This is a genomic window from Vibrio harveyi NBRC 15634 = ATCC 14126 = KCTC 12724 (assembly GCF_001591145.1).
Taxonomy (GTDB): Bacteria; Pseudomonadota; Gammaproteobacteria; order Enterobacterales; family Vibrionaceae; genus Vibrio; species Vibrio harveyi.
Window position 1 is genome coordinate 1 of sequence record NZ_BCUF01000017.1, and the last position, 57,671, is coordinate 57,671.

At 45.7% G+C, this 57,671-nt stretch carries 55 protein-coding genes and 1 tRNA gene (1 of these 56 running past the window's edge); 28 read left to right on the top strand and 28 right to left on the bottom strand.

Features of this window, described 5'->3' with window-relative positions; all coding sequences use genetic code 11:
• Window positions 1-260: 260 nt before the first annotated feature.
• The 7 genes from VHA02S_RS10720 to VHA02S_RS10750 all read right to left on the bottom strand — a co-directional run bounded on the left by VHA02S_RS10720 (window position 261) and on the right by VHA02S_RS10750 (window position 6,951).
• On the bottom strand, window positions 261-1,511 hold the full coding sequence (locus VHA02S_RS10720; protein ID WP_009698789.1) for a cyclic di-GMP phosphodiesterase: 1,251 nt from the start codon (window positions 1,509-1,511) through the stop codon (window positions 261-263).
• 145 nt (window positions 1,512-1,656) lie between these two features.
• A complete protein-coding gene (locus VHA02S_RS10725) occupies window positions 1,657-2,655 on the bottom strand; it encodes a LacI family DNA-binding transcriptional regulator (RefSeq protein ID WP_009698790.1) in 999 nt (332 codons plus the stop codon).
• A gap of 102 nt (window positions 2,656-2,757) precedes the next feature.
• Window positions 2,758-3,513, bottom strand: coding sequence for a chitin disaccharide deacetylase (gene chbG / locus VHA02S_RS10730; protein WP_038898337.1), 756 nt, complete (start codon window positions 3,511-3,513; stop codon window positions 2,758-2,760).
• Window positions 3,514-3,530: 17 nt separating this feature from the next.
• Window positions 3,531-4,853 carry a 6-phospho-beta-glucosidase gene (locus tag VHA02S_RS10735; RefSeq protein WP_038898336.1) on the bottom strand — a complete coding sequence of 441 codons (1,323 nt, stop codon included), beginning with the start codon at window positions 4,851-4,853 and terminating at the stop codon, window positions 3,531-3,533.
• A 10-nt stretch (window positions 4,854-4,863) separates the two neighbouring features.
• Window positions 4,864-5,175 (bottom strand): PTS lactose/cellobiose transporter subunit IIA, encoded by a 312-nt coding sequence (locus tag VHA02S_RS10740; RefSeq protein ID WP_005448800.1) that lies wholly within the window; start codon window positions 5,173-5,175, stop codon window positions 4,864-4,866.
• A 47-nt stretch (window positions 5,176-5,222) separates the two neighbouring features.
• On the bottom strand, window positions 5,223-6,557 hold the full coding sequence (locus VHA02S_RS10745) for a PTS sugar transporter subunit IIC (RefSeq protein ID WP_009698793.1): 1,335 nt from the start codon (window positions 6,555-6,557) through the stop codon (window positions 5,223-5,225).
• Window positions 6,558-6,645: 88 nt separating this feature from the next.
• A complete protein-coding gene (locus VHA02S_RS10750) occupies window positions 6,646-6,951 on the bottom strand; it encodes a PTS sugar transporter subunit IIB (protein WP_005448803.1) in 306 nt (101 codons plus the stop codon).
• Window positions 6,952-7,355: 404 nt separating this feature from the next.
• On the opposite strand from VHA02S_RS10750, the gene VHA02S_RS10755 reads away from it, so the two are divergent.
• Both VHA02S_RS10755 and VHA02S_RS10760 read left to right on the top strand, forming a co-directional pair.
• Window positions 7,356-7,805, top strand: coding sequence for a type III secretion system chaperone (locus tag VHA02S_RS10755; RefSeq protein WP_005448805.1), 450 nt, complete (start codon window positions 7,356-7,358; stop codon window positions 7,803-7,805).
• Window positions 7,806-7,835: 30 nt separating this feature from the next.
• A complete protein-coding gene (locus tag VHA02S_RS10760; protein WP_038898335.1) occupies window positions 7,836-9,506 on the top strand; it encodes a hypothetical protein in 1,671 nt (556 codons plus the stop codon).
• A 189-nt stretch (window positions 9,507-9,695) separates the two neighbouring features.
• Here VHA02S_RS10760 and VHA02S_RS10765 read toward each other — a convergent pair.
• A tRNA-Leu gene (locus VHA02S_RS10765) sits at window positions 9,696-9,780 on the bottom strand.
• A 176-nt stretch (window positions 9,781-9,956) separates the two neighbouring features.
• Entirely contained in the window at window positions 9,957-10,622 is a 666-nt protein-coding gene (locus tag VHA02S_RS10770; protein ID WP_038898333.1) for an SDR family NAD(P)-dependent oxidoreductase, read from the bottom strand.
• 245 nt (window positions 10,623-10,867) lie between these two features.
• Here VHA02S_RS10770 and VHA02S_RS10775 point away from each other — a divergent pair, with 245 nt between their 5' ends.
• Window positions 10,868-11,347 (top strand): RDD family protein, encoded by a 480-nt coding sequence (locus VHA02S_RS10775; RefSeq protein WP_038898332.1) that lies wholly within the window; start codon window positions 10,868-10,870, stop codon window positions 11,345-11,347.
• Between the two features lie 73 nt (window positions 11,348-11,420).
• Here VHA02S_RS10775 and lptG read toward each other — a convergent pair whose 3' ends face one another.
• Both lptG and lptF read right to left on the bottom strand, forming a co-directional pair.
• On the bottom strand, window positions 11,421-12,491 hold the full coding sequence (gene lptG / locus VHA02S_RS10780) for an LPS export ABC transporter permease LptG (protein WP_005441983.1): 1,071 nt from the start codon (window positions 12,489-12,491) through the stop codon (window positions 11,421-11,423).
• A gap of 3 nt (window positions 12,492-12,494) precedes the next feature.
• On the bottom strand, window positions 12,495-13,595 hold the full coding sequence (lptF, locus tag VHA02S_RS10785; protein ID WP_005448809.1) for an LPS export ABC transporter permease LptF: 1,101 nt from the start codon (window positions 13,593-13,595) through the stop codon (window positions 12,495-12,497).
• A gap of 200 nt (window positions 13,596-13,795) precedes the next feature.
• Here lptF and pepA point away from each other — a divergent pair, with 200 nt between their 5' ends.
• The 5 genes from pepA to VHA02S_RS25300 all read left to right on the top strand — a co-directional run bounded on the left by pepA (window position 13,796) and on the right by VHA02S_RS25300 (window position 20,468).
• The gene (pepA, locus tag VHA02S_RS10790; protein WP_005432840.1) at window positions 13,796-15,304 is read left to right on the top strand and encodes a leucyl aminopeptidase; all 1,509 of its coding nucleotides are present in this window, start codon (window positions 13,796-13,798) and stop codon (window positions 15,302-15,304) included.
• 115 nt (window positions 15,305-15,419) lie between these two features.
• Window positions 15,420-15,869: a DNA polymerase III subunit chi gene (locus VHA02S_RS10795; RefSeq protein ID WP_009703970.1), complete on the top strand. Its 450-nt coding sequence runs from the start codon at window positions 15,420-15,422 to the stop codon at window positions 15,867-15,869.
• A 94-nt stretch (window positions 15,870-15,963) separates the two neighbouring features.
• Entirely contained in the window at window positions 15,964-18,822 is a 2,859-nt protein-coding gene (locus VHA02S_RS10800) for a valine--tRNA ligase (RefSeq protein ID WP_005432830.1), read from the top strand.
• A gap of 226 nt (window positions 18,823-19,048) precedes the next feature.
• Window positions 19,049-19,447, top strand: coding sequence for a DUF2061 domain-containing protein (locus tag VHA02S_RS10805; RefSeq protein WP_005432839.1), 399 nt, complete (start codon window positions 19,049-19,051; stop codon window positions 19,445-19,447).
• Window positions 19,448-19,562: 115 nt separating this feature from the next.
• Window positions 19,563-20,468 carry a bifunctional helix-turn-helix transcriptional regulator/GNAT family N-acetyltransferase gene (locus VHA02S_RS25300; RefSeq protein WP_080640363.1) on the top strand — a complete coding sequence of 302 codons (906 nt, stop codon included), beginning with the start codon at window positions 19,563-19,565 and terminating at the stop codon, window positions 20,466-20,468.
• A 16-nt stretch (window positions 20,469-20,484) separates the two neighbouring features.
• Here VHA02S_RS25300 and VHA02S_RS10815 read toward each other — a convergent pair whose 3' ends face one another.
• Window positions 20,485-21,285 (bottom strand): glycosyl hydrolase 2 galactose-binding domain-containing protein, encoded by an 801-nt coding sequence (locus VHA02S_RS10815; RefSeq protein WP_017187889.1) that lies wholly within the window; start codon window positions 21,283-21,285, stop codon window positions 20,485-20,487.
• A gap of 171 nt (window positions 21,286-21,456) precedes the next feature.
• Complete coding sequence (gene rraB, locus VHA02S_RS10820; protein WP_005432867.1) at window positions 21,457-21,873, bottom strand: ribonuclease E inhibitor RraB; 417 nt, start codon at window positions 21,871-21,873, stop codon at window positions 21,457-21,459.
• Window positions 21,874-22,457: 584 nt separating this feature from the next.
• Between rraB and arcA the strand changes: the two genes are divergently transcribed.
• The 6 genes from arcA to VHA02S_RS10845 all read left to right on the top strand — a co-directional run bounded on the left by arcA (window position 22,458) and on the right by VHA02S_RS10845 (window position 27,089).
• Window positions 22,458-23,678, top strand: coding sequence for an arginine deiminase (gene arcA, locus VHA02S_RS10825; RefSeq protein WP_038898331.1), 1,221 nt, complete (start codon window positions 22,458-22,460; stop codon window positions 23,676-23,678).
• 157 nt (window positions 23,679-23,835) lie between these two features.
• Complete coding sequence (locus tag VHA02S_RS10830) at window positions 23,836-24,840, top strand: ornithine carbamoyltransferase (RefSeq protein ID WP_010648073.1); 1,005 nt, start codon at window positions 23,836-23,838, stop codon at window positions 24,838-24,840.
• A 69-nt stretch (window positions 24,841-24,909) separates the two neighbouring features.
• Window positions 24,910-25,035: an aspartate carbamoyltransferase gene (locus VHA02S_RS26505; protein ID WP_080640362.1), complete on the top strand. Its 126-nt coding sequence runs from the start codon at window positions 24,910-24,912 to the stop codon at window positions 25,033-25,035.
• Between the two features lie 90 nt (window positions 25,036-25,125).
• Window positions 25,126-26,055 (top strand): aspartate carbamoyltransferase, encoded by a 930-nt coding sequence (gene pyrB / locus VHA02S_RS10835; RefSeq protein ID WP_038898330.1) that lies wholly within the window; start codon window positions 25,126-25,128, stop codon window positions 26,053-26,055.
• 17 nt (window positions 26,056-26,072) lie between these two features.
• Window positions 26,073-26,534, top strand: coding sequence for an aspartate carbamoyltransferase regulatory subunit (pyrI, locus tag VHA02S_RS10840; RefSeq protein WP_005448817.1), 462 nt, complete (start codon window positions 26,073-26,075; stop codon window positions 26,532-26,534).
• 165 nt (window positions 26,535-26,699) lie between these two features.
• Window positions 26,700-27,089, top strand: a complete 390-nt coding sequence (locus tag VHA02S_RS10845) for a RidA family protein (protein ID WP_005432832.1) — start codon at window positions 26,700-26,702, stop codon at window positions 27,087-27,089.
• An 84-nt stretch (window positions 27,090-27,173) separates the two neighbouring features.
• Here the strand turns inward: VHA02S_RS10845 and VHA02S_RS10850 are convergent, their stop codons facing one another.
• From VHA02S_RS10850 to mlaF, 8 genes are all read right to left on the bottom strand, one after another.
• Window positions 27,174-27,899, bottom strand: a complete 726-nt coding sequence (locus VHA02S_RS10850) for a 1-acylglycerol-3-phosphate O-acyltransferase (RefSeq protein ID WP_005444408.1) — start codon at window positions 27,897-27,899, stop codon at window positions 27,174-27,176.
• Between the two features lie 147 nt (window positions 27,900-28,046).
• Entirely contained in the window at window positions 28,047-29,312 is a 1,266-nt protein-coding gene (gene murA / locus VHA02S_RS10855; protein WP_005444406.1) for a UDP-N-acetylglucosamine 1-carboxyvinyltransferase, read from the bottom strand.
• Window positions 29,313-29,321: 9 nt separating this feature from the next.
• A complete protein-coding gene (ibaG, locus tag VHA02S_RS10860) occupies window positions 29,322-29,576 on the bottom strand; it encodes a BolA family iron metabolism protein IbaG (protein WP_005432865.1) in 255 nt (84 codons plus the stop codon).
• A gap of 3 nt (window positions 29,577-29,579) precedes the next feature.
• The gene (locus VHA02S_RS10865) at window positions 29,580-29,900 is read right to left on the bottom strand and encodes an STAS domain-containing protein (RefSeq protein WP_005444403.1); all 321 of its coding nucleotides are present in this window, start codon (window positions 29,898-29,900) and stop codon (window positions 29,580-29,582) included.
• The gene (locus VHA02S_RS10870) at window positions 29,900-30,538 is read right to left on the bottom strand and encodes an MlaC/ttg2D family ABC transporter substrate-binding protein (protein ID WP_038898328.1); all 639 of its coding nucleotides are present in this window, start codon (window positions 30,536-30,538) and stop codon (window positions 29,900-29,902) included. Before VHA02S_RS10870 ends, VHA02S_RS10865 begins: the two co-directional genes overlap by 1 nt.
• 3 nt (window positions 30,539-30,541) lie before the next feature.
• Window positions 30,542-31,039 (bottom strand): outer membrane lipid asymmetry maintenance protein MlaD, encoded by a 498-nt coding sequence (mlaD, locus tag VHA02S_RS10875; protein WP_005436386.1) that lies wholly within the window; start codon window positions 31,037-31,039, stop codon window positions 30,542-30,544.
• A gap of 2 nt (window positions 31,040-31,041) precedes the next feature.
• Complete coding sequence (gene mlaE / locus VHA02S_RS10880; RefSeq protein ID WP_038898327.1) at window positions 31,042-31,833, bottom strand: lipid asymmetry maintenance ABC transporter permease subunit MlaE; 792 nt, start codon at window positions 31,831-31,833, stop codon at window positions 31,042-31,044.
• The gene (gene mlaF / locus VHA02S_RS10885) at window positions 31,823-32,626 is read right to left on the bottom strand and encodes a phospholipid ABC transporter ATP-binding protein MlaF (RefSeq protein ID WP_005444397.1); all 804 of its coding nucleotides are present in this window, start codon (window positions 32,624-32,626) and stop codon (window positions 31,823-31,825) included. The genes mlaE and mlaF overlap by 11 nt, the downstream gene beginning before the upstream one ends.
• 399 nt (window positions 32,627-33,025) lie before the next feature.
• Between mlaF and VHA02S_RS10890 the strand changes: the two genes are divergently transcribed.
• From VHA02S_RS10890 to mgtE, 11 genes are all read left to right on the top strand, one after another.
• Window positions 33,026-33,991: a calcium/sodium antiporter gene (locus tag VHA02S_RS10890; RefSeq protein ID WP_005444395.1), complete on the top strand. Its 966-nt coding sequence runs from the start codon at window positions 33,026-33,028 to the stop codon at window positions 33,989-33,991.
• A gap of 35 nt (window positions 33,992-34,026) precedes the next feature.
• Window positions 34,027-34,998: an arabinose-5-phosphate isomerase KdsD gene (gene kdsD, locus VHA02S_RS10895; RefSeq protein ID WP_017187891.1), complete on the top strand. Its 972-nt coding sequence runs from the start codon at window positions 34,027-34,029 to the stop codon at window positions 34,996-34,998.
• Window positions 34,999-35,088: 90 nt separating this feature from the next.
• A complete protein-coding gene (lptC, locus tag VHA02S_RS10900) occupies window positions 35,089-35,652 on the top strand; it encodes an LPS export ABC transporter periplasmic protein LptC (protein WP_005444391.1) in 564 nt (187 codons plus the stop codon).
• On the top strand, window positions 35,633-36,127 hold the full coding sequence (gene lptA / locus VHA02S_RS10905) for a lipopolysaccharide transport periplasmic protein LptA (protein WP_005444389.1): 495 nt from the start codon (window positions 35,633-35,635) through the stop codon (window positions 36,125-36,127). The genes lptC and lptA overlap by 20 nt, the downstream gene beginning before the upstream one ends.
• Window position 36,128: 1 nt before the next feature.
• Window positions 36,129-36,854, top strand: coding sequence for an LPS export ABC transporter ATP-binding protein (gene lptB / locus VHA02S_RS10910; protein ID WP_005444387.1), 726 nt, complete (start codon window positions 36,129-36,131; stop codon window positions 36,852-36,854).
• Between the two features lie 50 nt (window positions 36,855-36,904).
• Window positions 36,905-38,371: an RNA polymerase factor sigma-54 gene (locus VHA02S_RS10915; RefSeq protein ID WP_005444386.1), complete on the top strand. Its 1,467-nt coding sequence runs from the start codon at window positions 36,905-36,907 to the stop codon at window positions 38,369-38,371.
• A 24-nt stretch (window positions 38,372-38,395) separates the two neighbouring features.
• Window positions 38,396-38,683: a ribosome hibernation promoting factor gene (gene hpf, locus VHA02S_RS10920; RefSeq protein ID WP_005444384.1), complete on the top strand. Its 288-nt coding sequence runs from the start codon at window positions 38,396-38,398 to the stop codon at window positions 38,681-38,683.
• Between the two features lie 2 nt (window positions 38,684-38,685).
• Window positions 38,686-39,132, top strand: a complete 447-nt coding sequence (ptsN, locus tag VHA02S_RS10925; RefSeq protein WP_005444382.1) for a PTS IIA-like nitrogen regulatory protein PtsN — start codon at window positions 38,686-38,688, stop codon at window positions 39,130-39,132.
• Between the two features lie 14 nt (window positions 39,133-39,146).
• Entirely contained in the window at window positions 39,147-40,010 is an 864-nt protein-coding gene (rapZ, locus tag VHA02S_RS10930; RefSeq protein ID WP_005444380.1) for an RNase adapter RapZ, read from the top strand.
• Between the two features lie 2 nt (window positions 40,011-40,012).
• Window positions 40,013-40,288, top strand: a complete 276-nt coding sequence (locus tag VHA02S_RS10935) for an HPr family phosphocarrier protein (RefSeq protein ID WP_038898326.1) — start codon at window positions 40,013-40,015, stop codon at window positions 40,286-40,288.
• A gap of 166 nt (window positions 40,289-40,454) precedes the next feature.
• The gene (gene mgtE / locus VHA02S_RS10940) at window positions 40,455-41,810 is read left to right on the top strand and encodes a magnesium transporter (protein WP_038898325.1); all 1,356 of its coding nucleotides are present in this window, start codon (window positions 40,455-40,457) and stop codon (window positions 41,808-41,810) included.
• 83 nt (window positions 41,811-41,893) lie between these two features.
• Here mgtE and pmbA read toward each other — a convergent pair whose 3' ends face one another.
• Window positions 41,894-43,237, bottom strand: a complete 1,344-nt coding sequence (gene pmbA, locus VHA02S_RS10945; protein ID WP_005444376.1) for a metalloprotease PmbA — start codon at window positions 43,235-43,237, stop codon at window positions 41,894-41,896.
• A gap of 110 nt (window positions 43,238-43,347) precedes the next feature.
• On the opposite strand from pmbA, the gene yjgA reads away from it, so the two are divergent.
• Window positions 43,348-43,872 (top strand): ribosome biogenesis factor YjgA, encoded by a 525-nt coding sequence (gene yjgA, locus VHA02S_RS10950; RefSeq protein ID WP_005444375.1) that lies wholly within the window; start codon window positions 43,348-43,350, stop codon window positions 43,870-43,872.
• A 65-nt stretch (window positions 43,873-43,937) separates the two neighbouring features.
• Here yjgA and VHA02S_RS10955 read toward each other — a convergent pair whose 3' ends face one another.
• The gene (locus tag VHA02S_RS10955) at window positions 43,938-44,900 is read right to left on the bottom strand and encodes a D-2-hydroxyacid dehydrogenase (RefSeq protein ID WP_038898324.1); all 963 of its coding nucleotides are present in this window, start codon (window positions 44,898-44,900) and stop codon (window positions 43,938-43,940) included.
• Between the two features lie 32 nt (window positions 44,901-44,932).
• Window positions 44,933-45,685, bottom strand: coding sequence for a bifunctional tRNA pseudouridine(32) synthase/23S rRNA pseudouridine(746) synthase RluA (gene rluA, locus VHA02S_RS10960; protein ID WP_009698808.1), 753 nt, complete (start codon window positions 45,683-45,685; stop codon window positions 44,933-44,935).
• A 238-nt stretch (window positions 45,686-45,923) separates the two neighbouring features.
• Here rluA and VHA02S_RS10965 point away from each other — a divergent pair, with 238 nt between their 5' ends.
• Window positions 45,924-47,189 (top strand): Nramp family divalent metal transporter, encoded by a 1,266-nt coding sequence (locus VHA02S_RS10965; protein WP_038898323.1) that lies wholly within the window; start codon window positions 45,924-45,926, stop codon window positions 47,187-47,189.
• A 99-nt stretch (window positions 47,190-47,288) separates the two neighbouring features.
• Here the strand turns inward: VHA02S_RS10965 and rapA are convergent, their stop codons facing one another.
• Window positions 47,289-50,198 carry an RNA polymerase-associated protein RapA gene (rapA, locus tag VHA02S_RS10970; protein ID WP_038898322.1) on the bottom strand — a complete coding sequence of 970 codons (2,910 nt, stop codon included), beginning with the start codon at window positions 50,196-50,198 and terminating at the stop codon, window positions 47,289-47,291.
• Between the two features lie 536 nt (window positions 50,199-50,734).
• Here rapA and VHA02S_RS10975 point away from each other — a divergent pair.
• Complete coding sequence (locus tag VHA02S_RS10975) at window positions 50,735-52,111, top strand: PhoH family protein (protein ID WP_005444370.1); 1,377 nt, start codon at window positions 50,735-50,737, stop codon at window positions 52,109-52,111.
• Window positions 52,112-52,278: 167 nt separating this feature from the next.
• On the opposite strand, the gene tldD is transcribed toward VHA02S_RS10975, so the two are convergent.
• The 3 genes in view from tldD to VHA02S_RS10990 are tightly spaced (at most 39 nt apart) and all read right to left on the bottom strand, a layout consistent with a single transcriptional unit that may run on beyond the window.
• Window positions 52,279-53,724, bottom strand: a complete 1,446-nt coding sequence (gene tldD / locus VHA02S_RS10980; RefSeq protein ID WP_005444369.1) for a metalloprotease TldD — start codon at window positions 53,722-53,724, stop codon at window positions 52,279-52,281.
• 11 nt (window positions 53,725-53,735) lie between these two features.
• Complete coding sequence (locus tag VHA02S_RS10985; RefSeq protein WP_038898321.1) at window positions 53,736-54,557, bottom strand: carbon-nitrogen hydrolase family protein; 822 nt, start codon at window positions 54,555-54,557, stop codon at window positions 53,736-53,738.
• Between the two features lie 39 nt (window positions 54,558-54,596).
• A protein-coding gene (locus VHA02S_RS10990) for a YhdP family protein (RefSeq protein ID WP_038898320.1) crosses the window boundary here: on the bottom strand, window positions 54,597-57,671 show its 3' portion. It continues 804 nt past the right edge of the window; the window shows 3,075 of its 3,879 coding nt (coding positions 805-3,879); its start codon lies beyond the right edge, outside the window — the gene reads right to left on this strand; its stop codon occupies window positions 54,597-54,599.

Consider the following 57,671-nt stretch of genomic DNA (forward strand, 5'->3'; position numbering starts at 1 on the left):
AGCGAGATAATTGAGAGTGTCAAACACTTTTTTCAACTAATTTTTCGTAGAAGCTTTTTACCTCTCCGACCCTGCTGAAGCCTTGTGGCGTCTGCCGTGTCGATGGATGCGCATTATAGGGAGAAGATTTTCTTTGGCAATACTAAAAATGCATTTTTTCTAAAAAAACATGCCAAATGGATACTTTCCATCCAACCTTAAAATTACCCAGAAATAACACTCAGGATTTCTACAATTTACCCACAAAAAGCTGTGGATAACTACTCATCACTATCGAAGAAATAAGAAATGCGTGAACGTGGATTAAGGTATTCTTTGATTTTCTCCGGCAATTTAGACGGATGAATCGCATTAACTATCTTTATGTCCTTTGATGCAAGGTCAATGATTGGCGCTTGAGTTCTTGGAACTGCTGGGTCATAGACCAGTACATTTGGAAATAGTAAGTGGGACGCATTAACAGAGATAACCAATCCCACCATATTATTGGAGAGCTGAACCACTGTTCCCGGTGGGAACACCCCCATAAACTTAATAAGGATGTTGAGGTTCTCTTCTTTATATAAGTGTTTGCAATTCTTATAGAGGTGGGAAAGCGCCGTATATGGAATTTTTTGTTCAGCAGCAATCGAGGTGTGACATAAATTATCAAAAGCATTCGCAACGATAATCACTTGAGCGAGTTCATCAATCTCATCTCCCTTCAAACCTTCAGGATAGCCAGAGCCATCACGCAATTCATGATGTTGCGCTATCACTGTTTTTGCACTGTCAGGAAAGTCTTCAATTTGATTAGCCATATCCAAGCCATACTTAGTATGTAGCTTTAGATAATTGCTTTCTGGTTCAGTGAGTGGAACTTGCTTCCTTAATATAGCGGTTGGAATTTTGATTTTGCCCATATCATGGAACAAAGCAGCAAAAGAAAGCGCTTTAAGTTGCTCTGCTGAATACCCCTTCGCACGTCCAATCATCATCGCGATTACCGCAACATTAAGGGAGTGGAAGTAGATATCTTCAAACTCGTTTTTACCGTTCATTAAGTGCAGTGTCACATTGTCATCACACATTAACTTATCAACGATGTCATCGATCAGTTGTTGTGCCTCCCCTACTGCATCGACAGGGCGGTTGCGAATTTTGGTCATCACTGAACGCATTCTCGCAAGTGAACGCTCAAACTCTTTTTCACATTGAATGACACGGCGTCGATACGCGCTTAACTTTTCTATGCGTTTTTGCTTTTCTTTCCAAAGCTTTTGCGCTTCAAGATCTAATGTATTGTCTTGCGTTACTTCGACCTGAGGTTGATTTGCAGGTAAAGGAGACGCATCGCTTTGCTCGGGATTGAAATAAACGAACTTCACACCAAGATGACGAATCATCTCAACTTGTTCTTGGTCTTTGATTTTGAAGCTATTGAGTAGGAATGGGTGATCATTCCACTTTAGCGGAAGACGGATATGTAACCCGGGCTGAATACGATCCACTGTAAGTTTAATTGCTGCCACTTTTCCACTACTGATTCGGTTTTCCTGATAAGCCTATAATAGTAGTCAATTTTGTAAATGAATTCATCAATAAGGAGGATGTATCAAGCACCTCTGTGCATGTCGTCAACAAAGTTGCACTAACCAGGTCGATAAGAAAGGGAAACTAAGTAATTATTCGGTCGGCTTTGCGCAGCTTTAATTGCGCTTCAAATTCGGGTTGAGTCATCAATGGTTGCTCTTTTATTAAGCCTATCAACGTTTGCACCGCTACTCTGGCCATATCACTGATCGGGAAATGTACCGCTGACACAGTTGGGTACAAACTTTCACACAAATCCACACTGTCGAAGCTCACCAATGAGATTTGCTTCGGTACGGAGATACGATGCTCATGAAGAAACTGCATGGCACCCACGGTCATTTCTTCACTGCATGAGAACACTGCGGTCAAATCGGGATGCCTTCTATAAAGAGCAGCCATTGCATCGTACCCACTTTGACGACCGTAGTTGCCTTCTTCACACCAACTCTCATCGATGTCTATACCCGCCGTTTTCACTGCATCAATATAACCTCGCTTTCTCAACAAACTGTTTTGGCGTTGAGAGGGACCAGCGATGCAAACTATTTTTTGATGGCCACCAGCGATTAAATGCTCAACAGCAATTCGGCTCGCGTGATGATGGTTAAAGGTCACACAGCGTTCTTCAATGCCCTCGACATACCGATCGAGCAGTACAAATGGTGTTGGTAGTTTGGCAAGTTCTCTCAAATCATCATCAGAAAGATAACGACTATGGAGCACATAACCATCACAGCGCAAATCATTAAAACGCTGAATTGCCTCTCGCTCCCCTTCCGCTGAATGATGTCCTTGTGCCGTGATGAGGAACTTCTTGTGCATATCCAACTCAGTCTGCACTTGTTCCATCATTTCACCAAAGAACCCACCCGTGTAGTACGTCACCAAAAGGCCAACCATATTACTAGAAGAGGTCGCGAGTGAACGCGCGATTGCACTAGGGCGATAGTTGAGCTCTGCCATCGCAGCTTCGACTTTCTTTCTCGTTTCTTCTCGGAACTTCCCTTCTCCATTAATGATACGAGAAACCGTTGAGCGATTTACTCCTGCGAGTTCGGCTACATCTTTAATCCTTGCCATAATGCTGCTTAATCCAACTTCCTGTTTTGTTAATCATGACTTAGCGAAAAGTGGCTGCCAGCAAATCGTAAGGTGTATAGGGGGCGATGCTGACAGCCTTAATCATACACTGGCGACTCCACTTGAAGAAACGAGAGCAGAGTAATCCGTGATTGCCATACCATGCTGAGCAAGTTCTTGTTTAAAAACGGGAGAAGTCAGGACTTGAAGTTCCACCTCTCTTTGTTGGGCGTAGCTACTTTTCGACAATAGAGGTTGGTCCGCTTCCGCCGGGTGACACATCACTTCAACTACGTCATATTGAGCTTTCAAACTCAATAAATGCTTCATAATGCCTTCCAAACTAACCCCTTGATCATAGAACTCAGCAGTAAAGTAATACTTCACACTGTTCTCTATGTGGCACAAACCGCTACCACGCAAAGGTACTTTGTATTTCTGAGCAACCTTTCGAATCACCGGAAGCAGCTGTGGATGTGTATGCGCATGGTGGTGACTATCTAAATGACTTAGTGGTAGACCCAATTTAAGAAATGCTTCCACCTGGGCCACCGCTTCTTGATAGATCACCTCTTCTTCGAAATCTTGTATCTTCCATAGCTCATCGTAACTAACAAACTGAGTTTGACCACGAGTAAGATTTGGATGTCCCGTTAAAGGAATACCGGTAGTAAAACGAAGGTGCACACCAACGTTCAAATTTGGGTTCTGCTTTGCTAAATCAAGCGCGTGCCGCTCAGCATCCATTCCCACCATCATTGTTGTAGACTGAACCACACCCTGTTGATGGGCTTTGATAATTCCCTTGTTCACACCCGGAGTTAAACCGAAATCATCTGCGTTAAAGATCACTTTCATTGGTGCGGTTCCTTACTTTACAAAGTCGTCAATTTGAATTGAGGCAGATACGCGGCGTTTACTTCTAATATCTCATCCAAAATGGACTTAGCCCGTCCGATATCAGGAACAAGTGGATTATTGGTTAACGCCATTAACGCTTTTTCATAGCTTCCTTCCACTGCTGCTTCAATAGCGAGTTGTTCATAAGCTTTGACCTGATGAAGTAGTCCTTTGATATTGCTAGACAGCTCACCAACTGCCAGCGGCTTCGCTCCCCAACTGCCGATCACTGCACTGCATTCAATCACCGCGCTATCCGGTAAGCCATTGATAGCACCATTGTTTAGCACGTTCACTACATGAATACTGTTACGATTGTTGTAAATTGCATCCACGAGATTCAACGACGCGTCAGAATAGTAAGCACCTCCTCGCTCTTCCAATTCCTTTGGCTTGTGGTCTAAATTAGGATCTTGGTAAAGCTTAAATAATGCGCTTTCTGTTTCCATCACCTGCTCAGCACGTGTCCCTTGCTCTCCTGCACTCTGCTTTTCTTCCGCTAGCATCGCATCTGTTTGATAGAAATAACGATGATACGGACAAGGTATGGCTCCAAGCGCTTTAAGAAATGCAGAATCCCACGGCTCTTCCCATATATTTTTCATGCTGAAGTTAGCACCATCCCCAACTTTTTCCAGAACGGTTTGCGTAATGTCTTCTCCTTTCAACCAAGCCTTGAGCACCCAAACAAGATGGTTTAAACCAGCAAACTCAAGCTGAAGCTCTTTTGGCTCGCAATCCATCATTTCGGCAATCATCATCTCCATAGATACAGGAACGTTGCACAAACCTATACTTTTTACGTTGGAGTATTTACTGACCGCTTCTGATACCAAACCTGCAGGGTTAGTAAAGTTCAACATCCACGCGTGTGGAGAAAGTTCTTCAATGTCCTTACAGATATCGAGAATGACAGGAATAGTGCGCAGCGCTTTTGCAAAACCTCCGGGACCCGTGGTTTCCTGACCGATAACGTCATACTTGATTGGAATTCGCTCATCATTCGCTCGTGCCGTTAGTCCGCCAACGCGAAATTGAGTCATTACAAAATCTGCATCTTTTATCGCTTCACGACGATCAAAGCCGGCTTTGATTTCAATGTCAGCTCCTGCTTTATCAATCATCCGTTGTGCCAAGCCTTTGATGATCTCTAATTTCTCCGCACCTGATTCAATATCGACAAAGTGCATCTGTTTTACAGGCAAGAACTCCAAACGCTTAATTACCCCCTCAACAAGCTCTGGGGTATAACTGCTTCCACCACCTATAATGGCGAGTTTGATTGCATTTCTTGGCATCGTACCGTCCTTATCTCGCTGCTAACTGCTTGTTCAACGCAACGATTTCCACTGCCATTTCTTGCGCTAAGATGGTTGTCATTAAGTGGTCTTGTGCGTGTACCATAACAAGAGTCATTGGCACTTTGCCCTCCCCCTGATCTTCTTCAATCAATTGGGTTTGAATCAGATGCGCTTTGTTAATGCACTCTTTTGCTTGAGAAAGCTTTTCCTCTGCGGCGGTAAAATCTTTCTCTCTCGATAGACGCAACGCTTCGTAGCTCAAACTCCTGGCTTCACCTGCATTACAGATAATTTCCATTACGACTAGTTCTTGTTCCATTTCTTCTCTCCGGAAATGAAGGCTGCCAAGCGACAGCCAAATCATGATTAAGCTGTCACGCCCTCGCCTGATGGCTGTTCAGCGTCTTTACTTTCTTTGCTCATAGGTAACTCTTGTTCCATAACCTGCTTTTCAAACATCTTGAAGAACGGCAGATAAATGAAGAGATCAAGAATCAGAAGCCCAATCACCAACAGCACAGGTGAGAATGTCCAACCGCTCCCCCATGAGGCACCAATTAACGCCGGAGTCGTCCATGGCGTGGTCGCAACCCCCATACCAACAAAGCCGAGTTGTACTGCAAAGTAAGCAATGGTTGCGTTGACGATTGGTGCAAACACAAATGGAATGAATAGAATTGGGTTCATTACGACTGGGCTACCAAAAATCACAGGTTCATTAATTTGGAAAAAACCAGGTACCGCACTCATGCGACCAATACTCTTTAGGTGAGCAGAGCGGCTAAATGACATCAACATAACAAGGGCAAGCGTTGCGCCCGAACCACCAATAAAGATGTAGAAATCCCAGAATGGTTGAGTGAATACGTTTGGAATTGGTTGACCCGCGACAAACGCATCAATGTTGGCACTGATGTTAGTTAGGAAGATTGGAGACAATAAACCAACCACAATTGCGGCACCATGAATACCAGCAAACCAAAGTAGCTGACACACAAGCAATGCACCGATAATTGCTGGTAAGGTGTTGGAAGCACTGATCAATGGCTTAAACATCGCCATCACTGCATCAGGGATCAACATGTCATATTGGGTTTGAACAAAGATACTTAATGGGTACAGTGTTAGAAATACAGCCAGTACCGGAAGAAGAACTTCGAAAGAGCGAGCAATCGCAGGTGGTACTTGTTCTGGCATGCGGATAGTAATGTTGTGTTTTTTCATGAAGCGGTATAGCTCAACAGCAAAGAAGGCGCACATTACCGCTGTAAAGATCCCGGTCCCCCCCATATGTTTCATAGCAAGCGCTCCGTCTTTTGCAGGTGCAGCTACCAGCAAAAAACACATCAAAGACAATACGGCGCTGGTGATACCGTCCATCTTGTACGCTTTCGCCAAACTATAGGCGACGCCAAGCGAGACAAATATGGTCATGATGCCCATCGACATATTGAAGGGCATCATAATGGTATCGAAATGCGTGGTCGCAAAATCCAACCAAATTCGTCCTAGTGCAAACGTCGTGTCTTCAGCAAATGGTGGGAAAGCAAAAATTAAGATAAAACTACCAACAATAATAAACGGCATTGCCACAATAAATCCGTCTCTCATTGCTCTGACATGAGGCTGATTACCTACTTTCGCTGCAATTGGGGCTATATGTTTTTCGACTATTCCTATAATCGCATCATAGAGCTTCATAGAATCCATCCTTATTTTCAGACAAAAGAATCCCACACCAAATATTGATATTTAGTGGCAACTCTTATTTCTATTTAAAATTATTGAATTAGTTAATAAGTTCTAAAGCTTGCTGGAGTACTTCTTCTCCTTTCATCATCCCGTAGGCTTGTGGAGAGATTGCATCAATATTCTTACCATGTTCCTGTGCTGTTTTGCGCAACTCCTCTAACTGAAATCGCACTTGCGGACCTAACAGACAGACATCGTACTCTTTAATTGCCTCATCAAACGCATTAACTGACAGTGCATCAATCTTACACTCAAGCCCTTGCTTTTCAGCAGCTTGCTCCATTTTCTTCACTAGCATACTGGTCGACATTCCAGCACTGCAGCATAAGAGGATCTTTTTCATAGCCTTGCTCCCATTGTGTAAATTTCGAACTACAAAAACTGTAGCAAAAATAACCAACACAAAAAAGCGCAACCGGTTGCATTGAGTATGAACAAGATCTCACTTTCAATATAAAACAAAGGAGTAATTACATAAAAATAGGAATTAGACAGGAAAAGACAAAGCTAAGTATATATTTACAATTTTCATATTTATTCAATTAAAACATTAAATTAAAAACAAGGAATTTATTATCAACCTCGCTATTTAGAAGCTTAAAAACCATGATAATAATCATTTAAATTTCATGTCATTAACTATTTAATCCTCTTAGTAACCTAAAACATCACAACCGTCATTGACAGATTTCCCGACACAGCTCTTATACATTGCCATCAACTAAATAAACCATTGAGACTGCTGACGTGAGCACATTAATTGAGCAATTATTTCAAGAATTAGTTACAGACCTAGGCATCGACACACTCCAACCCAACGAAGACGGGCATTGTACTTTGATGGTTGATGAAACTCTTTTACTAGACATCGAGTTGGACCCTAAACGTGAACGGCTGATCCTGACATCGCTAGTAGGACCATTAAGTTCCCAACAAGGCATAAAACAATTATCAAGCTTAATGCAGTTCAATAAAGCCTTATATAAAGAACTCAATATGTCTCTAAGCCTTGAAACTCACACAGCGAGTATCGTTTTGACATACAGCGTGGATGCTGGTCTTTGTACTGTGTTTGACCTAGAAAGCGCACTGTCGTGTTTCATCAGTCAAACAGAGAAATGCCGTCATTTGCTAGAGAGTACCCAAGAGGACTCGCCCCCTAAAAATAGCATGCTCAATACTGCTATCTGCGTTTAATTTTCCTCAAGAATTTATAGAGATACCGATATGGCTATACAACTACAACAGTTTCTTAGTGTTGCTAAAAATAACACTGTGGTTGCCAATCAAAACAATCAAGGAGAGGTCACTTTAAAAAGTGGTCGTTTTGAAGGCAAAACGCTTTCTCCTTTTGCAAAGCACACTCAAACTCAATCCAATCTTAACCTTCAAACCATGGGGCTCTTTCTCAACTCATTACAGAAAGAGTACGGAAGTGATATCACCTCACATCTAGCTTCTAAGTTAGATATTACCTCCGGTAGTAAGCCGTTAAACGGAAAAGTCATCCAGACCATTGTTGGTGAGGCGAATGCCATCAGCAAGGCCATGACCGCTTTCAATGCCCAAGCCGTTCATGATTTTATTGCCTCTCCAAATGGCGCTCAAAAATTACTTGCTAACAACGACCACGGGCAATGGTTGGCTCCAAATAATGCAGCAGGAAAACAATTTGAAGGTTTGCTTCACGAGGCATGCGACAAACAACATCATCAATTGACTCAACGAGAAATTGCTGAGATCGCCCAAACCGTTGTTGATGACATACATCGTCTTCCACAAGGTATTCAAGAAGACTTCAACCAAGTAGCGGATGCATTCAATCAGAAAGATCATTATCAAGTACTTCACAACCTCGATAATTGTGCGCAAAAGATCATGCTACGCGCGCAATTTGACTTAGCTGATGTCGATAAGCAAAAGCTTGGCGCTGACGACAAGAGTGGTTACCAGCAACGTATCGTGTCTGAATTAACGCAAGGCTTATCTCAGACTCAAGCCAGCGATTTACTCAACTCTATTCTTAATCATCCAACCAGCAAAGAACTGGTCCAATTGCTCAACTCTCCAGGATTCAAAATGCAAGTAATGGATGACCTAGAGCAAGCCGATATTCCACATGAAGAGCAGTTGTTAACACTGACTAAACTGTGTCGAACTGAAACACTGCTTGATGCACTAATTACAGAGTTAGATAAACGCGCACATGGTAGTGACAAAGCATCGCAACGTTTAAATGATTGGGTTAGTTACTATGGACAGGGTATTGGTGCTGGTGAGATTTCAGCATCAGATCCTGAGTTTGCTTCTGCTTTTTTGACGATGCAAGCCAATGACAACCACTTAAATCTTGACGATTGTGGGCTTACTCAAGAGCCTGTTGCTGCGCAAACCAAACAATATGTCACGCTGACTAACCCCACAGCCGTCACCAATGCACTCAAAGAAATAGCCGCAAAAGTGGATGAAAAACGCAGTGAGCAGTTTGAGAAAGACTTTGATCGTGCAACTTATCTAGTTGATGGTGCACAAATCAGTCGCAATGAAGATTCAACATTAGATGACATCAGTAAAATGCCGACAGGCGTAAGCTACTTTGCTAACCAAGAGTTGTTTGCAAGCGTCCTTATCTCTTTAATGAATGAAAAAGGCATCACGCCAATAGGCGACCCAACATCCACGTTCAATTTGTACAATAAAGAAGATGGCACAATGGAACTTCATGCCCAATTGGACATGCAACTTAAAATGATGATTGGTTTAAACGAAGAGCCATTAGATCCGGATAAAAGCTCGCTGCATCTTGAGGTCAATCTAACGATAGCAGCGCACAATAGCCAAATTGATGCCAAGTTAAATGGACCAATTAACGTCGACTATCGAGCCGCTCCTCTTTAATCCCGCGTAATAAGATTCCAACAAATAACCAAGCCTCGATAGTGTCGAGGCTTTTTGTTAGCCTGAAATGCGTCAGTTTTTAGGGACATAATCCCGCTAACTACCACCTTGATCATCATGCTGGATTAGAATTCACAAACCTCAGATACAACAAAGCCCCGACTTTCGTCGAGGCTCTGTCTTGGAATATGGTACCGGTGGGCGGACTTGAACCGCCACGCCCGAAGGCAACGGATTTTGAATCCGTCGTGTATACCAATTTCACCACACCGGCATCTCTGGGCTATTGCCCTTTGATGGTTGGCATTATACGTAAGCTTTTGACCTGCGCAAGCAGAAAAACCTTAAATAACTATCGTTTGCTGATAATTTCGCCACAAAGTGTGACAAAGAAGATCTCATCTTAGCTCAGTCTGCCGTTTTGCTTTGTTGTAATACCACCATTCAGTCCTATAAACGGTTAACGGTAATATCCGAAACGTAACCATTACCGATATTAGATAGCGCACCATGAATCATCCGCGCTGCATCACCTGCGCTCATAAAACTACTGGTGTCTAAAGACTTGCCACTCGTCTCCCAAAACTCAGTCGCCATACCTCCAGGATACACTGCGATAATTTTCATTGGTTTGCCTTTTAATTCCATACGAACGGATTCAATCAAACCTTTGACAGCCCACTTCACCGCACAGTAGGTCGATTCTTGTGCCTTAGGCTGTTGTGCCGCTGTCGACATCACCATCACAACATTTACCGACCGATCTTGATAACGCTTTACCAACTCTCTTAAGACATGAATTGCTGAAGTGAGATTGTTTTCAATCAGCTTTTGAATCTCTTGTGGGTCTTGCTCAGCTAACAAACCAAAATAACCACTTCCCGCACAATGAATCAGAGTTGAAGGCACTTGAGGCAACTCATCAAACAACTTATCGACTTGAGATGCGTCGATAAGATCGCAACTTCTTACCTGAGCTTTACTCGAGAGGTGTTGGGCAAGCGTATTTAACTTCTTTTCGCTGCGACCAGTTAACAGTGTTTCTTCGCCTTGAGCATCATACAACTTAGCTAACTGCGCACCTAAGCCACTGCTCGCGCCTGTAATTACGATCATCTTGTACCTCTATCACGTCATTCGTAATCTTGTGTTCTAAGCAAAGTAACCCATGTTTGATGCTTTCACAGATTGCATGATAGGAAGTTTGAACTCGGTTACTTTGTTGGATAGTTGATTAGCGATAGAGTCGTATTCAAACTTGTGATTTGCCCACAATTGAAGACTCTGTGCGTTAGCTCTCTTTTCACAAGCTAATGGAATCTATATTCTGACGCACAATTTTAAAGGTAAGTGATGGAATTATGACGACTTCTACAACTCTTCCACCAGCGGGCTTTTTCCGTCGACTCGCAGCATTGTTTTACGACACGCTGATCATCCTAGCGATTGAGATGATGGCAGCAGGCATAGTAATGGCGATTGTTTTTGCGCTTAATGCGGCAGGCTTGCTGAGTTATGGGGAATATGTGGATGCAGCAGATATGCTAGGAAAGCATCCAGTTCTAAGCCCATTGTTCACGCTGTACCTGGCTGTGGTGTGGATCTACTTCTTTGTATTCTTCTGGACCCGCGCAGGACAAACACTGGGCATGCGAGCTTGGAAAATGCAAATTCGTAACAGTAAGGATGGTGCGCCAATTACAGTTACTCAGGCTTTAATTCGTTTAGGTACGTCGGGCTTTGGTTTGGCTAACTTGACTGTGCCAATCGACCCACAAAAACGTGGCTTCCACGACATTTGGGCAAAAACCGAAGTCGTTGTCTTGCCGAAAGCAAAATAGCGAAACCGCGCAAGCAGAATAGAAAAAGGAAGGCACAGTGCCTTCCTTTTTTATGTTTATCGCTTTTGAAAACCTACAGCTTTCTTCTTAGCAAGGATACCGCAATTGCTAGGAACACTAAGCTAGGGGCTAATGCGCCGAACACTGGCGGAATGCCATATACCAAGGTCAGAGGTCCAAAGAACTCACTGGATATGTAGAAGGTAAAACCTGCAACTACCCCTGAGAGCACCCTTGCACCCATGGTGACACTACGCAATGGACCGAAAACAAACGACAGCGCCATCAACATCATCACCGCAATAGAGAGTGGTTGAGATAGCTTGCGCCAAAATGCGAGTTCATAACGCGAAGCATCTTGTTCCGAGGCTTTCAAATAGGTCACATAGTCATATAAGCCACTTAAAGAAAGCTCCTCTGGCTTCACCGTCACAACGGCGAGTTTGTCCGGTGCTAATGAGGTGTGCCACTCCATCTGCTCTAAATCGCGCTTGGTAATGACGTTTTCATTTTCCATATCGGTGATTTGGACATAACGCATCAACCAATTGTTATCTTGTTGGTAGTCGACTTCTTCTGCGAAGATAACTTTGTCTAAGTTCTTATCTTCATCGAAACGCCACATGTTCAAGCCGTAGAGTTTGTCATCCTCCACTTTACCGATAAAGATGAAGTCGTTGGCATCACGAGCCCATACCCCAGCCCGCACCGACACAATACTACCGCCAGATAGAGCAAATGCACGTAGGTCACGCGCCATCTTTTGCGCCTCTGGTGCGCCCCATTGACCGAGCGTCATAACGATAAGCATTAAAGGTACTGCGGTTTTAAGTACTGATAAGCCGATATCCAACTTAGAGAAACCCGCGGCTTGCATAACCACAAGTTCAGAACTTGAAGCAAGCATGCCCAAACCAATCAAGGCTCCCAGCAGCGCCGCCATTGGGAAGAACATTTCGATATCGCGAGGAATACTCAGCAAAACAAAGTAAAGCGCGTGCATTAGGTCGTAAGCACCACGACCAACTTTACGCAACTGTTCTACGTACTTGATGATGCCCGACAAGCCGACGAAAGTCGCCAGAACCAAGGCTGTGGTAGAGATAATCGTTCTACCGATGTAAAGGTCTAAGAGTTTGAACACAGCTTACGCGAGCCTCTTCTTGCGGAATTTGTCTTTAATTCGTCGAGCTGGAACACTGTCCATCATGTTAGCCAAGATAGCGACAATCAATAACATGGCATTAATTGGCCACATACCAATAGCAGCAGGAATAGCACCATCTTCTAGCGCGGATTTCGTTGCACTAATCGCAAGGAAGTACGCCAAGTAAATCAAGATAGCCGGTCCCATTTTAGCAAAGCGTCCCTGGCGCGGGTTCACTGCCGACAAAGGAATAACCAGCATCGTTAATAGTGGAATACATACGAACAACGAGATACGCCATTGCAGCTCAGCCTGCGCTTCAGGATCTGGGTGACCAATCAAGTCTGCCGTTGGGTACGCTTCCCAATCGCGACCTTTTTGCTTCACTTCACGCTGACCAATCAAACCTTCGTACTGATCAAACTTAGTAACCATGTATTCAACACGAGTCGGCACACCTTCATAGCGCGTACCTTCATGCATAGTGATGATCTGACGCCCATCCGACAGTTCTTTTACTTCACCAGAAGAGGAAAACATCACGCTTGGTAAGATGGAATCACGCGGACGCATCTGTGCTACAAACACATTACTTAACGTGCTGTCTTTGATGTCATCAATAAAGACAACCGAAGAACCATCTGGCGTGCCTTGGAACTGACCTTTCTTCAATAAGTCGACACTGTTTTCTGCCGCGACTTGCTCATAAAGTTGCTCAACACGGTCTTGTGACCAAGGCGATAGCCATAATGCATTGAACGCTGCCACACCCGATGTGATGATCGCCAAGTACAACGCAGCTTGTACCAGGAACTTATTCCCGATACCCGTCGCGTTCATCACCACGATTTCACTTTCCGCATATAAACGACCAAATGTGATCAATATGCCGATGTACAAACTTAATGGCAGCATTAATAGCCCCATTGCTGGCATGTTTAAACCAACAACTGAGAAAATTAACCCAGCAGGAATATCCCCGTCCGAAGCATCAGCAAGAACACTGATAAACTTCTGGCTCACAAACACCAAAAAAAGCACGAAGAAAATCGCAAATTGGCTCTTGAGTGTTTCGCGGATCAAATATCTAACAATAATCACGCTGAAATTACCTATACAAAACTTGTTTTTTTGGTCGAATCACTATAGTTTCCCGTTGAACCATTTATTTTTTTAAAAATTATAAACTAGATGTTAGCGCTTAAATCAGCTCTGTTGGTAAGACCTGAGCTTAAATTCAACAAGTAAGCGATCATTATCTAACATTTAGAGCAATTTGTCTTCAGGATGTAGGAGTACGCATGGAGTTCAGTGTTAAAAGTGGCAGTCCAGAGAAACAACGTAGCGCATGTATCGTTGTTGGTGTGTTTGAACCACGTCGCCTTTCTCCAGTAGCCGAGCAACTTGATAAAATCAGTGACGGTTACATCAGTTCACTACTTCGTCGTGGTGATCTAGAGGGTAAACCTGGTCAGATGCTGCTACTGCATCAAGTACCAGGTGTTTTGTCAGAGCGCGTTCTACTCGTAGGTTGTGGTAAAGAACGTGAGCTAGGCGAGCGCCAGTACAAGGAAATCATTCAAAAGACGATCAGCACACTTAACGAAACAGGTTCTATGGAAGCAGTATGTTTCCTAACTGAACTACACGTTAAGGGTCGTGATACTTACTGGAAAGTTCGCCAGGCAGTAGAAGCGACTAAAGATGGTCTTTACACATTCGATCAGTTTAAGAGCGTTAAGCCAGAAACTCGTCGTCCACTGCGTAAGCTAGTATTCAACGTACCAACGCGTCGTGAACTAAACCTAGGTGAGAAAGCAATCACTCACGGTCTAGCTATCGCATCTGGTGTGAAAGCATCAAAAGATCTTGGCAACATGCCACCAAACATCGCAAACCCAGCGTACCTCGCTTCTCAAGCACGTCGCCTTGCTGACGATTACGAAACAGTAACCACCAAGATCATTGGTGAGCAAGAGATGGAAAAACTGGGCATGACATCTTACCTAGCAGTAGGTCGTGGTTCGAAGAACGAATCAATGATGTCGATTATCGAATACAAAGGTAACCCAGAATCAGAAGCAAAACCTATCGTACTAGTCGGCAAAGGTCTAACGTTCGATTCAGGCGGTATCTCTCTAAAACCTGGTGAAGGTATGGATGAGATGAAGTACGACATGTGTGGTGCTGCGTCTGTATTCGGTACAATGAAAGCGCTAGCGAAGCTAAACCTACCAATCAACGTTATTGGTGTTCTAGCAGGCTGTGAAAACATGCCAGGCAGCAACGCTTACCGTCCAGGTGATATCCTAACAACCATGTCAGGTCAAACCGTAGAAGTTCTAAACACGGATGCGGAAGGTCGTCTTGTTCTTTGTGATGCACTGACTTACGTAGAGCGTTTCGAACCAGACTGTGTAGTAGACGTTGCAACGCTAACTGGTGCTTGTGTTATCGCTCTAGGTCACCATATTAGCGGCGTAATCTCTAACCACAACCCACTTTCTCATGAGCTAGTAAACGCTTCTGAGCAAGCAAGTGACCGTGCATGGCGTCTACCAATGGCAGACGAGTACCACGAGCAATTGAAGAGCCCGTTTGCTGATATGGCAAACATCGGTGGTCGTCCTGCTGGTACTATCACTGCGGGTTGCTTCCTGTCTAAGTTTGCTAAAAAGTACAACTGGGCACACGTCGATATCGCAGGTACTGCGTGGAAATCAGGCGCAGCGAAAGGCTCAACGGGCCGTCCTGTCTCAATGCTTGTCCAATTCCTTTTGAACCGCAGCGGCCAAGAGACAGAAGAGTAATTTCTGAACAACATCTAAAAGGGCCGCAAGGCCCTTTTTTATTACCTCGATTTTCTTGATTGAAAATCGGATTTAAGATGGTCTTAGGAAGAGACCAACGGCAAGCGAGAGAATGATGCAAACTGCAACCTTCTACATCATTAACGAAGAGAGCCCACAAGCAACGGTGACTGGCTTTGAAGAATACATCGTGTTTTTGGCTCAGCACTTTGCTCGCCAAGGCGCAAAAGTGTATCTGAACTGCCAAGACAAACCGCACGCCGAGCAGCTCGCCGAAGCCTTTTGGCAAATTGATGCAGACAAGTTCATGGCACATAATCTTGTAGGCGAAGGACCGAAATACGCCACCAATATTGAAATCGGCCATGAAGGTGTAAAACCTAATTGGAACCGTCAGCTGGTAATTAATTTGGCGGAAAATGAGACAACCTTTGCGAACAAGTTTGCTCAAGTGGTAGACTTCGTGCCTTGCGAAGAAAAAGCTAAACAGCTCGCAAGAGAAAGGTATAAAATTTACCGTCAGGCAGGTTATCAACTGCAAACGATCGAAATTCAATATCCTTAACGGTCAATCCTTATAGTTAAGCTCTCCACTCAGAGAGTTCACTTATAAAGATTGACTTAGATTCAACCATCAACGTATCCATTAAAAGAGCGCTATGGAAAAGACATACAACCCAACTTCAATCGAACAAGCTCTGTATCAGACTTGGGAAGAGAAAGGCTACTTTAAGCCACACGGTGACACTACTAAAGAATCATACAGCATCATGATCCCGCCACCGAACGTCACTGGTAGCCTACACATGGGCCACGCGTTCCAAGATACGATCATGGATACGCTTATCCGTTGTGAGCGCATGAAGGGTAAAAACACTCTTTGGCAAGTAGGTACGGACCACGCAGGTATCGCAACTCAGATGGTTGTTGAGCGTAAGATCGCTGCAGAAGAAGGCAAAACAAAACACGATTACGGTCGTGAAGCTTTCATCGACAAAATCTGGGAATGGAAAGGCGAATCTGGCGGCACTATCACTAAGCAGCTTCGTCGTCTTGGCGCATCTGTAGACTGGGATCGTGAGCGCTTTACGATGGACGATGGTCTATCTAACGCTGTTCAAGAAGTGTTCGTACGTCTATACGAAGACGATCTAATCTACCGCGGTAAGCGTCTAGTTAACTGGGATCCAAAGCTACACACAGCGATTTCAGATCTAGAAGTAGAGAACAAAGACACTAAAGGCAACATGTGGCACTTCCGCTACCCACTAGCAGATGGCGTTAAAACAGCAGATGGCAAAGACTACATCGTTGTTGCAACGACTCGTCCAGAGACCATGCTAGGCGATACTGGTGTTGCAGTTAACCCGGAAGATCCACGTTACAAAGATCTTATCGGTAAAGAAATCATCCTTCCTATCGTTGATCGTCGCATCCCAATCGTGGGCGATGAGCACGCAGATATGGAAAAAGGTACTGGCTGTGTGAAAATCACACCTGCGCACGACTTCAACGACTACGAAGTTGGTAAGCGCCACCAGCTACCAATGATCAACATTCTGACTTTCGACGCGAACATCCGTGACGCTTCTGAAGTATTCAACACCAACGGCGAAGCAAGCGACGCTTACAGCACTGAGCTACCAGCTAAGTACCACGGTATGGAACGTTTTGCTGCTCGTAAAGCTATCGTTGCTGAATTCGACGAGCTAGGTCTACTTGAAGAAGTGAAAGATCACGATCTACAAGTTCCTTACGGCGACCGTGGCGGCGTGGTTATCGAACCAATGCTAACTGACCAATGGTACGTACGTACTGCGCCTCTAGCGAAAACAGCGGTTGAAGCAGTAGAAAACGGCGACATCCAATTCGTTCCTAAGCAATACGAAAACATGTACTTCTCTTGGATGCGTGACGTTCAAGACTGGTGTATCTCTCGTCAGCTATGGTGGGGTCACCGCATCCCAGCTTGGTACGACAACCAAGGCAACGTTTACGTAGGTCGTGACGAAGAAGAAGTTCGTAAGAACAACAACCTAGAGTCAGTCATTGAACTTCACCAAGACGAAGACGTACTGGATACATGGTTCTCTTCTGCACTATGGACGTTCGGTACTCAAGGTTGGCCTGAGCAAACTGACGATCTGAAAGTATTCCACCCTTCAGACGTACTAGTAACTGGTTTCGACATCATCTTCTTCTGGGTTGCGCGCATGATCATGATGACCATGCACTTCGTGAAAGACGAAAACGGCAAACCACAAGTACCATTTAAGACAGTTTACGTTACTGGTCTAATCCGTGACGAAAACGGCGACAAGATGTCTAAGTCGAAAGGTAACGTACTTGACCCAATCGACATGATCGATGGTATCGACCTAGAATCTCTAGTAGAGAAGCGTTGTGGCAACATGATGCAGCCTCAGCTAGCGAAGAAGATCGAGAAGAACACTCGTAAGACGTTTGAAAACGGTATCGAAGCATACGGTACAGACGCACTACGTTTCACTCTTGCAGCAATGGCATCAACAGGTCGCGATATCAACTGGGATATGAAGCGTCTTGAGGGTTACCGTAACTTCTGTAACAAACTATGGAACGCAAGCCGTTACGTAATGATGAACACAGAAGAGCAAGATTGTGGCTTCAACGGTGGTGAGATTGAATACTCACTAGCGGACAAGTGGATCGAGTCTCAGTTTGAACTTGCAGCGAAAGCGTTCAACAACCATATCGACAACTTCCGTCTAGATATGGCGTCTAACACGCTTTACGAATTCATCTGGAACCAATTCTGTGACTGGTACCTAGAGCTAACTAAACCAGTTCTATGGAAAGGTACTGAAGCGCAACAGCGTGGTACTCGCCGCACACTAATCACGGTTCTTGAGAAGACTCTACGTCTAGCTCACCCAGTGATTCCTTACATCACTGAAACTATCTGGCAAAGCATCAAGCCACTAGTTGAAGGTGTAGAAGGCGAGACAATCATGCTTCAAGCACTGCCTCAATTCGACGAAGCAAACTTCAACCAAGAAGCGCTAGACGATATTGAATGGGTGAAAGCGTTCATTACCAGCATCCGTAACCTACGTGCTGAATACGACATCAACCCAGGTAAGCCGCTTGACGTTATGCTGAAAGCTGCAAACGCAGAAGACGCAGCGCGTCTAGAAGCAAATAAACAAGTACTGATGTCTCTAGCGAAACTAGAATCTGTACGCGTACTTGCTGCTGACGAAGAAACGCCAGCGTGTGCAACAGCATTGGTTGCTAAGTCTGAGCTGATGATCCCAATGGCGGGTCTGATCGACAAAGACGCTGAGCTTGCTCGTCTAGATGGCGAAATCAAGAAAACTCACGGCGAAATCAAGCGTATCGAAGGCAAACTAGGTAACGAAGGCTTCGTAGCGAAAGCTCCTGAAGCAGTTGTTGCTAAAGAGCGTGAGAAACTTGAAGGCTACAAAGAGACGCTAGCTAAGCTAGAAGAGCAGAAGACAACGATCGCTGCACTTTAATCGCTAAAGGCTAGAGTAAAAGAATCAAAGGGTTGGTGTGAAAGCATCAACCCTTTTTGCATTTTATCGCTAGGAAAGCTTTCAAAGATATTCGCTCTTCTCTCCTACTTCCCCTCCTATTTAATAGTTTTTACCTATCAAACTAATCTTAACTGCCCATTAGATTTAATGATAATAATTCTCAATAATAGACCCATCGAAACAACACAACGATTGAGTAATTATCATGAAAAAGACACTAACCTTTGCAGCACTCCATTTTACTATCGCGTTTAGTGTCGCTTACGTGCTTACTGGCGACATTCTAATTGGTAGTTTAATTGCCATGATTGAGCCTTCAGTGAACACCGTCGCTTTCTACTTTCATGAAAAGGCATGGGCAAAAGTCCCAGCGCTTAAAGCTCGTCAGTGGATGACCAAATTAAAAACCGCAAGCTTTGCCACTATCCACTTCAGTGTTGCGTTTAGCGTGGTTTACTTACTAACAGGTGATGCGTTTGTCGGCGGTATTATGGCGATGCTAGAGCCAAGCTTGAACACAGTGGCTTACTACTTCCACGAGAAAGTATGGATGCGTAAATCAGATAACCAAGCACCACAATTTTGTCTACACCAACACGCTTAAACATGGAGGCTCAATACGCCTCCTAACAAGCAAAATAACATTTACCATTGACAAAGTTGCGCACCGCAATTAATTTAATTGCGGTGCGCAACTTTGTTTCCAGAGGTAAGTGATTATGAATGCTCGTCAACTCCGACACTACTCCCGTCAAGCCGTCCGATTGCTTGGTATGCTCGATAAACAATGCGGCGATGTCGCCCTCACTCCAGTACAAGCGCACGCATTAGGTGAAATCCAGCTGCAGCCGTTAACCATCAATCAATTGGCACAGCAGCTTAATGTCGACAAGTCCAATGCGAGCCGAACCGTTACTGGTCTGATTAAATTAGGCTTGGTTGAGAGCATCGAAAACCCAAAAGACAAACGTAGCCAACTTGTCGCGCTTACAGAGCAAGGGCAACAGGCGTTATCGCAACTAGACCAGCAGCAAAACAGCTTCTTTGAACAACTGCTTACCCAACTCGATGACAACGAGCAAGAGCAACTCAAACTTGGTCTAGAGACTTACCTAAAAGGGCTAACGAAAGTGTGCCAGGCTGAGGAATACGTTCTTCGACCTCTTACCAAAGCAGATAACTCGCAAGTTGCGGACGTGATTCGTAAAGTCTCTGCAGAATACGGTTTAACCGCAGATAAAGGTTATGGTGTGGCAGATCCAACGCTTGATGACATGTACTCGGTTTACGACCAACAAGGCGCAGCCTACTGGGTAGTAGAGTACCAAGGCGAGATTGTGGGTGGCGGCGGCTTTGCACCTTTAGCTGGTGAGCCAAATGTGTGTGAGCTGCAAAAGATGTACTTCTTACCTCAAACGCGAGGACACGGCTTAGCCAAACGCATCGTCGCATTAAGCTTACAACTGGCGAAACAGTTTGGGTATCAGCAGTGCTATTTGGAAACGACCGAATGTCTGAGAGAGGCGGTAGGTTTGTACGAAAAGCTAGGCTTTGAGCATCTCGATGCCCCGCTAGGACAAACAGGGCATGATGCATGTGAAGTCGTGATGCTTAAAACGTTATAGCGCTTTATCCCCAAACTTAAAGTACAAGATGGGTAACACAGAGCTCTTGGCTAAGCGCCACTGTAAATGCTTGGCGTTGCCCATCCAACTCCACCACGAGTTCGTAGAGATCTTTTGGATCGGGATCGTTAAGATCGGCATACTTTGGCGCTTCGATCTGGAATAAAGCACTCGCATGATCCGCTCGGACATCAATAGGAATATGGTAAGTCATGCCATTAAACTTAACCGATGCCGATACTAGACCCGGCGCAAAAGTTTGATAGTACAAGTCTACTTTAAACTCACAACCACCACCATGGTGCCAAATCTGCTCGGTTGCTACACGGTCTAAACGCACATTGCGAATAAACTGCAGATACGGCTCTTGCCATACCCCCAAGCGCTCATCACTCTTTTGGTATTCATGATCCGCAAGTGAGCACAACTCTGGTTTATCCTCATCCAGCAGAAGATCTTCTTCTTCCTCAAGGAACAGGATCTCAAAACGGTTACGCCCCATCTGCATGAACGGACGAATGTCTTTTTTGTACACGCTTTGTGAACCGTCACAGTCGAACAATGCTACCCCGTTTAAACGCACTTCAGCATGGTAATCCACACCACCCAACACCATTTCTACCGCTGGGAATGCCATCATGGATTCATCCACTTCGATGTCATGCATCAGATGCCACTCTTGCTGACGAATTGCTTCTTCTGTCAGCTCAGCAGGCAATACCTGACTCAAAGGAGCAGGGAAAGTAATGTCATCCTGTGGGATAGAAAGGTCCGTCAGTGGAGAGACTTGCCATAAACCGGCGAGTGAGAGTTGCATAGTTACCTTGAGCTAGATCAATTTTCACGCATTATATACACAAGTAACTTAGGGTTACAGGCAATAAGCACACAAACTCAATGAGAATTATTTATCGTTACCTGCGGTTATCATTTTCAGGGCACAAAAAAGCCAGCGATAAACGCTGGCTTCTTAGATTGAATAAGAGGATTACTCTTCGTCTTCATCATCTTCTTCAGGGTAAAGCGCATCTTCGCCTTCGTAGTAAGTACCCCAACCGTCATAAATGATGTCGTATTTTTCTGCCAGATGAACCAGTTTCTCAACCTGAGCATCAATTGCTTCTGCGTTTAGTGCAGATTCCATTGTTGCATCACAGCAAAGCAGTTTGTTGCCGTCTTCATCTTCTGTTTCTTCAGCTTCAAGAACTTCAAAGCCCATCTTGAACGCTTCAACAACCGCTTTTTCTAGCGTATCGAAGTCTTCAGCAAATAGGTGGTGCTCGATTTCGTATAGTGAATCTGGATCGCTGCCATCTTCTAGCAATGCTGCAATGATATCGCGAGTCTCTTCCTTTTGAATCTCAATTAATTCTTCTACTGATAGATATTCATCTTCGTGAGACATGTTTTGGCTCCAGATTAGTTACTTGATGGAAACACTATACTCTAAACTGAGTACGTTAATGCGGTGAAATATGGCACGGATTGCGATGAAAAGCCACAAACAAACACCAAACTGCGGTGATTCTTGATGATAATTTTTACTCACAAATCTAAACCTCGCTCACAGAAACAAAAAATTAACAAAAACGGCTAATCTTTAATATTCAGAAGATCCTAATTGAGCCTGAGACGAGTAATTTTAGGCTTGTTTGCGTGTTTATGATCTTGGAGTGAATACAGCAACGGCTCGTTAATTCTGACCTAACGAATAAAAGAAAGCCAAAAACTGCATATTTCAGAATGGTTATGCACGTTTTATGCACTTTTGATGTATGACTTCTTTCTCAAACGAAAAAGAATAAAAACGCACTTTTTAAAACTCATGAACAAACAACAAAATATAGAATTAAAATACACCAAGGAAGCATTTACAAAATATAACGCCAAAAAATTATATTTTTGCAATATATAAGCAAAGTTCTAAGACTTGCATCTTTGCACCAAGCTTGTCATAACTAACGGCTGGAATATTTGTAAGGATGCAAAATGAGTAAGCTGTACGTTGGATCAGAAGTTGGTCAACTAAGACGAGTTCTATTAAACCGCCCAGAGCGCGCCCTCACCCACCTAACGCCATCGAACTGCCATGAGCTACTGTTTGATGACGTATTAGCGGTAGAAGCGGCAGGTGAAGAACACGACGCGTTTGCGCGCACACTGCGTGAACAAGATGTCGAAGTACTACTACTTCATGATCTACTGGTTGAAACCCTTGCGGTTCCAGAAGCAAAACAATGGTTGTTGAATACTCAGATCTCTGACTTCCGTTACGGTCCGACTTTCGCTCGTGACTTACGCCAGTACTTCGCAGAGATGGACGATGAGCATCTAGCAAGCATTCTCCTTGGCGGCTTGGCTTACTCGGAACTGCCAATCAAATCTTCATCAATGTTGCCGAAGATGAAGCGCCCACTGGACTTCGTGATCGAACCTCTGCCGAACCACCTCTTTACCCGTGACACGTCATGCTGGGTATACGGCGGCGTTTCTCTTAACCCAATGATGATGCCTGCACGTCAACGCGAAACCAACCATCTGCGTGCGATTTATCGCTGGCACCCAACCTTCGCTGGTCAAGACTTCATTAACTACTTTGGTGATGAAGACCAGCACTACGACAATGCCAACGTTGAAGGTGGTGATGTACTGGTTATCGGTAAAGGTGCGGTTCTGATTGGTATGTCTGAGCGCACAACCCCACAAGGTGTAGAAAACTTAGCGGCAAGCCTGTTTAAATCTGGTCAGGCGAAAGAAGTGATTGCTATCGACCTACCAAAACACCGCTCGTGCATGCACCTTGATACGGTCATGACGCACATGGATGTAGACACTTTCTCGGTATACCCAGAGATCATGCGTAAAGATTTAGACACTTGGCGCCTAACACCTAAAGGCAACGATGAAATGCATGTCGAAGCGTCACACAACTATCTGCACGCCATTGAGTCGGCACTTGGCTTAGATCAATTGAAGATAATCACAACCGGTGGTGACAGCTACGAAGCTGAACGAGAGCAATGGAACGATGCCAACAACGTACTGACGGTGAAACCAGGTGTTGTGATTGGTTACGAACGTAACGTCTACACTAACGAGAAGTACGACAAAGCTGGTATTGAAGTCCTGACTATTCCGGGTAACGAGCTTGGTCGCGGTCGTGGTGGTGCACGTTGTATGAGTTGCCCAATCGAACGTGACGATATTTGAGAAATCTCTCCCACCAAATAAAACCAATTGAGACTAAGGTTGATGTGAATGCATCAACCTTTTTTTGTTTTTAATTAAAATAATTATTCACAATAAAAGCATTTATATGTTTTAATGCTTTTATTCTTTATCAACCAAACGACCTAAGGGACGAGCTATGGCTTTCAATCTACGTAATCGCAACTTTTTGAAGCTATTGGACTTCTCAACTAAAGAGATCCAGTTTTTGCTCGAACTGTCTGCAGAGCTGAAAAAAGCTAAATATGCAGGAACAGAGCAGAAGAAACTTCAAGGTAAAAACATCGCACTAATCTTTGAGAAATCTTCTACTCGTACCCGATGTGCGTTTGAAGTCGCGGCCTTTGACCAAGGCGCTCAAGTCTCTTACATCGGTCCTTCTGGCTCACAGATCGGTCATAAAGAATCGATGAAAGACACCGCTCGTGTTCTTGGTCGTATGTACGATGGCATCGAATACCGTGGCTTTGGTCAATCGATTGTTGAAGAGCTTGGTACTTTTGCAGGCGTACCTGTCTGGAATGGTTTAACGGATGAGTTCCACCCTACCCAAATCCTTGCGGACTTCCTGACCATGCAAGAGCACGGACGTGGGAAACAACTGCATGAGATGACGTTTGCTTACCTTGGTGATGCTCGCAATAACATGGGTAATTCACTCATGGTTGGCGCAGCAAAAATGGGCATGGACATCCGCCTTGTAGCGCCAAAAGCGTTCTGGCCAGAAGAAGCATTAGTGGCAACTTGCCAAGAAATTGCCCAACAAACCGGTGCGAAAATCACACTGACGGAAAACGTTGAAGAAGGCGTTAAAGGGTGTGACTTCTTATACACCGACGTTTGGGTCTCGATGGGTGAGTCGGCTGAGGCTTGGGATGAGCGTGTTGCTCTGATGACACCTTACCAAATCAATATGGATGTGATTAAGCAAACGGGTAACCCTCATGTGAAGTTCATGCACTGCCTGCCAGCCTTCCACAACGATGAAACGACTGTGGGTAAAGAGGTCGCGGAGAAATACGGTATGAAAGGGCTTGAAGTAACCGAAGAGGTGTTTGAATCTGAATACTCTATCGTATTCGACGAAGCCGAGAACCGCATGCACACCATCAAAGCCGTGATGGTTGCGACATTAGGCAGCTAAACCAAAGCATTAAAAATGGTAACAAAAACCATGATGTAATCGCTTGCGCTCACGAAAGTTAAGCGTATAATGCTCGGCAATTTGTCTGAGGATTACGAAATGACCACGCCGATTACTGACGTAAAAACGCGATTTGCTCTAGCTAAGCGACTACGCTTACGTGCTGTTATTTTCGTTAATTCTATTGAATTTTAAAACCTCCCCAATTGGGGAGGTTTTTTTATGCCTAAAATTCCATCGCGGTGAATTTTGGGGATAGTCACCACTGTTATAGGGAAGAAGATCATGGCGAACTCGCTTTACCAGAAGCACATCATCTCTATTCCAGAGCTTTCACGTGAAGAACTGGAACTGATTGTAGAAACTGCAGGTCAGCTAAAAAAAGAACCTCGTCCAGAACTGATTAAAAACAAGGTTGTAGCAAGCTGTTTCTTTGAGCCATCCACACGTACTCGCCTGTCATTCGAGACAGCAATTCAACGTATCGGTGGCGATGTTATTGGTTTTGATAACGGTGGTAACACCTCTCTGGCGAAAAAAGGCGAGACGCTATCTGACTCAGTTCAAGTTATCTCTTCTTACGTCGATGCATTCGTGATGCGCCACCCTCAAGAAGGCGCAGCGCGCTTAGCCTCTGAGTTCTCTAACGGCGTACCAGTTATCAATGCAGGTGACGGCGCAAACCAACACCCAACGCAAACGCTACTCGACCTATACACCATCGCGGAAACGCAAGGTCGTCTAGACAACCTAAACGTTGCGTTTGTTGGTGACCTAAAATACGGTCGCACCGTGCACTCGTTGACTCAAGCATTGGCAAAGTTCAATAACATTCGCTTCTTCTTTGTTGCACCAGAAGCACTCGCAATGCCAGACTACATCTGTGAAGAGCTAGATGAAGCAGGCATTCAATACAGCCTACACACAGACATGGAAAGCGTGATTCCTGAGCTCGACATTCTGTACATGACTCGCGTACAAAAAGAGCGCTTTGATGAATCCGAATACGCGCACATCAAATCAGCTTACATCCTAACGGCGGCAATACTAGAAGGTGCACGTGAAAACTTGAAAGTACTGCACCCACTGCCACGCGTGGATGAAATCACCACAGACGTCGACGTCACACCACACGCTTACTACTTCCAACAAGCAGAAAACGGCGTTTACGCGCGCCAAGCGTTGTTGGCACTGGTTCTTAACGAAACACTGTAATCGAGGGAGAAAAAGACATGGCTAAAGAAACTCAATTGCAGGTTGAAGCAATCAAAAACGGCACAGTAATCGACCACATCCCAGCACAAATTGGTATCAAAGTGTTGAAGCTGTTCGATATGCACAACTCTTCTCAACGTGTCACCATCGGTCTGAATCTGCCTTCATCTGCACTCGGTCATAAAGACCTACTCAAGATTGAAAACGTGTTCATCAACGAAGAGCAGGCAAGTAAACTAGCACTGTACGCACCACACGCGACCGTTAACCAAATCGAAAACTACGAAGTAGTGAAGAAGCTAGCGCTAGAACTCCCTGAGCGAATCAACAACGTGTTTGAGTGTCCGAACAGCAACTGTATTACACACAACGAACCGGTTGCGAGCAGCTTCCAGGTGTTCGAGAAGAAGGAAGAAATCCGTCTGAAGTGTAAATACTGTGAGAAAGTTTTCGCACGTGAGATCGTGACTGAGCGTTAATTTCCCGCTTCGAATCTTGCTAACGATAAATTAACTGATACCCCGCTAATGCGGGGTATTTTGCTCTTTACGTGCTTCATGTTTAAAGGCAAACTGATTCTTCTTAAGAACACTCAAGATGCTTGAGTAAACTCTTTATTCCCCTAAACAGATGGAACAATTCAAATGACGAAAGTACTTCACACTGAGTCTGCACCAGCAGCAATCGGTCCTTACGTTCAAGGCGTAGATCTAGGCAACATGGTTCTAACTTCTGGCCAAATCCCAGTAAACCCAGCGACAGGTGAAGTGTCTGCAGACATCGCAGAGCAAGCTCGTCAATCTCTAGAGAACGTAAAAGCAGTTGTGGAAGCATCAGGTCTTAAGGTTACTGATATCGTTAAAATGACAGTATTCGTGAAAGACCTAAACGACTTCGGTACTGTGAACGAAGTTTACGGCAAGTTTTTCGATGAGCACGAAGTAGCAAACTACCCTGCACGTTCTTGTGTAGAAGTAGCTCGCCTGCCTAAAGATGTCGGTATCGAGATTGAAGCAATCGCAGTTCGCAAATAATTGCCCTTGCTGACAAGCATAAAAAACGGGTAGCTCAAGCTACCCGTTTTTTATTGTCTTTTTGCGATGATATCGCCGTAAAACTCAAGCTGCGTTGCGCTGTTTCACTTCTTCATCCAAGGCTTCCAGTTTCGCTTTCATCTCTTCACGACAAACATTAGCTAACTCACGTACGCCCTCTTTGCCGTAACCTTCCGTGCTTACTGGAGGTAACATTTCAATGATCACATGACCATTGTTCCAACGGTTCAGTTTAATGTGACCTGTAGAGCTGCACACGATTGGAATGATTGGCACTTCTGCACCGATAGCTGCATGGAATGCACCAGTTTTAAATGGCAGTAAACCACGACCACGTGAACGTGTACCTTCAGGGAACATCCACACTGAAACGTCGCTGTTTTTGATGCTATCTACAACTTGGTCGATAGTACCTTTTGCTTTAGAGCGGTTTGCACGATCAATCAAGATGTTACCTGTTAGCCAGTAAAGCTGACCAAACAAAGGCATCCACGCAAGACTCTTCTTACCTACCGTTACTACCTTAGGTGTAACAGCTGAAGATACAGTGAAAAGGTCCCAGTTGTTCTGGTGGTTAGCAATGTAAACATGCTGACCGCGAGAATACGCATCTTCCGGAATACGCAATTCTAGCTTGATACCAAATACACGTGACATTTTGCCGAATAGACGACCGAACGTGAAAACGTGCTTAGGGTTTCTAGGGCTAAGTAGGCAGTAACCACAACCACCAATAAACATCACAATTGCGAAAATTGCGACAGCAAATACACGTAACAGTGCAATCATTGTTGTTCTCCAAGAACCGGCTTTGCGCCAGCTACAGCTATTATTGTCTCTTTGAACATAGTCATGAACTATGAAAGAAAACGCGATATAAAAAAGCCGAAACCTACGTTTCGGCTCTCTTCATATCTAGGTCAACTGCGATGCAGTTTAACCCGCCTCACTTACGCGCTCAATATTTGCGCCAAGTGCAGACAGTTTATTTTCGATTTTGTCGTAACCACGGTCGATGTGGTAGATACGGTCAACGATGGTTTCGCCTTTCGCGATACAACCAGCAATCACCAAACTTGCCGAAGCTCGTAAGTCAGTTGCCATCACTTGTGCACCACTTAAAGAATCTACATCACCGCAAATTACTGTGTTACCTTCGATTTCCGCTTTCGCGCCCATGCGCATCAATTCAGGCACGTGCATGAAACGGTTTTCAAAGATAGTTTCAGTGATCACGCCGCCACCTTTCGCCATCATGTTTAACAGCGTAAATTGTGCTTGCATGTCCGTTGGAAAACCTGGGTGTGGTGCAGTACGAATGCTCACAGCTTTCAGCTCGCGATCTGTCATATCAACAGAGATCCAATCTTCACCAGTTTCTACCAACGCGCCCGCTTCTTCTAGCTTAGCCAGTACCGCTTCTAGCAGGTGACCATTGGTGTTGCGACATACCACTTTACCGCCAGACACGGCAGCTGCAACTAGGAATGTACCTGTTTCGATACGGTCAGCCACAACGCTATGTTTGCCACCACCTAAGCGCTCAACACCTTCAATAGTGATGGTGTCAGTACCTGCTCCAGAGATTTTCGCGCCAAGTTTGTTTAGGAAGTCAGCCGTATCTACGATTTCAGGTTCACGCGCTGCGTTGTCTAGTGTTGTCGTACCTTCAGCAAGTGCTGCTGCACACATGATAGTGATGGTTGCACCAACACTCACCTTGTCCATCACGATGTGCGCGCCTTTAAGGCGACCATCGACTTCTGCTTTAACGTAACCATCTTCAAGAGTAATGGTCGCGCCAAGCTGTTCTAGACCAGTAATGTGTAGATCAACAGGACGAGCACCGATAGCACAACCGCCAGGTAGAGACACCTGACCTTGACCAAAGCGCGCGACAAGAGGACCAAGCGCCCAAATAGAAGCACGCATGGTTTTTACTAAATCATAAGGAGCGCAGTATTCATTAATGCTGCTTGGATCGACATGAACGGAACCATTACGACTTACTTTTGCGCCTAGACGCTTTAGTAGTTCCATGGTTGTGTCGATATCACGAAGGTGTGGCACGTTTGCCACTTCTACTGGCTCTTCCGCCAAGATAGACGCAAATAAAATCGGCAGTGCTGCGTTTTTTGCACCTGAAATGGTCACTTCACCAACCAGTGGTTTATCTGACCCAATAACTCGAAACTTTTCCATCAATAAACCTTAAAGCGACATTAGCTTCTTATCACGAGCCCACTCTTCTGGAGTGAACGCTTTGATTGATAGCGCGTGAATGTCGTTACGCTGGATGTAATCCATCAGAGGACCGTAAATTAACTGCTGCTTCTTAACGCGGCTCATTCCATCGAAACAAGCATCAACAGCAACCACTTCATAGTGGCTCCCTTCACCTTTTACATGCACTTCTTGAAGGTTTAGTGCTTCTTCTAGTAACTGTTGTACTTTTGCGCTATCCACAATTTACCCCTGATAATTCTGTATATGTTTGGCCACTAAAGATTCAACGTTGCTCAATTGAAACAAAGTGCGCAATTGCGCTGGCACGAAACTGAGCATTATATGACAGTTTTGCTTTTTTGCATGCTCTAATAAGTGGATTAACATCACCATTCCCGCAGAGTCGATGCGTTCAATCTCTTGGAGTGAGCATTCTAGCTCGGTTTGAGAAGGTCGCCATTGCTGTGCCACCGCCCACAAAGACGGCACCGAATCGCGATCCAGCGCCCCTGTAAGCTTAAGAATGTCTGCCTGTAAATGCCACTGAGAATGAGACTGTGCCATTACTTTGCTGCCTCGAAGCGAATTGGCTGTGCAGCCAGTTTCTCTAAATCTTTAGCGACCGCAAGAATACCTTCTTGGCGAATTTGTGTATTCCACTCCGATTGTTTGCTTGATAGTAGGCTAATACCCTCAGCCACCATATCGAATGCTAACCACTCACCGGTCTTCTTATCTTTGCGCAGTTTAAATTCAAGTTTGATATTTGGACGCGGTGCGTCGATGATTTCAACCTTGACGCTAGTAATGCGCTTAGAAGGATCCAGTTTTGGCTCCGGACCAAACTCAATTTGTTGATCCGTATATTGCGTTAATACTTGCGCGTATGACGTCACCAAGTAAGCACGAAATGCTGTGATGAATTCACCCACATCTTCACGCTTCGCCCCTTTTAGGTTTGGACCAAGCAGTTTCAATGCCGCATAGCGATCGTTGACATAAGGCATAAGCTCTTCTTCAACGATGGTTTTTAGCAAGTTTGGATCTTTTTTGATTTGCGATTGCTCCGCTTTGAGACGCTCAAACGTCACTTCTGCAACCTGCTTCATCATTTGGTATGGCTGAGTTTTATCTACTTCAGCAGCAACGGCTCCAAATGCAGTAAATGCTGCTAAGAAAGAAAGTAATAGTCTAGAAAACATGGATTATTCCTTACTCGTGTCACCAGAATCGCCTGAGCCACCAATGCTGTATAGAACCTGACCGATCAGGTCTTCTAGTACCAATGCAGATTTGGTGTCTTCGATGGTGTCACCATCAACAAGCATTTCTTCATCATCAAAAACAAAGCCCGGTACCAAGCCAATGTACTGCTCACCAATCAATCCAGATGTCAAAATTTGCACGCTAGAAGTTTCTGGGAATTGATTATATTGGCTGTTAATCGACAAGCTCACTACAGGTAATAGGCTATCAGGGTTAAGTGTAATGTTACTTACACGACCGATAACAACGCCACCTACTTTCACAGGAGAACGTACTTTCAAGCTACCAATATTATCGAACTCGGCTTTCAGGGTGTAAGTATTGCCAGAGCCAATGCTTTTTACGTCAGCAACCTGAAAAATCATCACAAGAATCGCGCAAATTCCTGCTAATACAAAGCTGCCAACCCATAATTCTGTTTTACGTGTTTGTTGCATGATTAATTCCCAAACATCAATGCGGTCAGTACAAAGTCTAGTCCCAGTACTGCTAAAGAAGAATGCACAACAGTGCGCGTCGTTGCTCGGCTGATCCCTTCCGAAGTTGGAATAGCGTCATAGCCATTAAATAGAGCGATCCAAGTAACGGTAATCGCGAACATAATACATTTGATCATGCTGTTACCGATGTCTTGACCTAATTCCACTGAAGATTGCATCGCAGCCCAGAAGCTGCCGTGGTCTACGCCTTTCCAATCCACACCAACAAGCTGAGCGCCCCAGATACCAACTGCCATAAAGATCATAGCTAATAATGGCATTGAGATAGCCCCAGCCCAAAAACGTGGTGCGATGACACGTTTTAGTGGATCCACAGCCATCATTTCCATGCTTGAAAGCTGCTCCGTTGCCTTCATCAACCCAATTTCTGCAGTCAGTGCTGAGCCAGCGCGACCAGCAAACAATAACGCTGTTACTACTGGTCCTAACTCACGTAGTAGCGAAAGAGCGACCATTTGACCCAGGCTGCCTTCTGCTCCGTAATCCACCAGCACAACATAACCTTGCAAGCTAAGCACCATGCCGATGAACAAGCCAGAAACGACAATAATCGCCAGCGATTGCACACCTACGGAATAAAGCTGTTTAATCAACAGAGGAAAATTCTTGATTGGCTGAGGTCGAGTCACTAATGCGCCAACAAGCATCAAGGTCGCACGACCAAAGGCTTCACAGATGGCTAATGTTCGTTTACCTAATGAAGCGACAAATTGAATAAAGCTATCGACCATCAAATAAGTCCTTTTCGATACTTTGAGCAGGAAAGCGAAACGGCACGGGACCATCGGCTTCCCCTTGTAAGAATTGCTTCACACGTGGGTCGGGATTATCGATCAACTCTTGTGGCGTACCAAAAGCAATGATTTTGCCATCAGCCATCAAGTAGACCCAATCCGCGATACTCATCACTTCAGGCACATCATGAGAGACGACGATTGAAGTCAGCCCCAATGCGCGATTCAAGTTGCTAATTAGCTCAACCAAAACGCCCATAGTGATTGGGTCCTGCCCAACAAAAGGTTCATCGTACATGATGAGATCTGGGTCTAAGGCTATGGCACGAGCTAGTGCAGCTCGGCGAGCCATGCCGCCGGAAAGCTCACTTGGCATCAATTCTGCCGCACCTCGTAATCCGACCGCTTCAAGCTTTAGAAGCACCATGGTACGAATTAATTCTTCGGAAAGTTCCGTGTGTTCACGCAAAGGAAACGCCACATTGTCGAACACATTCAAGTCAGTAAACAAAGCTCCCGACTGGAACAACATGCTCATTTTTTTGCGTGCTTGATAAAGCTTTTTACGAGACAGGGATGGAATATTATCGCCATCAAACCAGATCTCCCCTTGCTCGGGATAAATCTGCCCACCAATAAGGCGCAGCAGTGTCGTTTTACCAATCCCCGACGGTCCCATAATGGCCGTCACTTTTCCTTTTGGCACATGCAGATCAATGCCATCGAAGATCTTGCGCTCTCCACGTGAAAAAGTGAGATTGTTAACGGTAACTAAATCGTTGTTCGACATACTATCTCTTCTACTAGTTGTGAGCGGTTCTCACAGAGTTGCAATCCAACTCAACCCCGATTGTTTTCAAGATATTACGTCGAGAATATCCTAAAGTGACTTCGGTACACTTATTAGGCTGCAATCATAAGCACAATGAACCTGAATTAAAAGCACTGTTCGATTAAATAAAGCCGACGAAATTCAAGCAATTCAGCATAAAATATGACGAAACCCAAGGAAGGTGTTTAAATCCCATTCCAGAATAGCCGTATTCCAACAGACAAGTGTATGAGCAACAATTAAACACAATTTCGTTACTAACCTTTAATTTATTTGTTGTTTATCTTCCATTTTTGGCCGCAAAAGGTCAAAATTAGCGGTTACTCATTTCACTTATTTTATTACTTAGGAATCATCATGCTCGAAGCCGTTGCGTTGCTTATCGTCGGTCTTGTTTTACTTGTTTGGAGTGCAGATAAACTTGTTTTTGGCTCTGCTGCTCTGGCCCGCAACGTCGGTATTTCACCTTTAGTGATCGGTATGACAATCCTAGCAATGGGTTCATCTGCGCCGGAAATGATGGTTTCGGCGACAGCAGCATGGGATGGAAAAACCGATACTGCCGTTGGTAACGTATTGGGTTCCAACATTGCCAACATTGCTTTAATCCTAGGCATTACAGCGCTTATTAAGCCCCTTTCTATCAGTTCTGCAGTTATTCGCCGTGAACTGCCTTTGATGATAGCAGTAACCGTACTGGCGGGTATTTTGCTATGGGATAGCCATTTAGGTTTTTACGAAGGCGTGCTGCTGTTCATTCTGTTTGGTGGTTTCTTGTTTGCAATGTTGCAAATTAGCCGTAAAGAGCAAAAAGCGGGTGATGCGTTTGTTGAAGATCAAGAGTCTGAAGTACCAGAAGGTGTGAGCAACTCAAAAGCGGTGATGTGGGTAGTGATCGGTCTGATACTGCTTCCTTTGGCAGCAAGTATGTTGGTTGATAACGCCGTGATCATTGCGAAGTACTTTGGCATGAGTGACCTCGTGATCGGTTTAACCATTATTGCCATTGGTACTAGTCTTCCTGAGCTGGCAGCTTCTCTTGCTGGTGTTCTAAAGGGCGAAGACGATATGGCAGTTGGTAACATCATCGGCTCAAACGTATTCAACATTCTTGCGGTAATGGGTCTACCGGGCATTATTAATCCATCAATGCTAAGCGAATATGCAATGGGGCGTGATTTCTGGGTAATGCTGGGTGTATCTCTACTACTTGTAGCGATGTGCTTGGGTAAATCTCGTAGCATCAACCGCATTGAAGGTGGCATTTTGTTTGTGTGTTTCTTGGCTTACCAAGTTTACCTATTCGCAAACATGGCTGCTTAATAACATAATAAGTAAAGACAAATTGGAGCACTGATATGTCCACTCAATTTGATTTTCGCGCTGCTGCTAAACAAGTACTCGATATCGAAGTGAAAGCACTACAACAGCTAGACCAATACTTTGATGCGCAGTTTGAGCAAGCTTGCGAATTGATTCTTTCCAACAACGGCAAGGTTGTCGTGATGGGTATGGGCAAGTCAGGTCACATTGGCAACAAGATTGCCGCTACGCTTGCAAGCACAGGTACCTCTGCATTTTTCGTTCACCCAGGTGAAGCGGCTCACGGTGATCTCGGTATGATCAGTGCTGGCGACATTGTTATCGCCATTTCAAACTCAGGTGAATCACATGAGATTTTATCTCTGTTCCCTGTTTTGAAACGCTTGAACATTAAGATCATCAGCATGACAGGTAAGCCGGAATCTAACATGGCGAAACTGTCCGATCTCCACTTGCAAATTACTGTACCAAAAGAAGCTTGTCCGCTTGGTCTTGCTCCAACCAGCAGCACCACGGCAACGTTGGTCATGGGCGATGCACTGGCAGTTGCACTTCTCCAAGCGCGAGGGTTCTCTGCAGAAGATTTTGCGTTATCACATCCAGGTGGCGCCTTGGGAAGAAAATTGCTGCTTAAGCTGTCTGATATTATGCACTTTGGTAATTCGCTACCAAAAGTGTCACCAGATGCTTTAATTCGTGACGCACTGCTTGAGATTTCGGAAAAAGGCTTAGGCATGACCGCTATCGTCGATGAGCACGATGCTATGCTTGGTATATTCACTGATGGCGATTTACGTCGTACGTTAGATAAACGCATTGATATCCATACCACAGCCATTGGTGAAGTGATGACGAAAAACCCAACTACCGCCCATCCTGAGATGCTAGCAGTAGAAGGCTTAAACCTGATGCAAGACAAAAACATCAATGCTCTGATCTTGTGTGATGACAATAAAATTGTCGGCGCACTGAATATGCATGATTTATTAAAGGCTGGCGTGATGTAATATTGCGTCACCAAAAAGACTTAACGATTGATTTAACAGATTAAGGCAATGGTCAGGGAAGTACTGAGCTAAGATAAAGGCCTTTATTTTATGAGTTTTACTCGCCTTATTTATTTGCTCTTGATTTTTGTTGTTGCGTGGTGCGGTTATTACCTCATGACGCCAAAAAGCAATGAAAATATCCAAGTAGCACCAAATTTAGAACTGCCTATGTTCAGTGGTACTGGACTAGAAAACATCACTTATGGTGAAGATGGTGTCCGCAGTTACATCATCCGTTCCACTAATTTGGATCATTATGCCAAAAGTGGAGACACGATATTTAAGAGCCCAACACTCATGGTGTACCGCGAAGGTAGTGTGGTTGAGTGGAAGGTGACTGCAACCAGAGCAGTCTTAGATGAAGACCAAATTCTGACGCTGTACGACAACGTGCTAATGCAAAACCTTTTGCCTGGTGCAAGTTTCGATACCATGGCGACAGACAAATTGGTGATTAATCTAACCAATCGTGATTTTAAAGCCGATCAACAAGTGATGTTGGTTGGACCGCAATTTGAAACTACTGGGGGCGCAATGCAGGGCAACTTAAAGGCTCACACTGCGACTCTAACTGATGAAGTTCAAGGTCGATATGAAACCGTTACACCTTAGCCTATTGGCATTGGTTTTAGCAGCGCCACAAGCGTTAGCACTTAAGTCGGATACACAACAGCCGGTTTACATTAATTCAGACACTCAACAAGTGGACATGAAGAGTAATCAGGTGATCTTCAAAGGGGATGTATCGCTTAAGCAAGGTAGCATCAATATCGATGCTGATAGAATCGTGGTGACTCGCGATCCTAAAACCGAGTCTATCAAACAGATCCAAGCATTTGGCAAACCAGCTACCTTTTCTCAGTTAATGGACGATGGCAAAACGCTCAGTGGTCAGGCGACTGAGTTAGACTACCGTATTTCTACTGATGAATTGACCATGAAAGGTCAAGCGCAACTGGCTCAAGACGGAAACACCATCAAAGGTTCGTCAATTCGTTACCAAATTGGTCAACAGAAGCTAGTCGCTGACAGCTCGAAGGATGAGCGCGTAACAACCATCCTGCAACCGAACCAAGTCGAGAACTAATATGGCAGTACTAAGTGCAAAGAACCTTGCTAAAAGCTACAAAAAACGCAAGGTGGTAACTGATGTAAGCCTTGAAGTAGAGTCTGGTCAGATTGTTGGTCTATTGGGTCCTAACGGTGCGGGTAAAACCACATCGTTTTATATGATCGTTGGCTTGGTACCACGTGACGAAGGCACCATTACAATCGACAACCAAGACATCAGTATTCTGCCGATGCATAGCCGCTCTCGTATGGGTATCGGTTACCTGCCACAGGAAGCCTCCATCTTCCGTAAGCTGTCGGTTGAAGACAACATCATGGCGGTTCTGGAAACTCGTCAAGAGTTAACGCGAGAAGAGCGTCAAGATAAGCTGGAAGATTTGTTAGAAGAATTCCACATACAGCACATACGCACCAGTGCGGGTATGGCACTATCGGGTGGTGAGCGCCGCCGTGTAGAAATCGCGCGAGCACTAGCTGCTAACCCTCAGTTCATTTTGCTGGATGAACCATTTGCGGGTGTTGACCCTATTTCGGTTAACGACATCAAAAAAATCATCGAACACCTGCGCGATCGCGGTCTTGGTGTACTAATCACTGACCACAACGTTCGTGAAACCTTGGACGTATGTGAAAAAGCCTATATCGTAAGCCAAGGACATCTCATCGCATCGGGAACTCCGGATGAAGTTCTCAATAACGAGCAGGTGAAACAAGTTTATCTCGGCGAACAATTCCGTCTATGATTACATTAGGAACGGTAAGATTCTGAGCATTACAAGGTAAGTAACACTGAATGAAACCTTCATTACAACTCAAGCTAGGTCAACAGTTAGCCATGACGCCGCAGCTGCAACAAGCCATCCGTTTGTTGCAATTGTCGACGCTCGATCTTCAACAAGAAATTCAAGAAGCGCTGGATTCCAACCCGCTATTGGAAGTTGAAGAAGGTCACGATGAACCTCAAGTAAATGGTGAAGATAAGTCAGCATCCGAAGCCGCTGAAGCCAGTGCCAACGACACCTCTGAACCCGATCTTCCAGACAGTTCAGACGTAATTGAAAAATCTGAAATCAGTTCTGAACTAGAAATCGATACCACCTGGGATGACGTTTACAGCGCTAACACTGGCAGTACAGGTCTAGCGCTTGATGACGACATGCCGGTCTACCAAGGTGAAACCACTGAATCACTGCATGATTACCTCATGTGGCAATTAGATCTCACGCCTTTCAGTGAAACAGACCGCACCATCGCACTCGCGATCATCGATGCTGTCGATGATTATGGCTACCTCACTCTTTCTCCTGAAGAAATCCATGAGAGCTTCAATAATGAGGAAGTCGAGTTAGATGAAATCGAAGCAGTGCGTAAGCGTATTCAACAATTTGACCCGCTTGGTGTTGCATCCCGCAACCTACAAGAATGTTTACTGCTGCAATTAGCGACCTTCCCAGAAGATACGCCGTGGCTAGCAGAAGCGAAAATGGTATTGAGCGATCATATCGATCACCTTGGTAATCGCGACTACAAGCTAGTCATCAAAGAGACTAAGCTTAAAGAAGCTGACCTGCGTGAAGTCTTGAAGCTAATTCAACAACTTGATCCTCGCCCAGGCAGTCGCATCACACCGGATGACACTGAATACGTCATTCCAGATGTGTCCGTATTTAAAGATCATGGTAAGTGGACCGTATCCATTAACCCTGACAGCATTCCAAAACTAAAAGTAAATCAACAATATGCGCAGCTAGGCAAAGGCAACAGTGCGGATAGCCAGTACATTCGCAGCAATTTGCAAGAGGCAAAATGGCTGATTAAGAGCCTAGAAAGCAGAAACGAGACGCTTCTCAAAGTTGCAAGATGTATTGTTGAACATCAACAAGATTTCTTCGAGTATGGTGAAGAAGCCATGAAACCAATGGTACTAAACGATGTAGCATTGGCAGTGGACATGCATGAATCAACGATTTCTCGTGTGACAACGCAGAAGTTCATGCACACACCACGTGGCATTTTTGAATTGAAGTACTTCTTCTCTAGCCATGTCAGTACAGACAATGGTGGAGAATGTTCGTCCACAGCAATTCGTGCTCTCATCAAGAAACTGGTCGCAGCGGAAAATACCGCTAAACCTTTAAGTGATAGTAAGATTGCTGCTCTTCTGGCTGACCAAGGGATTCAAGTCGCAAGACGAACGATTGCGAAATATCGCGAATCCTTGGGTATCGCCCCTTCAAGTCAGCGTAAACGCCTACTTTAAGGCACCAACTGAAAAGGAAAGTCTATGCAAATCAATATTCAAGGCCATCACGTTGATCTTACCGATTCAATGCAAGACTATGTTCAATCTAAGTTTCAGAAGCTCGAAAGGTTCTTCGACCACATTAACCAAGTTCACGTGGTACTAAAAGTTGAAAAACTTGACCAAATAGCGGAAGCTACACTCCACATAAATCAAGGCGAAATCCACGCGTCATCGAACGACGAAAATATGTATGCAGCAATTGACTCGCTGGTGGATAAATTAGTTCGTCAACTTAACAAGCACAAAGAAAAACTAAACAGTCATTAATCATGCAACTGAGCGAGATACTGTCACTGGACTGCACCAAAAGTGCAGTCCATTGTACAAGTAAGAAACGTGCCCTAGAGATGATCAGTCAAATTGTTGCTGAGAACACGGGTCAAGATTCTACGGAACTGTTTGAGTGTATGCTCAGCAGAGAAAAAATGGGTAGTACTGGTATCGGTAACGGTATTGCTATCCCCCACGCAAGAATGCAATCAAGCGACAAAGCCATCGCGGTGTTACTTCAATGTGACGAGGCGATTGAGTTTGATGCTATCGACAATCGACCTGTCGACCTTCTTTTTGCTCTCCTTGTTCCAGAAGAACAGTGCAAAGAGCACCTCAAAACATTATCCTCTATGGCAGAGCGCCTAAGCGACAAGCAAGTACTTAAGAGCTTGCGTAACGCTCAGAGCGATGAAGAACTCTACGACATTATGATTCATCAGTAATCAGGACGATCACCATGCGATTAATCGTTGTTAGTGGGCACTCTGGTGCCGGGAAGAGTGTTGCTTTACGTGTGCTTGAGGACTTAGGCTACTATTGTGTAGACAACCTACCAGTTAACTTGCTTGATGCGTTTGTTCAATCGGTTTCCGATAGCAAACAGAACGTGGCAGTAAGTATCGATATTCGCAATATCCCTAAGAAACTCAAAGAACTGAACACCACACTTGAAAAGCTAAAAGCTGAACTGGATGTGACAGTACTTTTCTTAGACGCCAACAAAGAAACCCTACTCAAGCGCTACAGCGAAACTCGTCGAATCCACCCACTGTCACTTGGCAGCCAGTCGCTTTCTCTTGATCAAGCTATCGAACTTGAGCATGACATCCTAATGCCGCTAAAAGCCCATGCAGACTTAGTATTGAACAGTAGTGGTCAATCTCTTCATGACCTTAGCGAAACGGTACGCATGCGAGTTGAAGGCAGGGAACGCAAAGACTTGGTGATGGTGTTTGAATCATTTGGTTTCAAGTACGGCTTACCATCAGACGCGGATTACGTGTTCGATGTACGCTTCCTACCAAACCCACACTGGGAGCCAGCACTGCGCCCTCTCACTGGTTTAGACGCTCCAATCGGTGCGTTCTTAGAGCAGCATCAGTCTGTACTTGACCTGAAATACCAAATTGAGAGCTTCATTGAGACTTGGTTACCTCTACTCGAGAAAAACAACCGCAGCTACCTTACAGTTGCGATTGGTTGTACTGGTGGCAAGCACCGCTCGGTTTATCTCACTCAAAAAATCGGTGAGTTCTTTGCTGATAAAGGACACCAAGTACAAATTCGCCACACTTCATTGGAAAAGAACGTTAAGGAATAACGGTGGAAATAAGTCGTAAAGTATTGATCCAAAACCGCTTAGGGTTGCACGCTCGTGCTGCGGTTAAACTGGTAGAGCTGGCGCAAAGCTTCGATGCGGTGATCACCATCGACAACGAAGAAGACAAAACCGCGACCGCAGACAGCGTCATGGGGTTGTTGATGCTGGAGTCCGCCCAAGGACAATACGTGACTATCCACGCAACTGGCGACCAATCCGAGCAAGCTCTTGATGCTGTTTGCCATTTGATTGAAGATAAGTTTGATGAAAGCGAGTGATTCACTCGCTTTTTTATTATCTATAGCCAGATATCCCACATAACTTTCACCTCCTGCTTAAATTCCGATAAATAATTTTGTCGACTTTCATAAGTTGTTATTAAAAGGTGCCTAGAATTAAGTTATTATTCAAAGCATTGTAAATATCAGGAATTAGGAGGAATGAATGGCAGAGCAAATAGAATTCGACCAAGCTCACCAAGCCCTCCAAGAAGTCACTGAAGCACTGGAAAACGGTCGCTTCGTCCATGTTCGTCGCCAACTGCAGGACATGGAACCTGAGGATATCGCCCACCTTTTAGAAGCTTCGCCGCGTAAAAGTCGTGAGGTTCTTTGGCAACTTACCGACCCAGAAGATTACGGTGAGATTCTTGACGAGCTGAACGAAGACGTTAAAGACAGTCTTGTGTCCAAAATGGCTCCTGAAGCGCTTGCAGAAGCGACGGAAGGCATGGACACCGATGACGTGGCTTACGTCCTACGTAGCTTGCCTGACGACGTCTCACGCGAAGTTCTGTCTCAGATGGATTCAGCGGATCGTCTACGCGTCGAAACCGCCCTATCCTACCCTGAGGATACCGCGGGTGGACTGATGAACACCGACGTAATCACCATTCGTGGTGACGTTGATGTGGATGTAGTCCTGCGTTATTTGCGTATGAAAGGCGAACTGCCTGAAGCAACTGACGCACTATACGTGATTGATGATGACAGCAGACTGATTGGTGAACTACCGATCACCACGCTGATCACCACGCAACCTGATGTCAAAGTCAGTGAAGTGATGGAAGACGCCGACGATGCAATTACAGTTGATACCAGTGACTCTGACGTAGCAAGCCTGTTTGAACGTCGTAACTGGGTATCAGCTCCGGTTGTGGATGAAAACCAGCATCTTGTCGGTCGTATCACCATCGATGACGTAGTCGACGTTATCCGTGAAGACGCTGAACACTCAATGATGAGTATGGCGGGTATGGACGACGACGAAGATACCTTCGCGCCTGTGGTAAAGTCTGCTCGTAAACGTAGTATTTGGCTTGGTGCCAACGTACTTGCTGCACTGGCAGCTGCTTCTGTCTCCAACATGTTTGAAGCGACTCTAGACCAAATGGCTGCGATTGCTGTCCTAATGACCATCGTGCCTTCAATGGGTGGTGTAGCAGGTAACCAAACCGTTGCACTTGTAATCCGTGGCTTAGCTCTCGGTCATATCGGTGACTCGAACAAACGCGAACTCTTGATGAAAGAGGCGGCTATCGGCTTGCTAAACGGCATCATGTGGGCGCTGATCATCGGTGGTATTGTGGTTGCCTGGAAAGGAAACTGGATGCTTGGTGGGATTATCTCGGCGGCCATGCTAACCAACCTGCTTGTGGCAGGTATTGCGGGCGTTACCATTCCAATCCTACTCAAGAAAATGAACATCGATCCAGCTCTCGCTGGTGGTATGGCTCTGACCACAGTAACGGACGTAATTGGTCTATCAGTCTTCCTCGGTCTCGCAACCTTAATGATTTAAGCTGTGTAGCGAACCGCCAATAACGAGCAATAAAAAAGCCTGATGAACACATCAGGCTTTTTCGTATCTAGCGGTTAGCAAGCTTATTCACCAGCAACCTTCATGGTATCCAACAAGATAGAACCAGTTTGGATTTGCGAGCGTGTTTCTACGTCGCTGCCCACAGCAACAATCTGGTTGAACATGTCTTTCAAGTTACCCGCAATGGTAATTTCAGACACTGGGTATTGGATTTCACCGTTCTCAACCCAGAAACCAGCTGCACCGCGAGAGTAATCGCCAGTTACAACGTTTACGCCTTGACCCATAGTTTCTGTTACCAGTAAACCTGTGCCCAGCTCTTTTAGCATTTGCTCGAAATTTTGACCTGTCGACTTCACATACCAGTTATGGATACCACCAGCGTGACCCGTTGGGTCCATCTTCATCTTGCGAGCGGCATAGCTAGTTAGCAAGTAGGTAGCTAAAACACCATCGGTGATGATTTCACGATCTTGCGTGTAGACACCTTCGCTATCGAATGGGCTTGAAGCTAACCCACGTAGTACGTGCGGACGCTCAGAAATGTTGAACCACTCCGGCAATACTTGCTTACCAAGGTGATCCAATAGGAAAGAAGATTTGCGGTACAGGTTACCACCGCTGATTGCCATCACTAGGTGACCAATCAAGCCTGTCGCTACGTCCGCAGCAAACATCACTGGGTATTTGCCCGTCTTAAGCTTTTGCGCGTCAAGGCGACTGATGGTTTTCTCTGCCGCTTTGCGGCCAACCATTTCTGGTGACCAAAGATCGTCACGATGGCGCGCAACGGTATAGCTGTAATCGCGTTCCATCTCGCCGTTTTGACCCACGCCAATCACACAACAGCTAGTGCTATGACGGCTTGATGCGTAGCTTGCTAACAAGCCATGGCTGTTACCGTAAACCTTAACGCCGTAGTGACTATCGTAGCTCGCACCATCGCTTTGCTTAATTGCGTCGCTGTAGTTCAGCGCTTCTTTTTCAGCTGCGATAGCGACCTGCGCTGCGTAGTCTGGATCAGGAGCATCTGGGTGGAAAAGGTCTAAGTCTGGTACCTCTTTCACCATGTATTCTTTTGGAGCGGGACCTGCGAACGGGTCTTCTGATGTGTATTGAGCGATGTCTAGTGCTGCTAAGACGGTTTGCTCAATAGCAGCTTCGCTCAAGTCAGATGTGGAAGCACTGCCTTTGCGTTGACCACGGTAGACAGTAATGCCTAGTGCGCCATCGCTGTTGAATTCAACGTTTTCCACGTCACCCATGCGAGTGGAAACACTCAAACCCGTACTCTTGGTGATTGCGACTTCAGCGGCATCAGACTTCGCCGCAGCGATTTCTAGTGCACGTGAAACGGCTTGTTCTAGCTCGGTACGTTGCTCAGCAACCTGCTGTTTAATATCCATTGTCTTTCACATCATGTATTCGATGCACAATAGAATAACAAGAATTTCGCTTTCTCCCCACGATTCTTGTTAAAATAGTCATAATATTAATCAAAACACAGGCAACTGAAATGGCACGTAAGAATCAAAAAGCGCCATGGGAACCAGAAGAAGAGATCATCTGGGTTAGTAAATCCGAGATGAAGCGAGACATGGAAGAGCTGCAAAAGCTTGGTGAAGAGCTAGTTGGTCTTAAGCCGGCGGTTCTAGAAAAGTTTCCATTGAGCGAAGAACTGCGCGAAGCGGTTGCTGATGCACAACGCTTTAAAAACGAAGCACGTCGTCGTCAGCTACAACGCATTGGTAAGCTAATGCGCTACGAAGATCCAGAACCAATTCAAGCGGCTCTGGATAAAATCCGCAACAAGCACTCACAAGCGACAGCTGCTCTGCACAAGCTAGAAGCGCTGCGTGACCGCGTTGTGGAAGAAGGCGATAAAGCGATTGATGACGTAATGGAATTGTACCCAGAAGCGGATCGTCAACGTCTACGCCAACTTGCTCGCCAAGCAGCAAAAGAGAAGAAAGCCGGTAAACCAGCAAAATCTTACCGTGAAATCTTCCAAATTCTGAAAGCATTTGAAGAAGAAATGTAATTCAACGCTTAAGAAAGTAAAAAGCAGACCTGTGAGTCTGCTTTTTTCATGCCTATTTTCAGATATTACGCCAAGCGATTGAGGCTTTCACCACGCTCAAAGGCGTTAATATTCTCAATCAAGATCTCAGCCAAACGCTGAATCGATGAGTCACTGCCCCAAGCGACGTGTGGCGTTAACAATAGATTGGGTAAGTGCATATTGGCAACCAACGGATTACTCTCATCGGCGGGCTCTTGGGTAAAGACATCAAACCCTGCACCAGCAATCTCACTTTGTTTTAAGCTATCCACTAAGGCTTGCTCATCTACCAAGCCACCACGTCCGGTATTAATCAAAATTGATGTTGGCTTCATCTGCTTAAGTTCCACTTCGCCAATCAAATTACGTGTTTCATCATTCAATGGACAATGCAGAGTGATGGCGTCCGCTTGATTTAGCATTTCAGTAAAAGAGACATAGCCTTCTCGGCACTCGGTTACGCCTTTGCGCTCCGCAAACACCACGTTCATACCTAACGCTTTCGCTAATTGTGCCGTCGCCAGACCTAATGCGCCGCTGCCAACCACCCCCAAAGTGCTACCTGCAACGTCCCCAATTGGATGCGTAAAGAAACAAAACTGTTTATTACGTTGCCACTCGCCTGCGGCAATGTCTTGATGATAACCAAACAAGTTGCGGCGCAAGGCAAAAAGCATCGCAATGACGTGTTCAGGCACCGAGCGAGTCGCATAGCCACGCACGTTGGCGACCGCAACATTGTGCTCAGCGCAATAATTAACATCGACATTATTAAAACCCGTAGCCGCGACAGCAATCATCTTGAGGTTGGGAAGTTGAGAGAGAACGGTTTGGTCGAGCATCACTTTGTTGCTGATCACGATATCTGCATCAGAAAGGCGTTCAACAACTTGCTCAGAAGAAGTCAGATCGTATTCCACCCAATCATGGGCAAAGCTTGGACGAGGAACTTGAATTTGAACGGGAATAGTCGCGCGGTCGAGGAAGACCACTTTAGGCAGTGACATAACAACTCCTTGTTCACTGCCTAAAGATGAATTTATGGACGTGGCAGTGTTTTGTAATCTGGTAATTTACGCGCTGGGTCGAAATAGTCAAAGATCATCGCTTCCGCTTCCGGGTAAAAATCACAAGGAACAAAAATGCTGCGCAGCCAATGGCATTTCGGATGGTAAAAGCTCAATTCAGCGGCGTGCAGTTCTAGGCGCTCAGAGAAAGCTTTTGCTTCTTCAGTTGCGTAAAATTCATCCCCCACAATCGGGTGACCTAATGCTTGCATGTGGACACGCAATTGGTGTGAGCGACCAGTGATAGGCAGTAAACGTACAATCGTCGTCTTCGCTCCATCAGGGTGCTCCTCTCGCTTCGCCACTTGGAATAGCGTCTTAGAAGGTTTGCCATCTTCAAAACACACTTTCTGCAGTGGACGGTTAGGCCAATCGCAAATCAGCGGCAGGTCAATCTCACCCTCTTCTTGCTCTACGTGCCCCCAAACTCGTGCATAGTAGATCTTATGCGTCAATCGATATTGAAACTGCTTCTTTAAAGCACTTTCTGCATGTTTGTTCTTCGCCAGAACCATCAAACCGGAAGTCGACATATCCAAACGGTGTACCACTTGAATGTCTGGATACTGCTCAGTGAGGCGACTCCACATACTGTCATAGTGCTCAGCGAGACGGCCCGGCACAGAGAGCAGACCGGATGGCTTATTCACAGCCAATATTTGCTCATCTTCAAAAACGACATCAATCCAAGGATCAGTTGGTGGATTGTACTCAAGCATTGCCATGGGCAGGATCTCTACAGAATAAAAACGCGCTGATTATACCCAAGAGCCCTCAAGATGCATGCACAAAACACGTTTAATTTTTTCACCAACAAGGGTCGATATAACTTTTTGAAATAATAAAAATTAACAAGTCAAACCACCAATAAAAATAAATTCAAACCAAGTTGTAAATTTAAATTGACAACCATACTGGGCATGTTACTTATAGTTTATCGTTGATGAACAAGGACAATAACAAATGGAATCGGCAGTACCAGATCAACCCCAATCCAAAATCTCCCAATTTGTACGCTCGTTGGGTCCCGGCATTCTCATGGCTTCTGCGGCGGTTGGTGGCTCTCACCTCGTTGCTTCAACGAAAGCTGGTGCCATTTATGGCTGGCAACTCGCCGTGCTTATCCTGCTAGTAAACCTTTTTAAATACCCTTTTTTTCGAGCAGGCGTGCAATACACCATGGGCACAGGTAAAACCTTGGTTGAAGGCTACGCTAAGCTTGGTCGCCCCTACCTTTGGTTGTTCTTGTTTCTCAGTTCCGTTTCTGCGGTGATCAATACAGCAGCGCTTCTGATGTTCAGTGCGAGCTTGTTGGGCTACTTCATTCCATTTTCATTGTCGATGGCATCACTCAGTATCATTGTATTGGTCACGTGCTTGGTGATCCTATTCGCTGGTCATTACAAAGCGCTGGATACGCTCTCGAAAGTCATCATGACAGTACTGACTATTGCGACATTACTAGCAGTGGCGATTGCATTTGGTAATCCGGTAGAGCCCGTTGCGAACTTTGAACCCCCTTCTCCTTGGTCAATTGCAGCTATCGGCTTTATCGTTGTAACCATGGGCTGGATGCCAGCACCAATCGAGATCTCTTGTTTGACGTCTGCGTGGCTCAAACGCCAAACTAGCCAACAAGAAGTCACCGCAAAATCTGCGTTGTTTGATTTCAATGTCGGCTATATTGGTACTGCGGTATTGGCTTTGGTGTTTGTATCGCTAGGTGCGTTGATGCTACACGGCTCAGGCATCGAGCTTAAAAGCTCTGGCGTGGGCTTCTCCCACCAGCTAGTCGGCTTGTACGCTGCAACTATTGGTGAATGGTCACGCTACCTAATTGCGGTGATTGCGTTCTTCTGCATCTTCGGCAGTACAATTACGGTAATTGATGGCTACTCACGTGTGATTTCAGACTCTCAACGTCTACTGCGCTCGCAACCAGAAACGACCCCAAAAGCCACGTCTGCGATCATGCTAACGGTATCGGTCTTAGCATTAGGTATTGTGGTGTTCTGGGCTTCAGCACTACTACCAATGCTGAACTTTGCCATGGTACTGGCGTTTATGACGACACCATTCTTTGCGCTACTGAACTACATTTTAGTGAGCAAAACCGACTTACCTAAGCCATTAGCGCTAGGTCGTAAATTGAAGTGGTTGTCGATTGCTGGCTTGATTTACTTATTCGGCTTCTTAGCGCTGTTTATTTGGTGGAAGTGGCTAATGTAATTGGCTACGAGCAATTCACCGAACCGCTGAGATAAACCAAGCTCAGATAAAGAAAAAGGTCTTCAATTGAAGACCTTTTTTCGTGTGTTTGAACGCTGATTAGTTGTGGCTGACCACAATCAGACGTAGCGAATCTAGCTGAACCTGAGCTTGGTTGATGTAACCTGTTAGCTCTTTGATTTGCTCTTCAATCGATTCAATTTCTTCATCACGGATGTTCGGGTTAACCGCTTTCAGTGCTTGTAGACGCTCAAGCTCGGCATTCAAGCTTTGTTGCATGTCTTGATGCGCTTGCTTGCGAACTTCTTCCACTTTCTGCTCAACCAATGCGTCACCCGCTTCGATTAGGCTGTGAATGTCTTTCTGTACCGATGTCACTAACTTGCTGCCTAGGTGACGGTTTACCGGGCTAAGCTGACGGTTGAAGCCTTCAAACTCAACCTGAGAAGACAGATCATTACCACGACTGTCCATCATCATGCGAATTGGCGTCTTCGGTAGGAAACGAGCAATGCCGCTGCGTTTCGGCGCTTGTGCATCCACCGCATACACCAGTTCAAGTAGGATAGTGCCCACTGGTAGCGCTTTGTTCTTCAGCAGAGAAACCGCAGAGGTACCCACACCTTCGCTCATCAGCAGATCAATACCACCTTGAATCATTGGGTGTTCCCAACTGATGAAGTGCATGTCTTCACGAGATAGCGCTGTATCACGGTCAAATGTGATAGTCGCACCTTCGTATGGCAAGCCTGGGTAGCTTGGCACCATCATGTGCTCAGATGGCGTTACCACAAGTGCGTTCTCGCCTTTGTCGTCTTGGTTCAAGCCAATGGTGTCGAACAGAGACAATGCGAACGTTACTAGGTTTGTATCACCATCTGTCGATGAGATTTTCTCAACAATCTGCTGCGCTTTCTCGCCGCCGTTTGAGTGCATCTCTAACAGACGGTCACGACCTTGCTCAAGTTGTGATTTCAGCTCTTTGTTCATTTTCGCTGATTCTTCAATCACTTCATCAAGGTTTGAAACATCACCAGACGCCAGCATTTCAATCAGCGCATCAGAGTACTTATCGTAAACCGCGCGACCTGTTGGACAGGTTTCAGCAAACGCATTTAGACCTTCATCGAACCAACGCGCAAGGATCGCTTGTGATGTGCCTTTTAGGTAAGGTACATGAATGTCGATATCACGCTTCTGACCGATACGGTCCAAACGACCAATACGTTGCTCTAGCAAATCTGGGTTGAACGGTAAATCGAACATCACTAGCTGGTTAGCAAACTGGAAGTTACGACCTTCTGAGCCGATTTCGCTACAGATGAGAACCTGCGCGCCACCCTCTTCTTGCGCAAAGTAAGCAGCCGCTTTGTCACGCTCAAGAATCGACATACCTTCGTGGAATACGGTTGCACGAATACCTTCACGCTCACGCAGTGCCTGCTCAAGTTGCAGCGCTGTACTTGCACGAGAAGCGATAACCAGCACTTTGTCGCTGCGCTTCTCTTTTACTTTCTCGAGCAGCCAGTTCACACGTGAGTCAAATTGCCACCAGCTTGAATCTTCACCTTCAAATTCTTGGAAGATTTCTTCTGGATAAAGGTTCTTCACCGCGCGCGCTTCCGGTGTCATCTTGCCGCCGATCATGCCTGATACACGCATTGACGTGGTGTACTGCTGCGGAATGTCCATTGGCATTAGATGCACGTTACGCTTCGGGAAACCTTTGATCGCTGCACGCGTGTTACGGAACAGAACGCGACCTGTACCGTGACGGTCCATCAGGTTGTCGATCAGCTCTTGGCGCGCTGACGCTTTCGCTTCTTCATCACTGTCGCTTTCGATAATGCGGAATAGCGGCTCAACGTCTTGTTCAGAAAGCAGTTCTGTAATTTGGTTTTTCGCTTCGTCAGGCAGTTTCTCACCAGAGAACAGCGAAGTGATAGCATCCGCCACTGGTGCGTATTGTTCTTCTTCTTCAACAAATGCGTCGTAATCGTAGAAACGATCTGGATCTAGAAGACGTAGACGAGCGAAGTGACTCTCACGACCTAGCTGCTCTGGTGTTGCCGTTAGCAGTAGCACACCCGCAGTGCGTTCTGCCAAGCCTTCTACCACTTGGTATTCGCGGCTTGGTTTGTCTTGGCTCCATTCTAAGTGGTGCGCTTCATCGACAACCAATAGATCCCACTCGCCTTCTAGCGCTTGCTCGAAACGCTTGCGGCTCTTACGTAGGAAATCCAGTGAACACAGCACGTATTGCTGCGTATCAAATGGGTTTTCCGCTTCTGCGAACGCTTCAATACAACGCTCTTCATCGAAGATAGAGAAGTGCAGGTTGAAACGACGCATCATCTCAACGAGCCACTGGTGTTGCAGTGTCTCTGGCACCACGATAAGGATACGTTCAGCACGACCTGACAGCACTTGCTGGTGGATGATCATGCCCGCTTCGATGGTTTTACCCAGACCAACTTCATCTGCTAGCAATACGCGAGGCGCGTGACGACGACCGACTTCGTGCGCGATGTAAAGCTGGTGAGGGATCAAGCCTGCACGCATGCCACACAGACCACGCATTGGGCTCTTGTGTTGCTCAAATTGGTTTTGTAGCGCACGGTAGCGAAGTACAAAGTTGTCCATGCGATCGATTTGACCTGCGTACAACTTGTCTTGCGGCTTGTTAAAACGAATGTGGTTGCTTAGGAAGATTTCACGCAACACGATCGCCGTTTCTTGCGTGTCTTCACGAGTACCGAAATAGGTGTATAGACCTTCATCTTCCAGTACTTCTTCAACTTTTAATGACCAACCTTCTTGGCAATCGATGACATCACCGACGTTGAACGTTACTCGGGTAACTGGTGCATCGTTACGTGCGTAAACTCGGTTTTCCTCTGATGCTGCAAACATCAATGTCACAGTACGAGCATCCATTGCTACTACGGTACCTAAACCTAAATCGCTTTCCGTATCGCTAATCCAGCGCTGCCCCAAAGCAAATGTCATGAATTGACTACCTCGTTGTTGTTTCTTGTTGGTCTCTACCCATCCCGATGGGCATGGATAATAGTTTAGATCTGATTCTGGCTTCTGCTATGCCAATCGTGCTTGTCATGCCACTTTGTGCTGTGCATTTTTAAGCCAGCTGCACATGATAAATCGGGCGTAGCCTATACGCAGAAAAAGGTCGCTAATCTTACTTGAAGCTGTGATTTAGGTCACGCCGAAACCGCCCAGAGGGGCAACTTTTTTTCCTGAATTAGGAATGCAATCAAATTGTAAAAAACTCATGACAATTATTAAGTTGTAAGAAGTAAATTTTACGTATACTTCTAATGAGGGGCGCTTAGAGTCATCAAGCATGATTTGAGCGCATTAAGTACACGATTAGGATCAACACGGGTTTGCAGTAAGTTGTCTTGCTACTCGGTTGCGCACTAACCGACATTGCCCGACAACCTCTATTGCAAGCAATCAGAGTTAGGAAGACTGTTCCTTCTTAGCTACTAGCCAGCAAAGCCGCGCTGCGGCAAGGAGACGCTATGGGCGATACCGATCGGAAACTGTTTGTACTCGATACCAACATTCTTCTTCATGAACCCTTCGCCATCTTCTCTTTCCAAGAACACGATGTCGTCATCCCAATGACCGTGTTGGAAGAACTCGACCGAATCAAAGACAGTAAACGTGATGTAGCAAGGGATGCACGCGTTGCGATTCGCGCTTTGGAAGATCTGTTTAAAGACGCAACACCCGATGAAATCTCAGAAGGTATTCCAGTTTCTAAAGACAACCCTAGCCAAGGCACCATCTCTATTTTGGCGGACTTCGAATTGCAGGAAACCGTCAAAGCCTTCGCCGACAAAGCCGGTGACAACCGCATACTCAATGCGGTGCTTTATCTGCAAAACAAACGCGCACCACGTGAAGTCGTGCTCGTAACCAAAGACATCAACATGCGTTTGCGAGCCAAAGGCGCTGGCGTACGTTTCGTTGAAGACTATCGTACGGATCAACTGATTGATGATATCCAATATCTCACCAAAGGCTTCCAACAACGTGAAGGTGATTTTTGGAGCGATGTGGATGAAGTTGAGAGTTACGCGCTGGGTGGAAAAACGTTCCATAAACTCAACCGCGAACCGTTCGAGCCGACCTTTATCAACCAATACGTGATTGATGAAGAGAGTGATTTTGTAGGTCGAGTAGAAACCATTAATGAGGATAAGGTTACGCTGCTCGACCTGAGTCGTGAGCGCATGATGCATCGTCGCGCTTGGGACATTACACCGAAAAATATCTATCAAGGCATGGCGATGGATGCCTTGCTTGATCCTGATATTGATTTGGTAATTCTGACCGGCGCTGCCGGTAGTGGTAAAACGCTCCTTGCAATGGCAGCAGCACTAGAGCAAACCATTGAAAAAGGCATGTTCGATAAGATTATCGTAACGCGGAACACGCCAGATATTGGTGAGTCGATTGGTTTCTTACCGGGCTCGGAAGAAGAGAAAATGATGCCGTGGTTAGCCGCAGTGACCGATACCTTGGAAGCGCTGCACAAGAACGACCATTGCACCGAAGGTTCGATGAAGTACATCTGCGATAAAGCCAACATTCAGTTTAAATCGATTAACTTTATGCGTGGTCGCTCTATCCAGAATGCGTTTGTCTTGCTCGATGAGTGTCAGAACTTAACCGCTTCACAAATCAAAACCATCATCACCCGTTGTGGTGAAGGCACTAAGATTGTGTGCTCGGGTAACTTGGCACAGATTGACTCCCACTACCTAACCCCAGTGACGTCTGGTTTGACGTATATGGTTGAACGCTTCAAGAACTTTGAAGGCAGCGCCAATATTCACCTCAATGGTGTGGTGCGCAGTCGCTTGGCAGAGTTTGCGGAAGAGAATCTGTAGCGAATCATCTCCCCCTAAAACAAAAGAGCGCTCAATGGGCGCTCTTTTATTCTTTAATAGCTTAACGTTTGATGCTCTAGGCTAAAAGTCGAGATTCCCTATCATCGCTCCTTCGTCGCGGTAAGGAATGACGATCTTTAACGTCATAGCTAATTGGTAGTTAATGCTTACTCAGTACCACCCACGGTGATTGAATCGAGCTTCAATGTTGGTTGACCAACGCCAACTGGTACGCTTTGACCCGCCTTACCACATACGCCAACGCCTCTGTCGATGCTTAGGTCGTTACCCACCATAGAAACTTGTTGCATTGCTTCGATGCCTGAGCCTATCAACGTTGCGCCTTTCACTGGGCGAGTGATTTTGCCATCTTCAATCAAGTACGCTTCCGATGCAGAGAACACGAACTTACCAGAAGTGATGTCCACCTGACCGCCCCCGAAGTTTGGTGCGTACAGACCTTTCTTCACTGTAGAGATGATCTCTTCTGGCGTGTGCTCACCCGGCAGCATGTAAGTGTTGGTCATACGTGGCATTGGTAGATGCGCGTAAGACTCACGACGACCGTTACCTGTAGGATTCACACCCATTAGGCGTGCGTTCAACTTATCTTGCATGTAGCCCTTAAGCACACCATTTTCGATAAGTGTGTTGTATTGACCGTTCACACCTTCATCATCCACGTTCAATGAACCGCGCAGATCTTTTAGCGTGCCATCATCCACGATCGTACAAAGCGGAGATGTCACTTGCTCACCCATCTTGCCCGAGAACACTGACGACTCTTTGCGGTTGAAATCACCTTCTAAACCGTGACCTACCGCTTCGTGCAGCAATACGCCCGGCCAGCCAGAACCAAGTACCACAGGCATCATGCCTGCAGGTGCTGCTTCTGCTTCTAAGTTCACTAGCGCCATACGAATCGCTTCATCTGCGAATTGGAAGGCTTGTTTCACGCCGTTCGTTTCAGATAGGAAGAAGTCGTAACCAAAACGACCACCACCACCAGCGCTACCGCGTTCACGGCGATCGCCTTTTTCAGCAAGAACACTGATTGATAGACGAACCAGCGGACGAATATCGCCAGCGTAAGTACCGTCGGTTGCTGCAACTAGCATTTGCTCGTGCACACCGCTGATGCTTATCGACACTTCTTTGATGAGTGGCTCTTTGGTACGAATGTACGCATCCAGAGACAATAACAGTTCAGTTTTTTGTTGCTTTTCCCAGCTTGCTAGTGGGTTTACCGCATCGTAGTAAGCTTGGTTATCAGAACGCTTGAATGCGTGTACTTTGCCGTTTTGACCTTGCTGCGCAATACCACGCGCTGCAATCGCACTTTGCTTCAAACCTTCTAGTTGAATTTGGTCTGAGTAGGCGAAACCGGTTTTCTCGCCTGTGACTGCACGTACACCGACACCACAGTCAATATTGAAAGAGCCATCTTTAATGATACTGTCTTCTAGAACCAGAGACTCATGCCAGCTGGACTGAAAGTAAATGTCCGCATAATCGATCTGGCGCGTTGCAATGCTCGCTAGTGTGTCAGCGATGTCTTGCTCTGTCAGACCGTTTGGGGCAAGGAGTGCCTGTTCTATTTGGTTTATGCTCATAGTTAGCTCTTTTATTTCCGTTTCAATTCATTTTGAAAGCGACTGTGTTGAGTCAGCGGCATATTCTGCCTTACTTGCTGGTTGTGTGACAAATCTATCTCTGCCACCAGCAATCCTACTTGGTCATTCAATTGTTGGTGAACGCGCCCCCAAGGGTCAATCACCATGGAGTTCCCCCAGGTTTGACGACCACATGGATGCGTCCCCGTTTGCCCGCAGGCAAGAATCCAGCATTGGGTTTCAATCGCACGCGCTCTTAGCAGTACTCCCCAATGCGCCTCTCCCGTGACAGCGGTAAACGCAGCGGGCACAACGATAACTTGTGCTCCTGCTAAGCGTAGTGCTTTAAACAGTTCAGGAAAGCGTACGTCGTAGCAAATACTTAAGCCTACCGTACCAATATTGGTCTCTACCGTCACGATGCGATTACCTGCACTAAAGGTATCCGACTCACGATAGCTGCCATGCCCATCGGCGACATCCACGTCAAACATATGCAGCTTATCGTAATGAGCAATACGCTCGCCTTGCGGTGAGAAAACCAATGTCGTGGTAGTCACACCTTGTTCAGTACGAATCGGCATACTGCCGACTATTAGCGTTAATTGATTGCGTTGTGCGATCTCAGATAAACACTGCTGGATAGGACCGTCACCCAAAGTTTCTGCGTTCTGGTGATACGCCTCTCGATTGGCAAACTGCGTAGCGTTTTCTGGTGTCACAACCAGCTTCACACCTTGCTCAGCAGCCAATGCACATTGCTTGGCAATGAAGTCCAGATTCTCCTCGATATCTGGACCTGATGTCATTTGAATGATGCCAACACGTTCCATGTATTCAATTCCTTGTTCGTCAGAAGACTAACCGCGCAATTACTTCGCTTGCTCACGCAGTTTTTCTGGCAACTTGTATTCACCTTTGCTTCGTGAAATCTCTTTTACGGTAGGTGAATCCAGAGGACCTTTCACTTCGTAGTTTACTTGCGTGAAGACTTCCACTACTGGAGAGATAACCGTCGAAATCGCCAGTACGTACAACGCCGTTTGAGGCGCTACAGCAAAGGCAGTCAGCATAGGCAAACCTGAAGTAATGTCCGGAGTAAAGTTCACTTCCGCATCCACCAAGCGGGTGTTCATATCGGCGATGCCACGAATCTTCATTTCACCGGCCAGTGCATCCATCACAATATCGTTGGTGATAAATACACCATCTTGGATTTTGCCTGTACCCGTGATTGAGTTGAATGCCATCCCTTTGTCGAACACGTCGGTAAAGTCGAGCTGCATCTTACGAATGATCGAATCAAGACTAAACAGACCGAGCAATCGCGCCGCGCCACTCACTTCGGTGATCACGCCTTTACCAAATTCGGTAGAGACGTCACCTTGCAAACTTTGAGTCTTCATCGACCACGGCGCGCCATCCCAGTCTAGGTTGGCATTGATTTCAAACGGCGCTTGTTGGATGCCAGAGGTGATCCCAAAGCGCTCCATCAAATCACTGTTATTATCACCTTTAACTTTCATGGATAGGTTTGAATGACTTCGCTCTTTGGTTAGCTCCCACCAACCGCTCATATCAATACGGTTTTGGCCACTACTGAAAGTTACGTTCTTCCATTCAAGTCGATTATTGCCACGCTCGACATCCACGTTTACCTTGCCGACCTTGTAACCTTGCAACCAGAAATCATCAATGTTCAAAGTTAAGTTTGGCATTTCTGCATGGAACTTGCGGTCAAAGTTTGAGATTAGTGGTGCGCTCTGATCTTCACTAGCGAACAGAGAACTGCGCTCTTTCGTCATCTCATCAAAACCTGGAATATACAGGTGTAAATGCTCCAATGAGACGGACAAATCATATGGTTTGAGGTAATTGGCTTTGCCTTTCACTTCTTGACTATCAACATCGAGCTGCCAGCTTAGATTCTTCTTACGTGCATTCAAATCCACATCGTGAAACTCGATACCACCAAGCTCCAAATTCTTCACATCCATGCTAATACGCGTTGGAAGTGGAACAGTCGGTGTTTTCATGCTCGACAAAACAGACTGTGTGGTACTTTGTGGAACGTGCATTAAATCCGCCCACTTATCGAGGCTCAAATCATCCAAACGAATTGAGGCATCGTGTCCTACCACAGGGCTGATTTTGAAACCGCCGTTCCCCACAACGAGATTTGTTGCGGTCAATACTGGGACATCGCCTGAAATGTCGATTTCCGTTTGGTACTTCGCATTTGGGATCTGCAAACGAGCCGAAACACTTTCTTGGTTTCCAGAAGCTTGGAGCTTCGCTTGCCCTTTTTCGCCCCGTTTTTTCCCAAGCGGGTACGGATATTCACTTGCTAACTGACTAAGCTGAGCAAGCACATCCACTTGATAGGTAAAACCCACATCGTTGAGTTGTAGATCGATGTCCATTTGCCATGGTGCATGACCTGAAACAAGGCTTAACCAACGCTCGCCAAGGTAAGGTTTGAGTGGGTCTACCTCCCAATCACCAAGGGTATTGATGGTCACATTGTAGCCTTGCTCGGCGTTCTCACCACGAAAGTCCAGTGAGATTGGCTGCTTCAATAATTCAGCAGATAGACCAGAAGTAGTCACTACATCGTTATCGAACTTGATACGGCCAGTCGCGTTCTCTAACGTCATCGGCGGCGCATCAATATCTACGCGGTTGTTCTTAAGATCCGCATAACCCCATGCGCGAGCATCTTTCTCGGTATCAAATGGGATATTGAGTTGGAATTCTGAATAAACAGGACCACTAACTTGCAGTGCGGTCAACGCAGCCCCCACAGAGTCAACCAGTGGCGTTGCCATCATGTAGTCACGAACTTCATTACCCGGTGCGCTTGCTTTCGCTTCGATCTCGATATGGCCACCTTCTGCAAGCTCGGGAATACGACCTGTGATTCGCTTCGCTTTCACGCCATTTAACGTGGCAGACTTCGAATCCAAGTACATGGCATCGTTTTCAAACAACAAATCGAGTTGTAAATCTGTAATGGTTGGCCAAGCAGTATCAAAGCTGAACTTCGCATTCTTCAATCCAACCCATGCTTGGAACATGCCGTTATGCTCTTTATACGGGAAGTCACCTAGCTCGCCATACCAAAGCAGCTTCGCAGTATTGACCTTACCCCCCTGAATCGCAGTAGATAGGTAGTCTGTCAAATCTTGCCCAAGTGCTAGAGTTGGAAGGTAACGCCACGTTTCACCAGCGTTGTAGAGATCAGCTTCTGCATAAAACGACAGAAATGGGCTTTGCTCTTTCGGGAAATCGAGACGGAACGCACCCAGCACTTGCAGATCGGGTGTCGCCGCAGTCACTTTATCAGACCACAAACGCCAACCATCTTCATCTTGCTGCCAAACGATGTCGACTTCACCCTGCTTGATGTTTAAAGGCGCTTGGAATACGTCCCCATATGGGAAGACATCATCGATAACCGTCACTTTCGCTTTTGCTTGTTCTAGGTTACCCGAGACTTTGCCTTGCACATGACTAAAGCCAGGCAGCAGCTCCCACTGCGTTAAACCCAATTCATCCAGTTCGGCTGAGTAACGTAGCGTATCTAAACCACCATTCATCGACAGGCGAATGTCTTCCACTCGTCCTTTCGGCGCTAGTTTATCTAGCAAATCCGTAGTGGATTCTGATTTAGGTGCTAACTTAACGAGCGGGGTTAACGCTTCAATGTCTAATTGGGATAAGTTGAGTAGCCAGCCACCTGGTTGCCAATCAAAGGCAACATCCAGCTCAGGCCATGGTCGGTCATCGGTGCGGATTTGCAGTGAGTGACCATTTACTTTCCAGCCTTCTTTATCTGGTGAAAGCTTGAAAATACCAGACTCCAGCAGCAGTTCATGACGCCCTTTCTCATTCCACACTAACTCAGAGGGTTGCAGATCGACATAAGCGTAACTTGGTTGGCTGTG

Bases quoted from the DNA above. Each gene is read 5' to 3' on its own strand.
- VHA02S_RS10725 (WP_009698790.1), bottom strand. From the start codon at position 2,655: ATGGCAAGGATTAAAGATGTAGCCGAACTCGCAGGAGTAAATCGCTCA.
- chbG (WP_038898337.1), bottom strand. From the start codon at position 3,513: ATGAAAGTGATCTTTAACGCAGATGATTTCGGTTTAACTCCGGGTGTG.
- VHA02S_RS10735 (WP_038898336.1), bottom strand. From the start codon at position 4,853: ATGCCAAGAAATGCAATCAAACTCGCCATTATAGGTGGTGGAAGCAGT.
- VHA02S_RS10740 (WP_005448800.1), bottom strand. From the start codon at position 5,175: ATGGAACAAGAACTAGTCGTAATGGAAATTATCTGTAATGCAGGTGAA.
- VHA02S_RS10745 (WP_009698793.1), bottom strand. From the start codon at position 6,557: ATGAAGCTCTATGATGCGATTATAGGAATAGTCGAAAAACATATAGCC.
- VHA02S_RS10750 (WP_005448803.1), bottom strand. From the start codon at position 6,951: ATGAAAAAGATCCTCTTATGCTGCAGTGCTGGAATGTCGACCAGTATG.
- VHA02S_RS10760 (WP_038898335.1), top strand. From the start codon at position 7,836: ATGGCTATACAACTACAACAGTTTCTTAGTGTTGCTAAAAATAACACT.
- VHA02S_RS10770 (WP_038898333.1), bottom strand. From the start codon at position 10,622: ATGATCGTAATTACAGGCGCGAGCAGTGGCTTAGGTGCGCAGTTAGCT.
- VHA02S_RS10775 (WP_038898332.1), top strand. From the start codon at position 10,868: ATGACGACTTCTACAACTCTTCCACCAGCGGGCTTTTTCCGTCGACTC.
- pepA (WP_005432840.1), top strand. From the start codon at position 13,796: ATGGAGTTCAGTGTTAAAAGTGGCAGTCCAGAGAAACAACGTAGCGCA.
- VHA02S_RS10795 (WP_009703970.1), top strand. From the start codon at position 15,420: ATGCAAACTGCAACCTTCTACATCATTAACGAAGAGAGCCCACAAGCA.
- VHA02S_RS10800 (WP_005432830.1), top strand. From the start codon at position 15,964: ATGGAAAAGACATACAACCCAACTTCAATCGAACAAGCTCTGTATCAG.
- VHA02S_RS10805 (WP_005432839.1), top strand. From the start codon at position 19,049: ATGAAAAAGACACTAACCTTTGCAGCACTCCATTTTACTATCGCGTTT.
- VHA02S_RS25300 (WP_080640363.1), top strand. From the start codon at position 19,563: ATGAATGCTCGTCAACTCCGACACTACTCCCGTCAAGCCGTCCGATTG.
- VHA02S_RS10815 (WP_017187889.1), bottom strand. From the start codon at position 21,285: ATGCAACTCTCACTCGCCGGTTTATGGCAAGTCTCTCCACTGACGGAC.
- rraB (WP_005432867.1), bottom strand. From the start codon at position 21,873: ATGTCTCACGAAGATGAATATCTATCAGTAGAAGAATTAATTGAGATT.
- arcA (WP_038898331.1), top strand. From the start codon at position 22,458: ATGAGTAAGCTGTACGTTGGATCAGAAGTTGGTCAACTAAGACGAGTT.
- VHA02S_RS10830 (WP_010648073.1), top strand. From the start codon at position 23,836: ATGGCTTTCAATCTACGTAATCGCAACTTTTTGAAGCTATTGGACTTC.
- VHA02S_RS26505 (WP_080640362.1), top strand. From the start codon at position 24,910: ATGCTCGGCAATTTGTCTGAGGATTACGAAATGACCACGCCGATTACT.
- pyrB (WP_038898330.1), top strand. From the start codon at position 25,126: ATGGCGAACTCGCTTTACCAGAAGCACATCATCTCTATTCCAGAGCTT.
- pyrI (WP_005448817.1), top strand. From the start codon at position 26,073: ATGGCTAAAGAAACTCAATTGCAGGTTGAAGCAATCAAAAACGGCACA.
- VHA02S_RS10845 (WP_005432832.1), top strand. From the start codon at position 26,700: ATGACGAAAGTACTTCACACTGAGTCTGCACCAGCAGCAATCGGTCCT.
- VHA02S_RS10850 (WP_005444408.1), bottom strand. From the start codon at position 27,899: ATGATTGCACTGTTACGTGTATTTGCTGTCGCAATTTTCGCAATTGTG.
- murA (WP_005444406.1), bottom strand. From the start codon at position 29,312: ATGGAAAAGTTTCGAGTTATTGGGTCAGATAAACCACTGGTTGGTGAA.
- VHA02S_RS10865 (WP_005444403.1), bottom strand. From the start codon at position 29,900: ATGGCACAGTCTCATTCTCAGTGGCATTTACAGGCAGACATTCTTAAG.
- VHA02S_RS10870 (WP_038898328.1), bottom strand. From the start codon at position 30,538: ATGTTTTCTAGACTATTACTTTCTTTCTTAGCAGCATTTACTGCATTT.
- mlaD (WP_005436386.1), bottom strand. From the start codon at position 31,039: ATGCAACAAACACGTAAAACAGAATTATGGGTTGGCAGCTTTGTATTA.
- mlaE (WP_038898327.1), bottom strand. From the start codon at position 31,833: ATGGTCGATAGCTTTATTCAATTTGTCGCTTCATTAGGTAAACGAACA.
- mlaF (WP_005444397.1), bottom strand. From the start codon at position 32,626: ATGTCGAACAACGATTTAGTTACCGTTAACAATCTCACTTTTTCACGT.
- VHA02S_RS10890 (WP_005444395.1), top strand. From the start codon at position 33,026: ATGCTCGAAGCCGTTGCGTTGCTTATCGTCGGTCTTGTTTTACTTGTT.
- kdsD (WP_017187891.1), top strand. From the start codon at position 34,027: ATGTCCACTCAATTTGATTTTCGCGCTGCTGCTAAACAAGTACTCGAT.
- lptC (WP_005444391.1), top strand. From the start codon at position 35,089: ATGAGTTTTACTCGCCTTATTTATTTGCTCTTGATTTTTGTTGTTGCG.
- lptA (WP_005444389.1), top strand. From the start codon at position 35,633: ATGAAACCGTTACACCTTAGCCTATTGGCATTGGTTTTAGCAGCGCCA.
- lptB (WP_005444387.1), top strand. From the start codon at position 36,129: ATGGCAGTACTAAGTGCAAAGAACCTTGCTAAAAGCTACAAAAAACGC.
- VHA02S_RS10915 (WP_005444386.1), top strand. From the start codon at position 36,905: ATGAAACCTTCATTACAACTCAAGCTAGGTCAACAGTTAGCCATGACG.
- hpf (WP_005444384.1), top strand. From the start codon at position 38,396: ATGCAAATCAATATTCAAGGCCATCACGTTGATCTTACCGATTCAATG.
- ptsN (WP_005444382.1), top strand. From the start codon at position 38,686: ATGCAACTGAGCGAGATACTGTCACTGGACTGCACCAAAAGTGCAGTC.
- rapZ (WP_005444380.1), top strand. From the start codon at position 39,147: ATGCGATTAATCGTTGTTAGTGGGCACTCTGGTGCCGGGAAGAGTGTT.
- mgtE (WP_038898325.1), top strand. From the start codon at position 40,455: ATGGCAGAGCAAATAGAATTCGACCAAGCTCACCAAGCCCTCCAAGAA.
- pmbA (WP_005444376.1), bottom strand. From the start codon at position 43,237: ATGGATATTAAACAGCAGGTTGCTGAGCAACGTACCGAGCTAGAACAA.
- yjgA (WP_005444375.1), top strand. From the start codon at position 43,348: ATGGCACGTAAGAATCAAAAAGCGCCATGGGAACCAGAAGAAGAGATC.
- VHA02S_RS10955 (WP_038898324.1), bottom strand. From the start codon at position 44,900: ATGTCACTGCCTAAAGTGGTCTTCCTCGACCGCGCGACTATTCCCGTT.
- rluA (WP_009698808.1), bottom strand. From the start codon at position 45,685: ATGGCAATGCTTGAGTACAATCCACCAACTGATCCTTGGATTGATGTC.
- VHA02S_RS10965 (WP_038898323.1), top strand. From the start codon at position 45,924: ATGGAATCGGCAGTACCAGATCAACCCCAATCCAAAATCTCCCAATTT.
- rapA (WP_038898322.1), bottom strand. From the start codon at position 50,198: ATGACATTTGCTTTGGGGCAGCGCTGGATTAGCGATACGGAAAGCGAT.
- VHA02S_RS10975 (WP_005444370.1), top strand. From the start codon at position 50,735: ATGGGCGATACCGATCGGAAACTGTTTGTACTCGATACCAACATTCTT.
- tldD (WP_005444369.1), bottom strand. From the start codon at position 53,724: ATGAGCATAAACCAAATAGAACAGGCACTCCTTGCCCCAAACGGTCTG.
- VHA02S_RS10985 (WP_038898321.1), bottom strand. From the start codon at position 54,557: ATGGAACGTGTTGGCATCATTCAAATGACATCAGGTCCAGATATCGAG.